This is a genomic window from Streptomyces sp. NPDC058335, from assembly GCF_042723915.1.
In the GTDB taxonomy this organism is placed as follows: domain Bacteria; phylum Actinomycetota; class Actinomycetes; order Streptomycetales; family Streptomycetaceae; genus Streptomyces.
On sequence record NZ_JBHXHX010000005.1, the window covers coordinates 87625 to 144347 of the forward strand.

Consider the following 56723-nt stretch of genomic DNA (forward strand, 5'->3'; position numbering starts at 1 on the left):
ACGACACCGAGACCCGCACGGGCGGTGCGGGTGGGAACAACCCCGCCGAAGGCGAAGCCGAGACGGAGACCACCCCCGCACCGGCGGAGCCCGTCGCCGCCGACGGCGAGGACGCCCCACAGGGGCCACCCGCAGACGACACCGAGACCCGCACGGGCGGTGCGGGTGGGAACAACCCCGCCGAAGGCGAAGCCGAGACGGAGACCACCCCCGCACCGGCGGAGCCCGTCGCGGAGACCACCCCCGCACCGGCCGAGCCCGCCACGGAGACCACCCCCCAGCCGGCGGAGCCGACCAGCACCCCGTCCCACCTCCTCACCGCCCACAGGGCAGCCGCAGCCACCCTCACCAAGCTGAACCTCACCGACACCCACGCGGACGTCTACCTCGTCCTGGACCGCTCCGCGTCCATGCGCTCCTACTACAAGGACGGCTCCGTCCAGGCTCTGGCCGACCAGACCCTGGCCCTCGCCGCCCACCTCACCCAGCCCCCCACCGTCCACGTCGTCTTCTTCTCGACGGAGCTGGACGGCACCGCCGACCTCACCCTCACCGACCCCGAGAACAGGATCGACGACCTGCACGCAGGGCTGGGCCGCATGGGCCGTACCAGCTATCACGCCGCCGTCGAGGCGGTCGTAGCGCACCACGAGAAGCACGCCGCGTCCTCCGAGTCCCCCGCCCTGGTGGTCTTCCAGACGGACGGTGCCCCGGACGCGAAGACCCCCGCCACCCAGTCCCTCGCGGATGCCGCGGAACGGCACCCGTCCCTCTTCTTCTCGTTCGTCGCCTTCGGTGAGCACGAGAACAAGGCGTTCGACTACCTCCGCAAGCTGAAGACCGGCAACACGGCGTTCTTCCACGCGGGCCCGACTCCCCGGGAGCTCACGGACCAGGAGCTGTACGAGGGCGTACTGGCCACCTGGCGGCCGTAGCCCCCACCGAAGGCCCAGTGCTCACGCCGCCCGCTTCTCATCCCATAAAACGGGGAGCGGGCGGCGTACCCATGTCGGCTACGATTTCAAGGTTCCGTACATAGCAACCTGGGAGCAGCCCCCGATGGCTCGACACCTCATCACCAGCGCCCTTCCGTACATCAACGGAATCAAGCACCTGGGCAACATGGTGGGGTCCATGCTCCCGGCGGACGTGTACTCCCGGTACCTCCGCCAGCGCGGCCACGACGTCCTGTACATCTGCGCGACGGACGAGCACGGCACGCCGGCCGAGCTGGCCGCGAAGGAGCGGGGCCTCCCGGTGGCGGAGTTCTGCGCGCAGGCGCACGACGCGCAGAAGGCGGTCTACGACGGCTTCGCACTCGCGTTCGACTACTTCGGCCGCAGCTCCTCGCAGCAGAACGTCGAGATCACCCAGCACTTCGCCCGCCGCCTCAACGAGAACGGTTTCATCGAGGAGCGGGCGATCCGCCAGGTGTACTCGCCCACCGACGGCCGTTTCCTCCCGGACCGCTATGTGGAGGGCACCTGCCCGCACTGCGGCTACGACAAGGCCCGCGGCGACCAGTGCGAGAACTGCACCCGGGTCCTGGACCCCACCGACCTGATCAACCCGCGCTCGGCGATCTCCGGCTCCACGGACCTGGAGGTCCGCGAGACCAAGCACCTCTTCCTCCTCCAGTCGAAGCTCCAGCACGAGGTCGAGGAGTGGGTGTCGCGGCACGAGGCGGACTGGCCGCAGCTGGCCTCCTCCATCGCCCGCAAGTGGCTGACCGAGGGCCTGCACGACCGCGCGATCACCCGCGACCTGGACTGGGGCGTGCCGGTCCCGGCCGACACCTGGCCGGAGCTGGCGGCGGACGGCAAGGTCTTCTACGTCTGGTTCGACGCCCCGATCGAGTACATCGGCGCGACGAAGGAGTGGGCGGACGCGGCGCCCGACGGCGAGGCCCGCGACTGGAAGTCGTGGTGGTACGAGGCCGACACCGGTGAGAACCCGGTCCGGTACACCGAATTCATGGCGAAGGACAACGTCCCGTTCCACACGGTGATGTTCCCCGCCACCGAGCTGGGCGTGCGCGAGCCGTGGAAGAAGGTCGACTACGTCAAGGCCTTCAACTGGCTGACGTACTACGGCGGGAAGTTCTCCACGTCACAGAAGCGCGGCGTCTTCACCGACCAGGCACTGGACATCCTGCCCGCCGACTACTGGCGCTACTTCCTCATCGCCAACGCCCCCGAGTCGGACGACTCGTCCTTCACCTGGGAGCACTTCACGGCCACGGTGAACAAGGACCTCGCCGACACCCTCGGCAACTTCGTCAACCGCGTCCTGTCGTTCTCCAGGAAGCGCTTCGGCGACGAGGTCCCGGCGGGCAGCGCGCCCGGCGAGGCCGAGGCGAAGCTCGGCACGGAGATCGCGCGGCTCATCGCCGAGTACGAGGAGCAGATGGAGGCCCTCCAGTTCCGCAAGGCGGCCGCCGCCCTGCGCGCGCTGTGGTCGGCGGGCAACTCCTACCTGGAGGAGAAGGCCCCCTGGCTGGAGATCAAGACCGACAAGGACGGCGCGGCCCTGACGCTGCGTACGGCGATGAACCTGATCCACCTGTACGCGGTGGTCTCGGAGCCGTTCATCCCGGCGACGGCGAAGGTCATGCGTGAGGCGTTCTCCCTGGCCGACGACACGGCGACCTGGGTCACCGAGGCGGAGGCGAAGGCCCTGACCGCGGTCCCGGCCGGCACCCGCTTCACGATCCCGCCGGTCCTCTTCGCCAAGCTCACGGACGAGGACCTCGCCACGTACAAGGAGCGCTTCGGCGGCGTCGACGAGTGACGCACCGCGTCGGTGGGAGGGGCGGCCCCCGTCCCTCCCACCGACGCGGGGGCCCCGGCTTCGGCATGTTCCCGCCAAGCCGTATGGTTTCCGCCATGGCAGTCCCCCAGGTCATCCCGATCGCCTACGAGCCGAAGCACCGCACCGAGTCCATCGGTCGGTACGCGGACGGTCAGTTCCTCGCATCGGTCACATACGCGTTCCCGCAGGGCTTCCGTCTCGACGACGGCTGGGAAGAGCACAAACGTCTCTACACCGTGCTGCACACCTTCGACGCCGAGGGCCGCTACCGGAACTCGGACATCTGGTGCGCCGGTACCTGGGCGCAGCAGCAGCGCAACCCCCACGGCGACGACTCGGTCCTCAACCGCGCCCGCGCCCGCCTGGCCACCCTCCTGCGCAGCCTGCCCCGCCGCTCGTACACGGACATCGCGATCCGCCCCTTCCAACTCACCCACGAGAACGTCCTCTTCGGGCTCGTGATCCGCAAGGACGAGGAGGACGACGAGGACTGGGCGGAGCTGTACCCGGACCAGCTCGGCTTCGGTGCCCCGTGGGACGGCACGTACGACACCTGACGGGACCACCCGCGCCGCGCAACTGTCCACACCCCGACGGCGTCCCCCTCTGCGACACCGACAACACAGGGGGACTTCATGGCGCTGTTCGGGAACGCGCACACGATCGACTCGGGGACGGCCCAGCAGGACTACGCGCGGCTGCTCGGGCAGGGCGAGCGGGTGCATGCCGCGTATCTGCTGATCCGGGACACGATCCTGTTCACCGACCGGCGGCTGCTGCTGGTCGACAAGCAGGGGATCACCGGGAAGAAGGTGGAGTACCACTCCGTCCCGTACCGCAGCATCACGCACTTCGCGGTCGAGACCGCCGGCACCTTCGACCTCGACGCCGAACTGAAGATCTGGGTGTCGGGCACACCGACACCGATCCAGAAGACGTTCACCAAGGGCGTGGACATCTACGAGGTGCAGGCGATCCTCACGCAGTTCGTCACGCAGTAGCCGCGTAGGCACCGTCGGAGCGGCCCACCGCCGTACCGTCCGGGAACCTCACCAGCTCGATTCGACCGTCCAGCCCGGAATGTGTGTCGGAATGCAGCGGCATCACAGGCAGCAGGACGTTCCCGTGTCGTGCCGCAACGTCCTCAGGCACCGGAACCCGACCGCGTGTGTTCCGGTGCCCTCGGCGTTCTTCCCCAAGGAACTCCTCCAGAGGGAAAGAAACCCCGCCAAGCCCCACCCCTTCCGCCCACGGCGCACATTCACTCGCGGGAGTGAACATCGCCAACTGGGCCGAATTCATGGCTGGTTGCCAGCTCTACGCTCAGCGCAGCACGGCACAAGCCCAGACATGCAAACGGCCCTCGCCGGGACGCCAATCCCAGTGCGAGGGCCTGACCACCAAGGAAGTCAGACCCTTCCCGATGGATACCCAAAACACTAGCGTGCGCCCGCACGCCCAGTCCCATATCGGTGGGAAAACCGGCCCCCTCCGGCGTGACCACGCGAACGCGCACACGCATCCCGGTGGCGTCACCCACGACAACACCCGCCACACCACCCGCTTCACGGTGATCGGCAACCACCTCGCCCAGCACCCCGACCTGCCGCTGCTGGCGATCGGACTGGGCTGCCACAGCCAGTCACTCCGCACCGGCGCCGCCATCGACATCAAGCCGCTGGCCGCCCGCTTGGGAGGAAGCGGACATGACGGAAGCCTCGGCCCACGGCCGCTGACGCACGGGGGCCCGGGAGACCGTATGTCTCCCGGGCCCCCGCGCTGCGTGGGTACTACTTGAGCACGCCCGCGCCCGCCGTCGTGGCCAGCGACATCGGCAGGTTCTTCGCCGAGGCCTCCAGGCCCGACGTGAGGGTCGGGGTCCAGTTGACCGTGGTCTTCAGGTCCTTCGACGAGGCGGCGTTGTAGGCGGCGACGAGGTCGGTCGTCGTGCCGTTGACCAGGTTGCCGGAGCCCTTGACCGAGCCGGTGCCGTCGCCGCTGAGGAGCTTGGCGGCCTTCGCTCCGGACGGGAGCTTCCAGTAGTTGTTCTCCGCGACGACCTGGGCCTTGGCGCGGGAGTTGATGCTGTACTGCGTCGCGTAGCCGTTGAGGGGCGTGACGTCGTAGTAGTTGTTGTAGATGTGGATCTGGCCGATGCGGGCCAGCGGGGCGCGCTGGATGATGCCCTTCCACACGTTGTGGTGGATGGAGACCCGCAGCTTGCCGACGCTGTCGGTGTCGCTGCTGCCGATCAGCATCGTCTTGTCGTGGTTGGTGAACTGGTTGTGCGAGACGGTCACCAGGTCGGAGCCCTTGGTGATGTCGAGGGAGCCGTCGTGGATCTGGTACTCGCGGCCGTAGTACTTCGGGTTGGAGCTGTCCAGGTGGGGCGCGTCGGTGAACGTGTTGTGGTCCGCCCACACGTGGGTCGCGCCGCGCAGGGTGACCGAGTCGTAGTTGGAGTTCCAGTTGCCGTCGTCGCCGTCGGTCGGGTCCCACTGGGGGAAGCAGTCCTCGGTGGCGGCGAAGTTCATGTTGCGGACGATGACGTTGTCCACGTTCTGCACCTGGAGCATGGCGCCGGTGAGGCCCGCGCCGGTGCCGGGGACGCCCACGATCGTCGTGTTGGCGGGCACCTTGAACACGATGTTCTTGGCCTGCTTGGACTGGGCGGCGGCGCGCGCCTTCTCCTGCGTGCCGGACGGCAGCGCGGAGCGGCCGTAGGTGGCCGGGTCGTAGGCCTTGAGGTAGGCCGCCAGCGAGTAACCGGTGCCGGCCGCGTAGTCGGCGCAGGTCAGCTTCTTGCCCGCGTCGTCGGTGTTGGCGTCGATGGTGCCCTTGACCTTGATGATCCGGGGCGTGGTGTCGGTCGCGGAACCGAGCGCCTTCACGAGCTGGGCGCGGGTGGAGACGGTGAAGGTGTGAGCGGCGTCGGCCTTCGTTCCACCGGTGGTGCCCGTACCGGAGGACGCCCAGCCGCCCTTGGCGGCGAGCGTCTGGTGGTACAGGTCGACGGTCCCGGCGTTGGCGTTGATCACGACGACACCGGCGCCGACACCCGCGGCCACGACGGCGGCGGTGACGACGAGGGTGCGGCGCGAGCGGAGGGACCGGCGGTGGGAGGGAGCTGCCACGGGGGATCCTTACAGGGGGGAGCGGGGTTACGCCCTGTCAGTGGTCGCCGTGCCATGAGGAGTTGCCGCGTCACGAGAACTTTTTCTCCAGCCCTCGCCGCCACACGATCAAACGCCTTCACGATGTCGGGGCGTTCGGCCACGCGCGCGTGCGTGCGGTCGTACGCCCCGTCCGTGATTCCGCCCGCCTTCAGCCCGCCGCCGGTGACGCCGACGCCGTCTCCCTGCCCAGCCCCGCCCGCGCCCTCCGCAGATGGTCCAGTCCCTCCCGCGCCGTCCGCGTCACCTCCGCGTACTCCGCCGCCGTACGGGCGTCCGCCAGCCGTGCCCGTGCCTCGCGATGGCAGTCCGCCGCGCTGGTCAACGCCCGTGCCGTGTCCTCACCGGCCCCCGCCCAGGCCCGCACGTCAGGCGGGACCAGGCCTCCCCCGAGCCGTACGAGCCACTGGTTGGCCTCGGCCTCCGCGTCCAGGCCGGACGGGTGCCGGTCCCGCCGCGAGCGACGCTGGGCCACCACCCCACCGACTGCGCCGACGACCAGCAGCACCGACAACACGACCATGAACCCCATGCTGGCTTCCTCCTCGCCCCACCGACCCTGCTGCCCCACCGACCTGCGCCTCCCATGAGACGCCGCCCCGCTGTGGACGGGCCCCGGGGCTCCTGTGGGGCGCCGGTGAGGTCGCCCTGGAAGAGGGCCGGTCCTGGAAACGCGGAAGTGGCCCGGAACCGGCGTCGGTTCCGGGCCACTCAGGTCGCACCGGCTACTTCGGCTGCGGCTTGCGCACCGTCAGGTGCAGCTCACGCAGCCGCGCCTCCTCCAGCTCCGTCGGCGCGCCCATCATCAGATCCTGGGCGTTGCCGTTGAGCGGGAAGGCGATCGTCTCGCGGATGTTCGGCTCGTCCGCGAGGAGCATGACGATGCGGTCGACACCGGGGGCGATGCCACCGTGCGGCGGGGCGCCGAAGCGGAGCGCGCGCAGCATGCCGGCGAACTCGCGTTCCACGGTCTCGTCGTCGTAACCCGCGATGTTGAACGCCTTGAGCATGATGTCCGGCTCGTGGTTCCGGATCGCGCCGGAGGACAGCTCGACACCGTTGCAGACGATGTCGTACTGCCACGCGAGGATGTCCAGCGGGTCCTGGTTCTCCAGGGCGTCCATGCCACCCTGCGGCATCGAGAACGGGTTGTGCGAGAAGTCGATCTTCCCGGTCTCCTCGTCCTTCTCGTACATCGGGAAGTCGACGATCCAGCAGAAGCGGAAGACGTTCTCCTCGAAGTGCCCGGCCCGCTTGGCGGCCTCGACGCGCACCGCGCCCATGATCTTCGAGACCTCGTCGAACTCGCCCGCGCCGAAGAACACCGCGTGACCGGCGGCCAGCGACAGCCGCTTCGTCAGCTCGGCCACGTTGTCCTCGGTGAGGAACTTCGCGATCGGGCCGGACAGCGAGCCGTCCTCGGCGACGCGGACCCAGGCCAGGCCCTTGGCGCCCTGCGAGACGGCGTAGTCACCGAGCTGGTCGAAGAACTTGCGGGGCTGCGCCGAGACGTCCGGCACCGGCAGCGCGCGCACGTGCTTGCCGGCGAAGGCCTTGAACTCCGAGCCCTCGAAGATGTCGGTGATGTCGACCAGCTCCAGCTGGGCGCGCAGGTCCGGCTTGTCGGAGCCGTACTTCAGCATCGACTCACGGAACGGGATCCGCGGGAACGGCGAGGTGACCTCACGGTCGCCGCCGAACTCCGTGAACAGCTCGGTCATGAGCTTCTCGATCGGCTGGAAGACGTCCTCCTGCTCGACGAAGCTCATCTCGACGTCGAGCTGGTAGAACTCGCCCGGCGAACGGTCCGCGCGGGCGTCCTCGTCGCGGAAGCAGGGCGCGATCTGGAAGTAGCGGTCGAAGCCGGAGATCATCAGCAGCTGCTTGAACTGCTGCGGCGCCTGCGGAAGGGCGTAGAAACGGCCCGGGTGGAGGCGCGAGGGGACCACGAAGTCACGCGCGCCCTCGGGGGAGGTCGCGGTCAGGATCGGGGTCGCCATCTCGTTGAAGCCGAGCGCCACCATCTTGTGACGGATCGCCGAGATGACCGCCGTACGCAGCATGATGTTGCGGTGCATGCGCTCGCGGCGCAGGTCGAGGAAGCGGTACTCCAGGCGCCGCTCCTCGTTGACCCCGTCCTCGGTGTTGATCGTGAAGGGCAGCGGCTGGGCGGCGCCGAGCAGCTCGACCTCGCCGACCTCGACCTCGACCTCACCGGTGGGCAGGTCCGCGTTGACGTTCTCGGTGCCCCGGGAGACGACCTTGCCGTCGACGCGGACCGTCGACTCCTTGGTCAGCTTGTCGAGGGCCTCGTACGCGGGCGTGCCGGGACGGGCGACGAGCTGCGTGATGCCGTAGTGATCGCGCAGATCGATGAAGAGGATGCCGCCCAGGTCGCGCCGATTGTGCAGCCAGCCGCTCAGCCGGACGTCGGTGCCGACGTCAGAGGCGCGGAGCTCGCCGCAGGTGTGGGACCTGTACCGATGCATCGTCGTTCATCCAGTCTTCGCGGATCGGGGGCATGTTTCACGTGAAACAACCCCCAGGGTACCGGGCGAGCCATGATCGGCTCCCACCATTGATCGGCTCCCACCATTACGAACCCGGCGATCAGTGGCACTCTTCGATCGTCTGTTCTTAAAGTGGGGCAATGCGCACTGGCGAGCCTCTGCCCGCCGTGGGGGATGTCCTGGCCTCCCTCGCGACCGGCCTGTGGCACTGGGACACCTCCACCGGCCTGGTCACGGTCGATGCCGAGGCGGCCCGGCTGCTCGGGCTGCCCACCGAGGGAGCCGTCCTCACGGAGGCCCAGACCCGGGCCCGACTGCACCCCGTCGACTGGAACGAGATCACCGGCGTGGTCCAGCTGGCCGTCGCCGAGGGCACCCTCGCCGAGGTCCGTATCCGGATCATGGACGAGCGCGGGCGGATCGTCCGGGTCGTCCGCAGCAGATCCAAACCGTCCTTCGACCCGGTCAGGAAGGCGTACGAGCTGATCGGCACCCTCCAGGAGGTCACCGAGCCCTCACCGGGCACCCCGGCCGGCCGCAGTGCCGTCACCGGCGACTGGCGGCGCTCCCGCGAGGCGTTCCTGCTGGACGCGGGCAGGGCGCTGGCGGAGGCCCGGTCCACCGAGGAGGTGCTGCGGGTCGCGGCCAATCTGTCGATGCCGGGCTTCTCGCCGGACGGCCTCGCCGTGTTCGGCGTGGAGGGCGACCGGCTGACGATCATCGGGCATCACGGACAGCAGCCCGGCGACGAGAACCCCTTCACCCAGATGTCGCTCCAGACGGACTATCCGGCGGCAGAGGTGGTCCGCACCGGCCGGGCCGTCTATCTCTCCTCGCCCGAGCACTACAAGTCCCGCTACCCGCTCACCTGGCCGCTCGCCGCGCAGTTCGGCCGCCACTCCTGGGCGTTCCTGCCGCTGACGGTGGCCGGACGCACCATGGGCGCCTGGATGGCCGGCTTCGCCTACCCCGTCGCGTTCACCCCCGACGAGCGGTCCGTGCTCACCACCGTGGCCCGCATGCTCGCCCAGGCCCTCACCCGGGCCGGCGCCGCCGAGACCCAGCGCGAGCTGACGGACGGGCTGCAACGCTCCATGCTGCCCACACTCGGCCCCGAGATCCCCGGCATGACCCTCGCCGCCCGCTACATACCGACCGGCGGCGGCCTCCAGGTCGGCGGCGACTGGTACGACATGATCCCGCTGCCGAACAAACGGTTCGCGCTGGTCATCGGGGACGTGCAGGGCCATGACGTGCGGGCGGCCGGCCTCATGGGCCAGCTCCGCATCGCCCTGCGGGCGTACGCCTCCGAGGGCCACGGCCCCGACGCCGTCCTCTCCCGCGCCTCCCGCTTCCTCTACGGCCTCACCCACACCGGGGACGCCCACGCCCACGCCGACCTCCGCTTCGCGACCTGCCTGTACATCGAGGTCGACCCCGTCACCGGCGTCCTGGAAACCGCCCGCGCCGGACACCTCGACCCGGCGATCCGGATGGCCGACGGCACGGTCCTCGTCCACGCCACCGCCGGCGGACTGCCCCTCGGCATCGACCCGGACTCCGACTACCCCACCACCCGCCTCGCCCTCGAACCCGGCGAGGCCCTGATGCTGTGCACCGACGGCCTGCTGGAGACCGGCGGCCACGACCTCGACACCGGCTGGCGGCGCATCCGCAAGATCCTGGAGAAGCACGACGGTGGCCTGGAGGAGCTGGCGGACGCACTTGTCCAAGCGGTGCACGGGCCGTCCTCGCACCACACCACCGGTCCACTGGCCGACCGCCGCGAGGACGACATCGCCCTCCTGCTCGTCTGCCGCCAGGGCGATGCGGGCTGCGGAGGTCTCGGCGCCGCCGTACCGGCCCGCCCGGCCGTACGGCGCTCCATGCTCACCATCGCGCAGGCCGAACCCGAGCGGATCGCCGAGGCCCGCGCACAGCTCCGCGAACTGCTGCACGACTGGCCGAGCGACGACCAGGTCGACTCGGCCGTCCTCCTGGTCTCCGAGATGCTGACCAACGTCCTCGTGCACACCGACGACGACGCCCTGCTGGTGGCGGAAGTGGCCGGCGACCCCGGCGAACGCCGGATGCGCATCGAGGTCACCGACACCAGCGACTCCCTGCCCCACAAGCGCCGGCCCGGCGAACTGGCCTCGTCCGGCCGCGGCCTCGTCCTGACCGAACTGCTCGCCGACGAGTGGGGCGTGTCCCCGCGCGGCGAGGGCAAGACCATCTGGTTCGAGCTCTACGAGCCGGCGGAGTGCGGCGAGCTGCCCGGGGAGGCGGAGTCGGAGTCGGGTGCGGCGTAACGCTGCCGCAGCTCGTGCAGCACCCCGAACACCGCCGCCGTCAGCGGTACGGCAAGCAGCATGCCGAGGATCCCGGCGACCGACGCCCCCGCCGTGATCGCGAGCATCACCACCGCCGGATGCATCTGCACCGTCCGGCTCTGGATCATCGGCTGGAGCACATGCCCCTCCAGCACCTGCACGGCCAGCACCACCCCGAGCGCCCACAACGCGATGACGAACCCCCGGTCGGCCAGCGCGACCAGCACGGCGACGGCCCCCGAGAGGAACGCACCGAGATACGGGATGTACGCGCCGACGAACACGAGCGCCCCCAGTCCCACCGCGCCGGGGACATCGAGCACCAGCAGCCCGACGGTGATGCACACGGCGTCGATGAACGCGATGAGCGAGGTCCCCCGCATGAACCCCTCGACGGCCTGGAAAGCCCGCCGCCCCATGGCCTCCAGCCCGTCCGCCGTCCCGTCCGGGGCAAGGGCCCGCAGCGTGTCCACGGCCCGGTCGGAATCCCGCAGGAAGAAGAAGACCAGCAGCAGCGCCAGTACGGCCATGGCGATGCCCTCGCCCACCACACTCACCCCGCTGATCACCCCGGAGGCGGCCGTCCCGCCGAACTTCGTCAGCAACTCCCGGGCGTTTGAGGCGATGTCGTCCAGCGAGGTCCCCGCCGCCCCGAAATGCTCGGTGAGCCCCCGCGCCGCGTCCTTCAGCGAGGCCACGATCTCGTCACCGCTGTTCACGAGCGCGGCGACCACGATGTACACCGCCCCGCCCACCACTGCGACAACAGCCACACAGGTGACCCCCGCGGCCACCGACCGGTTGACGCGCGCCTTGACGAGCCGCCGGTGAAACGGCCCCAGCAACGCCGTCCCGAGCAACGCGAGCAACACCGGCACGACCGCCGTACGAAACTCCACACACAGCCGGATCCCGACGTACACGACCCCCGACACCAGCAGGATCACCACACACCAGGCGGCCAGACGACGAACGGGAGCGGGAAGCAGCGACGGCACCCCTCCAGCGGATCACGCCCCACACGGGTTGTCCTGCGCGGACGACCGGCCGGGTGACGCCCCGGCATCGGCACACCCCCTCAGCAGAATCGATGCCTCAGTCCCCTGGGGAATGAACATCTCCGACAATCGTCCGAACCCCCCAGGCATATGCCTAGCGTCCGAGGTGGAGGTGATGCTCGATGTACGAGCACAACAACACGCCGCCCGACGAGACGACGACACAGCGGGACGCGATCGACATCAACGACTTCGTGTTCGCGGCCACGGGGGCGCGGGTACGGAGGCTGACGACTCGGAGTGGGGAACACTGGTTCCCAGCGATGGATGTGGCGAAGCAACTCGGCTACGCGAATACACGGGACGCCATGCAGAGCGCGGTGTCGCAACATCACACAACGACGTTCGGCGATATTGCACGAAGCGTCGGTCTGAGCGACGCAAGGAGCAATACCGCAGGTCACGGGTTCCGCACAACGATGAAGTTGGTGAACCTACAAGGTCTCATCCAGCTCGTTCAGAGGTGCACGAAGCCGGAGTCGCAGCCGTTCAGGAACTGGGTCTCCGAAGTCATCGCCACCATCCAGCGCGACGGTTCCTACTCCCTGGAACCGGCCCCCGTACAACCCGCCCCCACCGGCACCGCCGCCTACGCCATGCCCCAACAGGTCGCCGACGCGATCGTGCGGCTCGAAGTGAGGAACATCCAGGCCGACGAGATCATGGCGGCCTTCCAGAGGGAGCAGACCGAACTCCTACGAGAGATCAGCCGCAGTCAGGGCGCAATCGCCCGCAGCCAGGGCACGATCGCCCGTGACCAAAGCGCCATCGCCGACAGCCAACGCACGATCGCCGATGCGCTCCAGGACATCGCCCAGTCCCTCAGGTTCCGCCACCCGGAGCCGAAGTTGACACCCCAGCAGCTCCTGGCCACCTGGAAGGCGAAGAACCTCGTCTTTACCGAGGACATCCACGCGGTGGCGGCCTACCTGGCGCCCGCACTCGTCCGGGGCGAGGCCAGTTACCGCATGGAGGAGATCGCCGCTCGGACGGGGCTCTCCCTTGCCCGCGTCCACGACTGCCTCCGCACGCTACTCAAACGCGGCTGCATGCGGCAGACGGGCTGTGCCGCGGACGGGGCGCCCATCTACGTACTGCCGTAGCGGGGGCGCCCCGACGAGAGAAGGCCCGAAGTCGCAAAACGAAGTTGCGACTTCGGGCCCTCTCGTACGTTAGCCGGAGTTTCAGCCCCGCGGGCCGCCCTCGGACATTCCGTGGACCGCCGGGATCGTGCCCAGCCGGCCCTTCTGGAAGTCGTCGAACGCCTGCTGGAGTTCGTCGCGGGTGTTCATGACGAACGGGCCGTAGTGGGCCATGGGCTCACGGATGGGCTGTCCGCCGAGGAGGACGACCTCCATGTCCGGGGTGTGGGAGTCCTGCCGCTCGTCCGCGCGGACGGTCAGGGAGGAGCCCGCTCCGAAGACGGCGGTCTGGCCGAGCTGGACCGGGCGGCGTTCCGCGCCGACCGAGCCCTTGCCCGCCATGACGTACGCGAGGCCGTTGAAGTCCTCGCGCCACGGCAGGGTGATCTCCGCACCCGGCGCGAGTGTCGCGTGGACCATCGTGATCGGGGTGTGGGTGATGCCGGGCCCGGCATGGCCGTCCAGCTCGCCGGCGATGACGCGGAGCAGCGCGCCGCCGTCGGGGGAGGTGAGCAGCTGGACGCTGCCGCCGCGGATGTCCTGGTAGCGCGGGGCCATCATCTTGTCCTTGGCCGGGAGGTTCACCCACAGCTGGAGGCCGTGGAAGAGACCGCCGGACATGACGAGCTGCTCCGGCGGCGCCTCGATGTGGAGGAGACCGGAACCGGCCGTCATCCACTGGGTGTCGCCGTTGGTGATGGTGCCTCCGCCGCCCTGGCTGTCCTGGTGGTCGAAGATCCCGTCGATGATGTAGGTGACGGTCTCGAAGCCGCGGTGGGGGTGCCACGGGGTGCCCTTCGGCTCTCCCGGCGCGTACTCCACCTCGCCCATCTGGTCCATCATGATGAACGGGTCGAGGTGACGGTAGTTGATCCCCGCGAAGGCCCGGCGCACCGGGAAGCCCTCGCCCTCGAAGCCGCTGGGCGCGGTCGTCACGGTGAGCACGGGACGTGCCACGGCGTCGGCCTGCGCGGCCACGCGGGGCAGGGTCAGCGGGTTCTCGACGGTCACTGCAGGCATGTCCGTACCTCCTTGGGCGGCGTGCGTCCCACTTTAGTTGAGCGTTGAACTTTCTGCCACCCAGAACGACGAGGACCCGGAGGACATTCCCTCCGGGTCCGCGCCGTCTGGGCGATCAGTGTCAGTTGCTGAAGTACAGGTACTTCCACGCCCCGTACGTCGTCGAGTTCACGGAGTCACCGGACGAGCCGTTGACGTACACCGACCGCATGCGTGCCCGGACGCCGGACTCACCGGGCGCGCCGAGGCTCACGGCCGACTTGCCGTTCGAGCCGACCGGGAAGTACTCCGAGCCCGTGGTGTACCAGGCGCCCTGGTAGTAGACCTGGAGGTCGAAGCGCTGCTGCCGGCCCGGGTAGTAGGTCATCGTGGTGGTGAGCAGCGGGTCGGTGTTCTTGTGGAACCAGGCGTACGAGGTCGAGCCGATCTTGGCCGTTTTGTAGTGCCGCGAAACGGCGGTGGAGACCTTGACCCGCGCGTACGCCGTGGCCTTCACCGACTTGGGCGCGTACCGGGCGTCACCGGCGAAGACGGCGGTGACGGCCGTGTCGCGGGTCATGTCCACCAAGGCGCTGATGTTCCCGCTGGAGTTGACCGTGCCGGTCTTGATCAGCTTCTTCGGCTTGTCGGCGCCGAAGGGGTCCGCCCAGATCTGCACCGTGCGGTTCTTGTACGTCGTCCCGAGGTGCGCGGTGAACTTGACGTCGGTGCCGTAGTTGTACAGCTTGCCGTTGTTGTTCAGGGTCAGCGCGGTGGCGGCACGGGAGACCGCGACCTTGTCGGTGGCGGAGGCCGCGGTGTGCGCTGTGTCGCCCGCGTACGTCACCTTGTACGTGACCGTGCCGCCGGCGGGCGGGGTGTCCGCGAAGGAGTAGCTGCCGTTCGAAGCCACCGTGGCGGCAGGAAGTGTCTTGCCCTTGGGGCTCTCCAGGTCGGTGCGCGTGACCGTCAGCCGCACCCCGGCCGGCAGCGGCACCGTCGCCGAGAGCTTGCCGGTGACGGTCAGCTTCTTCGCGCGGGGCGCGGAGGCGGGGGCGTTGACCGTGAGGGTGGGGACGTTGAGGGTCGGCTGCGTCAGGGCCTTCAGGGTGTAGGCGCCACCGGCCTGGACGAGCGCGAAGATCCGCGAGGAGTCGGGCGCCCAGCGCACGGTCACGGGAGCGTGGTCGGAGGACACGGCGCCGGCGGTGTAGGTGCGCAGCGGCTGCGTGGCGTTCGGCCGGTAGACCGCGACCTTGTTGCCGACGGCCTGGGCGACCAGACCGTTCGCCGCGATGTCGGCGCCGTTCCCGCGCGGGTAGGAGCCCGCCTTGCTGAAACGGCCGTCCGCGTAGGCGTCCCGGTCCGTGCCGTTGACGAGTACCTCGTCGGCTCCGGCGACGAGGTCGATGTCGCCGATGCCGTTGTTCAGCGTGTAGTCACCGCCGTACCAGGCGGTGACCTTCGCCGTCCCGTCGGTCACGTCCAGGACGGCCATGGAGTCCGTGGAGATACCGGTCTGGGCGACGGCCAGCACGCCCGGCCGGTTCGGGTCGGTGTCCAGCAGCGCCTGGCCCCACAGGCCGCTGGAGGTGCCCTCGGTCGGGAACTGCGCCATGGCCACGGGGGCGGCCCCGCTCGCCGGGTCCACGGCCGGATCGACCGAGCCGAGGTCGCCGTCCCACTGGTCGCCGTACGAGAACCACGCCTTGCCGCCCGCGAAGGCGATGTGGCGCGGGCCGGTGCCGGTGGGGATGGCGTAGCGGGTCCGGACGTCGAGGGTGGCCGCGTCGAGGGCCACGACCTCGTGGCTGTTGGGCAGGGCCGCGTACAGGGTGGTGCCGTCGTCGGACAGGGCCAGGTCGCTGACGCTGCCGAAGCCGACGTTGAGGTCGACGAGGGTGCCGTTGTAGTCGGCGGCCAGGATCCGCCCGTTCGCGGCGTCGCCGACGAAGACCCGCTGAAGGGCGCCGTTCACGACGAAGCCGCCGGTGTTGGTGACGGTGGTGGCGGCCGCCGAGGCGGTACCCGCCGACACGACGCTCAGCGCCGCGGAACCGAAGAGGACCGCGAGCGAAGTCGCGACCGAAGTGCTGCGCATACGCACAGTGATGAACCCCCACGAAGGAACCCGGTGATCGACCGGGTGATGAGAGCGCCGCGCGGCGCCCGCACCCACCGTGAAAGCGGTGATGCGCGGGGCGCGGCTGCCAGGGGGAAGCCTATGGCATGCCTGTGACAAATGGGGTGGGGTTTTCGGCCGCCGGGAGGACCGCCGGTCGGCCGTCAGCCGCACGTCCGCGCAGGTGGGTCAGCCGTACATCCGGCGCATCGCGAAGTCGACCATCTGTTCGACCGCCTTCGCGTCGAAGACCATCCGGTGCTCGCCCTCCATGTCGAGGACGAAGCCGTAGCCGGTGGGCAGCAGGTCGAGCACCTCGGCACCGGTGATGACGAAGTACTTGGACTCCTTGCCCGCGTACCGGCGCAGCTCCTTGAGCGTGGTGAACATCGGGATCACCGGCTGCTGGGTGTTGTGCAGGGCGAGGAAACCGGGGTTGTCGCCGCGCGGGCAGTAGACCTTGGAGGTGGCGAAGACCTGCTGGAAGTCCTCGGCGGCCATCTGCCCCGTGGTGAAGGCCCGCACCGCGTCCGCGAGCGAGGGCGGGGACGGCTCGGGGTACAGAGGCGGCTGCTGACCGTATCCGCCGGGGTCGCCGGGCATCTGCTGCTGCGGCTGGGCGTACTGCTGCTGAGCGCCAACGTTCTGGTCGTAGCCGTACATGGCGCAAGCGTACCGAGCCTCACCCCCGCGGGCTGTGGGGTAGACCCTTCTCACACTTGACCGAGTTGGGGTTGCGTCTTATTACCGACGGGTAGCATCATCGGAGCTACTTGTTGGTACGTGAACTAGCGCGAGGATCAAGTGCCTCGCCGATCCCTCTCTACGGAGCGCAGTCGCCATGGGGCACTACAAGTCGAATCTCCGCGACATCGAGTTCAACCTCTTCGAAGTACTCGGGCGAGACAAGCTGTACGGCACCGGCCCCTTCGAGGAGATGGACACCGAGACCGCGAAAAGCATCCTCGATGAGCTGACCCGCCTCTCGGAGAACGAGCTGGCGGAGTCCTTCGCGGACGCCGACCGCAACCCGCCGGTCTTCGACCCGGAGACCAACACCGCGCCGGTACCCGCCTCCTTCAAGAAGAGCTACCAGGCCTTCATGGACTCCGAGTACTGGCGCCTCGGCCTGCCCGAGGAGATCGGCGGCACCACCGCGCCGCCGTCGCTGATCTGGTCGTACGCGGAGCTGATCCTCGGCGCCAACCCCGCCGTGTGGATGTACTCCTCGGGTCCCGCCTTCGCGGGCATCCTCTTCGACGAGGGCAACGAGACGCAGAAGCACATCGCGAAGATCGCCGTGGACAAGCAGTGGGGCTCCACCATGGTCCTCACCGAGCCGGACGCCGGCTCGGACGTGGGCGCCGGCCGCACCAAGGCCGTGCAGCAGGAGGACGGCTCCTGGCACATCGAGGGCGTGAAGCGCTTCATCACGTCCGGCGAGCACGACATGTCGGAGAACATCCTCCACTACGTCCTCGCCCGTCCGGAGGGCGCCGGTCCCGGCACCAAGGGCCTCTCCCTCTTCCTCGTGCCCAAGTACCTCTTCGACTTCGAGACCGGCGAGCTGGGCGAGCGCAACGGCGTCTACGCCACCAACGTCGAGCACAAGATGGGCCTGAAGGCCTCCAACACCTGCGAGATGACCTTCGGCGACCAGCACCCCGCCAAGGGCTGGCTGATCGGCGACAAGCACGACGGCATCCGGCAGATGTTCCGGATCATCGAGTTCGCGCGGATGATGGTCGGCACGAAGGCCATCTCCACCCTCTCGACCGGCTACCTCAACGCGCTCGAGTACGCCAAGGAGCGCGTCCAGGGCCCCGACCTGGCAAACTTCATGGACAAGGCCGCGCCCAAGGTCACCATCACCCACCACCCCGACGTGCGCCGCTCGCTGATCACGCAGAAGGCGTACGCGGAGGGCATGCGCGCCCTCGTCCTCTACACCGCCTCGATCCAGGACGCGATCGCCGTCAAGGAGGCGAACGGCGAGGACTCCAAGACCGAGCACGCGCTGAACGACCTGCTCCTGCCGATCGTCAAGGGCTACGGCTCCGAGAAGGGCTACGAGCAGCTCGCGCAGTCGCTCCAGACCTTCGGTGGCTCCGGGTTCCTCCAGGAGTACCCGATCGAGCAGTACATCCGCGACGCCAAGATCGACACCCTCTACGAGGGCACCACGGCGATCCAGGGCCAGGACTTCTTCTTCCGGAAGATCGTCCGCAACCAGGGCGCCGCGCTGAACTCCCTCGCCGAGGACATCAAGAAGTTCCTGGAGCTCGGCACAGGCGGCGAGACGCTGGCGGGCGCCCGTGAGCACCTGGCCAAGGCCGCCGTCGAACTGGAGGCCATCGTCGGCCTGATGCTGACCGACCTGGCGGCCACCGAGCAGGACGTCAAGAACATCTACAAGGTGGGCCTCAACACCACCCGGCTGCTGATGGCCTCCGGTGACGTGATCGTCGGCTACCTGCTGCTCAAGGGCGCCGCGATCGCCGCCGAGAAGCTGGAGACGGCCTCCCCCAAGGACGCGGCCTTCTACACCGGCAAGATCGCGGCGGCGAAGTTCTTCGCGGCCAACGTCCTGCCGGGCGTCACGCTGGCCCGCAAGATCGCGACCGGCATCGAGCTGGACCTGATGGAGCTGGACGAGGCCGCGTTCTAGGCGCGGCCGAAGCCGCGTTCCGGGACACATCCGGTCAGCGGCACCGACCTCCACACCGTCCTTACGAGGGCCCGCTCCCGATCACCGGGAGCGGGCTTTCGTACGTCGTTAAGGTGAACCCCATGAGCGAACCCTCCCGCTTCGACCGCGGCCACACCGACGACCTCATGTCCTTCCTGACGGCGAGCCCCTCGCCGTACCACGCGGTGGCGACCGCCGCCGAGCGGCTGGAGAAGGCCGGGTTCCGGCAGGTCGCCGAGACGGACGCCTGGGACGGGACGAGCGGCGGGAAGTACGTGCTGCGCGGTGGCGCGATCGTGGCCTGGTACGTCCCCGAGGGCACCGCGCCGCACACCCCCTTCCGGATCGTCGGCGCACACACCGACTCGCCCAACCTCCGCGTCAAACCGCTGCCCGACACCGGCGCGCACGGCTGGCGCCAGGTCGCCGTGGAGATCTACGGCGGTCCGCTGCTCAACTCCTGGCTCGACCGCGACCTCGGCCTCTCCGGCCGCCTGACGCTGCGCGACGGCTCGACCCGCCTGGTCGACGTCGGCCGGCCGCTGCTGCGGGTGCCGCAGCTCGCCATCCACCTGGACCGGGCGGTCAACACCGACGGCCTCAAGCTGGACAAGCAGCGGCACATGCAGCCCATCTGGGGCCTCGGCGGGGACGTCCGGGACGGCGATCTGATCGCCTTCCTGGAGGAGGAGTCCGGGCTGTCCGCAGGCGAGGTCACCGGCTGGGACCTGATGGTTCACTCCATCGAGCCGCCCGCCTACCTCGGCCGCGACGAGGAACTGCTGGCCGGCCCGCGCATGGACAACCTGCTCTCCGTGCACGCCGGTACGGCGGCCCTGGCGGCCGTCGCGACGAACGGCGCGGCCCTGCCGTACATCCCCGTGCTCGCAGCCTTCGACCACGAGGAGAACGGCTCCCAGTCGGACACCGGCGCGGACGGTCCGCTGCTCGGCACCGTGCTGGAGCGTTCGGTGTTCGCGCGCGGAGGGTCGTACGAGGACCGGGCGAGGGCCTTCGCGGGCACCGTCTGTCTCTCCTCGGACACCGGGCACGCGGTCCACCCCAACTACGCGGAGCGGCACGACCCGACGCACCACCCGCGCGTCAACGGCGGCCCGATCCTCAAGGTCAACGTCAACAACCGGTACGCCACGGACGGTTCGGGGCGGGCCGTCTTCGCCGCCGCCTGCGAGAAGGCGGGCGTGCCCTTCCAGTCCTTCGTCTCCAACAACTCCATGCCGTGCGGCACCACCATCGGCCCGATCACCGCCGCCCGGCACGGCATCCGTACCGTCGACATCGGCGTGGCCATCCTGTCGATGCACAGCGCACGGGAGTTGTGCGGCGCGGACGACCCGTACCTGCTGGCCAACGCGCTGGTGGCGTTCCTGGAGGGCTAGTCACCGGTCGTCAAACGCATGCTCACGCATGGGAGTTGCCTGCCGGGGTACCCGGTCTCGGTGACCGGAACGGCCGGTACACCGAGCAGGGAGGCGACACTCATGGGCCTCGGCGGGTGCATCATCCTCATCGCCGTGGGAGCCATCCTCACATTCGCGACCGACTGGCACATGCAGGGCGTCAACCTCGACCTGGTCGGCGTCATCCTGATGATCGTCGGCCTGATCGGCGTGACGACCTTCAGCAGCATCGCCCGGCGCCGTCGCGTGATGGTCCCCCCGGCTTCGACCGTCGTGGAGACGGACCGACACCATCGTCACCGCGACGGGTACGGCGACGGGTACGGCGTGTGACGGCTCTCCGGGATCAGGCGTCGAGGCCTGCCAGCACCAGTGGCAGGCGGTCGGCGCCGTTCTCGGTGAGCTGCACCGGGACGCCCCAGTCCTGCTGGTGGACATGGCAGGCGGGGTATTCTCCCCCGGTCTTCGACCGGGAGGTGCCCCCGGACGGGTCGTCGTCGCAGGACGCGGCCATCGCGGAGATGTGCAACACCCCCTCCGGCACGGCCCGGTTCAGCTCCAGCGTGCGCGACAGGTCCGTGTCCGCGCCCTCGCCGGCCAGCAGCAGCTCGGGCGGGGTCGCGGAGACCAGCAGGCGGGTGGCGGGGCCGTACCGTGTGTCGAGCTTCTGTCCGGCGGGCGCCTGGAAGATCACGTCCAGCCGGAGCCGACCCGGCGCCACTTCGGTGGCGGCACGCCGCGTGCGGTGGGCGACGGCGTCGACCTTCACCGCCTCCTCCGGGAGTCCGAACCGGGTCAGCCGGTGCCGGGCCGACTCCACGACCACGATGTCGTCGCCGACGAGGACGGCACCGCTGGGCTCCCTCAGGTCGGTCGCCAGCGTCGTGACCTCGCCCGTCGCCGGGTCGTAGCGGCGAAGGGCGTGGTTGTAGGTGTCGGAGACGGCGACCGAGCCGTCCGGCAGCGCGGTGACGCCCAGCGGGTGCTGGAGCAGGGCCCGGCCGGCGGGGCCGTCGCGGTGGCCGAAGTCGAACAGGCCGGTGCCGATGGCGGTGTGGACGACGCCGTCCCGGTCCAGCCAGCGCAGGGCGGAGGTCTCCGAGTCGGCCACCCAGAGCCGGTCCGCGGTCGCCGCGAGCCCCGAGGGCTGCGCGAACCAGGCCTCGGCGGCGGGACCGTCCACCAGCCCCTCGTTGGTGGTACCGGCGGCGACGGAGACCGTGCCCTCGGCGGGGTCGTACGTCCACAGCTGGTGGATGCCCGCCATGGCGATCCACACCTTGCCCTGCCACCAGGCCACGTCCCAGGGGGAGGAGAGGCTGACCTCGTGGGCGGGGCCGGAGGTGTCGTCACCCCGCATCCACTGATGGCCCGTGCCGGCCAGGGTCGTCGTGCGGCCGGACTCCGGGTCGAAGCGGCGGATGCGGTGACCGACGGTGTCGGCGACGACCACGGATCCGTCCGGCAGCAGTGCCAGCCCCTGGGGCTCGTCGAAGCGTGAGCGGAACCACGTGCTGTCGGTCGACCCTCGGTCGCCCTGCCCGATCCTGCGCACGACGGTCTCCCCGTCGGCCGCCAGCTCCACCAGCTGATGCCGGGTGGTGTCGCTGACCAGGAAGTTCCCGGACGGCAGGACCACCACCTTGCCGGGGAAGCGCAGGTCCGTCGGCTCCGGCTCCGGCGGCACGTACGGCCCGTCGCCGCGCCGCAGGGTGCCCTTCGCGCCGTGCTCGGCCTCCAGCTCCGTCACCAGCCGCTCGATGGCGTGCACATGCCCCTCACCGGCGTGCTGCGCGACCACGTACCCCTCCGGGTCGACCACCACGAGCGTCGGCCACGCCCGCACCGCGTACTGCTTCCAGGTGACCAGCTCCGGATCGTCCAGCACCGGATGCTCCACGCCGTACCGCTCCACGGCGTCGACCACGGCCTCGTGCTCGGCCTCGTGCACGAACTTCGGCGAGTGCACGCCGATGACGACCACCGTGTCCCGGTGCCTCTCCTCCAGCTCCCGCAGCTCGTCCAGGACATGCAGACAGTTCACACAGCAGAACGTCCAGAAATCCAGCACCAGAATGCGTCCCCGCAGGTCGGCGAGGCTGTACTGCTTGCCGCCCGTGTTCAGCCAGCCGCCCTTGCCGACAAGTTCGGGGGCACGGACACGGACGCGACGGGGTGCGGAGTCGGTCATGGGCCAAGGGTGCCACCCGGGTCCGACAATCGGGCCGACGTCGGGCGTCCCCTCTGCTCGGTGACGCGTCAGGTCAGTGGGTGTCCCGTCGTCGCGTCCACGTGGGCCGGCACGTCGTCGTGGTGGTCGCCGACGGTCGACGTGCCGGTCGGCTCGAAGAGGAGGATCTCGGTGGGGACCGGGGCGTACGGCTTGTGCTCGATGCCGCGCGGGACCGTGAAGACGCTGCCCCTGGGCAGGACGACAGTTCGTTCGCCGTCCGGCTCCCGCAGGGAGATGTGCAGCTCGCCGTCGAGGACCAGGAAGAACTCGTCGGTGTGGTCGTGGACGTGCCACACGTGCTCGCCCTCGGCCTTGGCGACGCGGACGTCGTAGTCGTTGACGGCGGTGACGATGCGGGGACTCCACCGGTCGGTGAAGGAGGCGAGGGCCTGGGGGAGGGAGACGGGTGCCATGGGCTCATCGTGCGGGGTACCGGGACGCCGTACGAGTGCTAGAAATCGCACATGCCGCAAGGATCCTCGCAGAGCCGTCCGCACCGGGTCGCCGTGATCGTCGACGAGGGCACCAATCCCTTCGAGGTCGGTGTCGCCACCGAGCTGTTCGGGCTGCCTCGCCCCGAACTGGGGCTGGACCGGCCGCCGTACGAGGTGACGCTGTGCACGCCGACACCCGGGGTGCGGATGAACCACGGCTTCTTCACCCTGACCGGGGTGCCGGGGCTGGAAGCCGTGGACGAGGCCGACACCCTCGTCGTGCCCGGCCGTCCGGACAACGTCGTCCCGCGCGGGACCGCCGTACTCGACGCGATCCGCCGCACGCACGCGCGTGGAGCCCGCGTCCTCAGCTTCTGCACCGGCAGCTTCGCGCTCGCCGAGGCCGGGCTGCTGGACGGGCGGCGGGCCACCACGCACTGGTTGTGGGCGGACGCCTTCCGGGAGCTGCACCCGAAGGTGCTGCTGGAGCCGGACGTGCTGTTCGTCGACGAGGGCGACCTGCTGACGGCGGCGGGCAGCGCGGCCGCACTGGACCTCGGCCTGCACATCTGGCGCCGCGACCACGGCGCCGAGGCAGCCAACCACGTCTCCCGACGGCTCGTGTTCGCCGCGCACCGGGACGGCGGGCAGCGGCAGTTCGTGGAGCGGCCGGTCCCGGACGTGCCCGACGATTCGCTCGGCCCGCTGCTCGTCTGGGCGCAGGAGCGGCTGGGGGAGCCCTTGACGGTGGCGGACCTGGCGGCGCGGGCGGCCCTCTCCCCCGCCACGCTGCACCGGCGCTTCCGCGCGCAGCTCGGGACGACCCCGCTGGCCTGGCTGACGGGGGAGAGGGTGGCGCTGGCGTGCCGGCTGATCGAGCGCGGTGAGGAGCGGCTCGACGTGGTCGCCGCCCGCAGCGGGCTGGGGACGGCCGCGAACCTCCGCGCGCGCGTGCGGCGCGAGACCGGGCTCAGCCCATCGGCCTACCGGCGGCGTTTCGGACCGCCCGCCGGGGAAGCGGTGATGGCATGAGATTCCTCGTGCGCGACCGCATCCTCGGCTTCGGTGACGACTACTGGATCGAGGACGACCAGGGCAACAAGGTCTTCCTCGTCGACGGCAAGGCGATCCGGCTGCGCGACACCTTCGAGCTGAAGGACACCCGTGGGCGGGTGCTGATCGACATCCACCAGAAGATGTTCGCGCTGCGCGACACGATGGTGATCGAACGGGACGGCGAGCCCCTGGCCACCATCCGCCGCAAGCGGCTGTCCCTGCTGCGCAACCACTACCGCGTCGCCCTCGCGGACGGCCGCACCGTCCTGGACGTCAGCGGCAAGATCCTGGACCGCGAGTTCGCCGTCGAGTACGACGGTGAACTGCTGGCCGTCATCTCCCGGCGCTGGCTGCACGTGCGCGAGACGTACGGCGTGGACGTCGTCCGGGACGACGCCGATCCGGCGCTGCTGATCGCGGTCGCGGTGTGCGTGATCCACCTGGCGGAGAAGGAACGGGAGGACTGAGGGACTGAGGGACTGAGAGGGCTGAGGAGGCCGGGAGGCCCGGAGGCCGGAAGGCCCGGAGGCCCGGAAGGCCGGAAGGCCGGAAGGCCGGGGGCCTCAGCGGCGGGGCGGCTCGAGGCCCAGTACCCGGTCCTTCAGGGCGGGGAACTGCTCCCTCGTCGTCGCGACCTTCGCCGGGTCGAACTCCACGGTGAGGATCTCCTCGCCCGGCCCGGCCTCGGCCAGCACCTCGCCCCAGGGGTCGACCACGATCGAGTGACCGGCCTGCGGAACTCCGGCGTGCGTCCCGGCCGTTCCACACGCGAGCACGAACGCCTGGTTCTCCACCGCCCGCGCCTGAGCCAGCAGCGTCCAGTGCGCCCGGCGGCGCTCCGGCCAGCCCGCGGGGACGACCAGGGTCTCGGCGCCGGCGTCGACGAGACCGCGGAAGAGTTCGGGGAAACGGAGGTCGTAGCAGGTGGCCACACCCAGGGTCGTCTCGGGCAGGCGTACCGTCACCAGATCCCGCCCCGCGCCCATCAGCACGGCCTCGCCCTTGTCGAAGCCGAAGCGGTGGATCTTGCGGTAGGCGGCGGCCAGCTCACCGGAGGGGGAGAAGACGAGCGAGGTGTTGTAGAGGGGACCGTCAGGGTCGCGCTCGGGGATCGAGCCCGCGTGCAGCCACACGCCCGCCTCGCTCGCGGCCTTGGCCATCGCCTCGTGCGTCGGGCCGTCCAGCGGCTCGGCCTCGGCGGCGAACTCCTCGTAGGCGAAGGCTCCGGTCGTCCACAGTTCGGGCAGGACCACCAGGTCGGCGACACCGGCCTGGTCCCGTACCAGAGACGCGACCCGACCCCGCCGCGATTCGACCGATTCACCCTCATCTACGGCGATCTGGATCAAAGAGGCGCGCACACTACCACCGTCCTGGCATTCGAGCCGTTCACACGGGCCTACGATCGTCACACGAAAGCACTGCCGGGGTGCCTCACAGCAGCGTAACTTGGGGGTCCCCCCAGCCTCGAGCGCAGGCGAGAACTGGGGGAGTTCCAAGACACCGCCGAGAGCCACCTCCCGCTGGCAAACCCGCCACCGCCCGTGTACCGACCGCCGAGGGGTCCCGTTCCGTGAGTCTGCATCCCACCCTCCAGCCCTACGCCGACGCCTGGACCCACTCCATCGAAGCGATATCCGAGCTGGTGCAGCCGCTTGTCGAGGGTGAGTGGAACAGGCGGACGCCGTGCCCCGGATGGTCGGTCCGCGACCTCGTCTCGCATGTCATCGGCCTGGACAGCGAGATGTACGGCGATCCGCGCCCCATCCACACGCTCCCGCGCGACCTCTTCCACGTCACCAACGACTTCCAGCGCTACATGGAGATGCAGGTCGACGTCCGCCGCCACCACACGGCGCCCGAGATGACCTCCGAGCTGGAACTCTCGATCATCCGCCGCAACCGCCAGCTGCGGAACGAGACGCGTCAGCCGGACACCCTGGTCCGCGGCCCCCTCGGCACCGAGCTGACCCTCGAGGAGTCGATGCGCAACCACGCGTTCGCCGTGTGGGTGCACGAGCAGGACCTCCGGACCGCCCTCGGCCGCCCCGGCAACCTCGACTCCCCCGGCGCGCACATCGCCCGTGACGTGCTGCTCGACGCGCTGCCGGCCGTCGTCGCCGAGAAGGCTGACGCGCCGCGCAGTTCCGCGATCGTCTTCGACGTCCACGGGCCCATCGAGTTCCTGCGCACGATCCGCGTCGACATCCAGGGCCGCGGCACCCTGGAGACGGCCCCCGCGCTCGGCCCCGCCGCCGCCTTCGCCCTCGACTGGGAGACGTACGTCCGTCTGGCCTGCGGCCGGGTGACCCCGGAGGCGGTGGCGGACCGCGTGAAGGCCGAGGGCGAGCCGGAGCTGACGGCGGCGATCCTGCGGAACTTCGCGGTGACGCGGTAACGCCGACCAGGTGTGGAGAACGGGCGAGCCCGCCGCGATGATCGCGGCGGGCTCATTCTCGTGTCCTTGCCGGCGTCAGCTGATCTTCGCGTAGCCGAACTTGATGAGCTTCTGCACGTCCGCTGTGCGGTTGGCCGCCGAGGACGACGTGAGGACAGCGCCCATCACCGACTCGCCGTTGAGCGTGGCGGCGAAGACCAGGCAGTACTTGGCCTCGGTGCCGGAGCCGGTCTTGATGCCGAGCGTGCCGTTCCAGCCGAGCAGGGTGTTGGTGTTGGTCCACGGCGCCATCGTGCGCGTGGAACCGGTCTTCGTGATCGTCTTCGCCGTGTACGACTTGGCCTTGACCACGGCGCGGAAGGTGGAGCTCTTCATCGCGCTGCGGCCGAGCAGCGTCAGGTCGCGCACCGACGAGTAGTTGGAGCCCTTGCTGATGCCGTCGAACGAGTCGAAGTGCGTGTTCTTCATGCCCAGGGCCTTGGCCGTGGTGTTCATCTTGCCGATGAACGACTTCACCCGCGCGGCGCGCGTGGTGCCCGTGCCGAACTTGTCGGCGAGCGCGTACGCCGCGTCACAGCCCGACGGGAGCATCAGCCCGTAGAGCAGCTGCCGGACGGTGACCTTGTCACCGACGATCAGCTTGGCGTTGGAGGCGTAGTTGTTGGCGATGATGTAGTCGCTGTACGCCTTCTGGACCGTGACCTTGGCGTCCAGGTTCAGGTTCGCCTGCGACAGCACCACCTTCGCGGTCATGATCTTCGTCGTGGAGGCGGTGAGCCTCCTGGTGTCGGCGCTCTTCGCGTAGAGGGCCGTGCCCGTGGCGCTGTTCATCACGAAGCCGCTCTTGGCGGTGATCGTCGGCACCGTGACAGCCTGCGCGGGTGCCGCGAAGAGAACTCCCGTGGAGAACATCGCGCCGGCCGTCACGGCGACGGCGGCGGCTCTGGGAACACGGAAGCCCTTGGTGGCGGTTATCAACTGAAATACCCCGATTACGTCGAATGCCCCTGCGATGCGGCCGAGTTGGAGGGGAAGACAGAAGGGGCCGCATGTGTGTGACACGTAAGTAGCACAGATAGTTGTGCGCCCGCTGCGAGGAAATCCTCGGACCCGCCCGTCCGACCCCCCGGCGACCATATGCTGGACCCGCCTCCCCCTTGCGTACGTGTTGTATCTATCCTGTCCGCATGCCTCCCGTCGCGCCCGCGCCCGTCAAGCAGCCCCCCGCAGCCGACCGCGTCTACGCACACGTCAAGCAGGGTGTCCTGGACCGTCGTTACGAAGGTGGCGTCCTCCTCACCGAGGGCGAGCTGGCCGAGGCCGTCGGGGTCTCCCGCACGCCGGTGCGCGAAGCGCTGCTGCGTCTGGAGGCCGAGGGGCTGATCAAGCTCTATCCGAAGAAGGGCGCCCTGGTCCTGCCGGTCTCCGCACAGGAGATCAAGGACGTCGTCGAGACCCGGCTGCTGGTCGAGGAGCACGCGGCACGCAAGGCCGTCCCCGCGCCCGCCGGGCTGATCCGGCGGCTCGAAGAACTCCTGGAGCAGCAGAAGGCGCAGGCCGCCGCCGGTGATCTGGCCGGAGCCGCCGTCACCGACCGCTGTTTCCACGCCGAGATCGTCCGCAGCGGCGGCAACGACATCCTGTCCCGGCTCTACGACCAACTGCGCGACCGCCAGCTGCGGATGGGCGTCGCCGTGATGCACTCCCACCCCGACCGGATCGCCAAGACCCTCGCCGAGCACGAGGAGATCCTCCAGGCCCTGCGCTCCGGGGACGCGGAGGCGGCCGTGGGCATCGTCCACCGGCACGTCGGCTGGTTCTCGCACCTCGCGCGGGGTGAGGTCCGATGAGCAACATCACCCGGCCGGGTGACCCGCCCGGCGGGCGGCGCGCGACAGCCGTGTGGGGGATCGGCGTCTCCGTCTACTTCGTCGCCGTCATCTTCCGTACGTCGCTGGGCGTGGCCGGCCTCGACGCCGCCGACCGCTTCCACGTGAACGCCTCGGCCCTGTCGACCTTCTCGATCCTCCAACTGCTGGTCTACGCCGGCATGCAGATACCCGTCGGCCTGCTGGTCGACCGGCTCGGCACCAAGAAGGTGCTGGCCATCGGCGTCGTCCTGTTCACCGCCGGACAGCTCGGCTTCGCCTTCTCCCCCACGTACGGCACCGCCCTCGCCTCGCGCGCGCTGCTCGGCTGCGGCGACGCGATGACGTTCATCAGCGTGCTGCGGCTCGGCAGCCGCTGGTTCCCCGCCCGGCGCGGCCCCCTGGTCGCACAGCTCGCGGGCCTGGCCGGCATGGCGGGCAACCTCGTCTCCACCCTGCTCCTGGCCCGGCTGCTGCACGGCATCGGATGGACGGCCGCGTTCGCGGGCAGCGCGCTCGCCGGTGTCGTCGTGTTCGTCCTGCTCCTGCTGTTCCTCAAGGACCACCCCGAGGGACACGAGCCCGAGCCGTTCCCGCACCGGGGCGCCGCCTACGTACGGCGGCAGATCGCCGCGTCCTGGCGGGAGCCGGGCACACGGCTGGGGCTGTGGGTGCACTTCACCACGCAGTTCCCGGCGATGGTGTTCCTGCTGCTGTGGGGCATGCCGTTCCTCGTCGAGGCGCAGGGCCTCACCCGCGCCACGGCCGGCGAACTGCTGACCCTGGTCGTCCTGTCCAACATGGCCGTCGGACTCGTCTACGGCCAGGTCGTCGCCCGGCACCACGGGGCGCGGCTTCCGCTGGCGCTCGGCACCGTCGGGGCGACCGCGCTGCTGTGGGCGACCACGCTGGCCTACCCCGGCGAACACGCCCCGATGTGGCTGCTCGTCGTGCTGTGCACGGTGCTGGGCGCCTGCGGACCGGCGTCGATGCTCGGCTTCGACTTCGCGCGGCCCGCGAATCCGCCCGAGCGGCAGGGCACCGCGTCCGGGATCACCAACATGGGCGGGTTCGTCGCCTCCATGACGACCCTCTTCGCGATCGGCGTGCTGCTGGACGCGACCGGGAACGACTACCGGATCGCCTTCTCCTCGGTGTTCGTGCTCCAGGCGCTCGGGGTCAGCCAGATCCTGCGGTTGCGCTCGCGCGCGGCTCGACGGGAGAAGGAGCGGTTGGTCGCCAGCCGGGTGTCCTCCGTACATGTGCCCGCGTAGCACGCGAGGCCGGCCGACACGGCGGGCAAATCCTGTTGTCCGCACGCCCGTTCGGGATCTAGCGTGATCGCCTACGACGTGTAGCTCAGTAGCAGAGCACCGGGCTTGAGACCCGGAGGGCGCGGGGGCGGAACCCGCCACGTCGGCGCATCGGCGTGTAGCTCAGCAGGAGAGCACCGGGCTCTTATCCCGGAGGGCACGGGGGCAGAACCCGTCACGCCGGCTTATGAATCACGACGCTGACCAGCAGCACCTCGTAGAGGCGAACCCGGGCCACGCGTCCGGCCAACTGGCCAAGGCGCTCACCACCGCCCGCACCCACCAGTACCCCGAGACCCGCCGCCGCGCGGAGGAACGGGGCCGGCGTTGGCGTGACGTCCTGTCGGGCATGACGGGCGGACTGCTGACGATCGGCTCCCGCACGCCCGTCGCGGGTCTGCCCGCCTGGGTCACGCCCGAGGTCGTGCGCGGCGGCTTCGCCACCGGGCAGCCGGCCGCCGGCGGACCCCTGCTCGCCCACGAGACCGAGGCCGCGCGCCGGGCGGGCGTCCCGGAGAACCGGCGGGACCTGTTCGCGTACTGGCTGTCCGAGGAAGGCCTCGGCCGGCTCTACGAGCTGCTCGACACGGGCCGGTACGAGGTGACCGTGCCCGAGGAGGCCGCCCTGCTCACCGTGGCGTGGCTGGCGCGGGCCGGGGAGACGGACGCGGCCCTGGACCTCGTCGAGGAACTCGCCCCGTTCGCCGACCGCCTGCGGTTCGCGCCGCACCCGTCCGACCTTCCGGCGCCCGACCCCGGCGCCGTGCACCGCCGTACCGTCGGCGAGGCCGTCGACACGCTCGTGCGGCGCACGCCCAGCCGGGCCGTGGAGACACAGCGCGAGGCGCTGACCGTGTGGCAGCCGTTCGGCGACGAACTGCTCGCCCTCTGGCTGGAGACCGCCGACGACGACGGCCTCGTCCTGGCCCGCACCCCCGACGCCGGCTGGCGCGAGCGGGGCGCCGAGCTGCTGCGCCGCTACGCCGACCTGGCGCGCCGGCACACGTACTGCACCAAGCACCTCCGGCCCGGGCAGAACCTGACGATCCTGCGAGACGCGCTGGAGGAGACCGTCGGCGGGCGGGAGCTGGACACGCGCCGGACCGGGCTGCTGCGGCACGCCGTCACCTCCATGGTGCGGCGGCGCGGGCTGCCCGGCTCCGCGCGGCTGACGGCGCTGCGCCGGGAGCAGGCCGTTCAGGCGGCGCTGCCCTCGCACCACGCGCTCGCCCAGCTGGTGCTGCGCCGGCTGGCCGGGCTGCCGCAGGAGGTGGGGGTCGCGGAGGTGGCGCCGCTCCTGCTCCCGGTGAGCGAGGACGAGGCCCGGGAGACCGGGCTGCCCGTGGGCGCCGCGGTCCCGGCCGCCCTGCGGCGGCCCGTCGAGGCCGCGTTGAGCGCGCCCGTCGGCACCCTCGTGGAGCAGGGTCTCGTGCCGTCCGCGGAGGTGCTGGCCGAGCTGGTCCCGCAGCTCGTCGCCGTCACCACCGCGCAGGCCTACCCGGACGAGGCCCTGCGGACGCTGGCCGCCGCGGGCTACCGGGCCTTCCGCAACCGCCGTTCGCTGCTGCTGCTCAACCTCGAACGGCAGGTGCGGGCGGAGGAGCTGCCCTGGGTGAAGGCGGTGGCCGGGCAGCGCTCCGCCACCGAGGCGGGCGAGGAGTCCGCGCTCGCCCTGCGGCAGCTGGGTGAGCTGGCCGTGCAGGCGTTCCCGGCGACCGTCCTGCCCAACCCGCTGGTCCGCGAGCTGTCCGTGCTGGCCCGCGAGGCCGAGCTGGGCGCTCCCCTGGTGGAGGAGCTGGCCGCGGACATCTTCATGGGCACGTTCACCCCGAAGTACCTCGCCGCGGCCCGCGTCGCGGCGGAACTCCTCGGCGGGGGCTCGCTGTACGAGCGCTACTACGCCATCGACTACCGCGCGATCCGCACCATGGCGATCACCGAGGCCGCCGAGGCCCAGACCCGGCGAAACCGGTCGCGCACCTCCCCGGGGTTCGCGAAGCTGTGCGCCGAACGGGCCGCGTCGTCCTCGTCCAGCCGCCGGTACGACGGCTCCACGGCCGCCAACGGCACGGTGATCGAGCAGGCGCAGATCCTCACCACGCACAACCTCGCCACGCTGGTCCACCGGGTCGGCATCGCCCCCGCCACCGGCTGGGAGGACCTGGCCCGGCGCAGCTTCGGCACGGTGTGCCGGCTGACCGCCCGGATGCAGGGCAACCCGTGGCCCCTGACCACCATCAAGGACGCTGCCTACGCCTGGCGCCAGATGCTGTTCCACCTGTCCCTCTGCACGGCGGAGGAGCAGGCCCGCGCCCTGACCTGGGTGGCGGAGGAGGCCGGACGCCAGCCGGGTCATGTCACGGACCGTCTGGCCCCGGCACTCACGGGTCTGCGCCAGGTCGCCGAGGGCGGCTCGGCGGACACCGGGGCGGGCCGACGGCTGCTGGGGTGGAGCACCGGAGGGCATTGGATGCGCGGGCCGGGGGGTGCCGGGGGGAGGTGAGGCGGTGTGTCCCGCCCTCACCCGCATCAGGCTCAGCCTTCGCATCGGCCTTCGCATCGGCCTTCGCCTTCGGATGAGGCCGCGTACCTGTCACCGGGTACGCGGCCTCCCCGGACGGGGTGGGGTCTCAGCCCCAGGTGATCAATCTCTTCGGCTGCTCCAGGACGGCCGCCACGTCGGCGAGGACCTTGGAGCCCAGTTCGCCGTCGACCAGGCGGTGGTCGAAGCTCAGCGCCAGGGTGGTGACCTGACGCGGCTTCACCTTGCCCTTGTGGACCCACGGCTGGAGCTTGATCGCGCCGACCGCGAGGATCGCGGACTCGCCGGGGTTGAGGATCGGCGTGCCGGTGTCGACGCCGAAGACGCCGACGTTGGTGATGGTGACCGTGCCGCCCTGCATGGCCGCCGGGGACGTCCTGCCCTCGCGCGCCGTCGCCACCAGCTCGCCGAGTGCCTCGGCCAGTTGGGGCAGCGTCTTGTCGTGGGCGTCCTTGATGTTCGGCACGATCAGCCCGCGCGGGGTCGCGGCCGCGATGCCCAGGTTGACGTAGTGCTTGCGCACGATCTCCTGGTTGGCCTCGTCCCAGGACGCGTTGACGTCCGGGTTGCGCTTGATGGCGACCAGCAGGGCCTTGGCGATCAGCAGGAGCGGATTGACCCGGAGGCCCGCCATCCCGTACTTGTCGGGGTCCCGCTTGAGCTCCTCGACGAGCTTCATCGTGCGCGTGACGTCGACCGTCACGAACTCGGTGACATGCGGCGCCGTGAACGCCGAGCCGACCATCGCCTGGGCCGTCGCCTTGCGCACGCCCTTGACCGGGATACGCGTCTCACGGCCCGAGTCGTACGAGGCCGCCGGGGCCGGAGCCGCGAGGGTGGCCGACGCGGAGGTGACCGACGCGGAGGTGACCGACGCGGAGGTGACCGACGCGGAGGTGACCGGCGGCAGGGGCTGCGGTGCCGTCGGCCGGGCCGGAGCCTGCGCCGGGGCCGCCGCGGCGGCGTGGACGTCCTCGCGCGTGATGATGCCGTCCGGGCCGGACGGGGCCACCGAGGCGAGGTCCACGCCCAGGTCCTTGGCCAGCTTGCGCACGGGCGGCTTGGCCAGCGGACGCGGCCGGTCGGCGGCCATGGGCGGGGCGGAGGTGGGCGCCGACGGGACGGGGGTGGCCACCGGGACCGTCCCCTGTCCGTTCAGCTCCGCCTGGACGGCCGCGGAGACCGACGCGGACTCCTGGGCGGGGATCTCGGCGGCCTTGCGCGGGCGGCGCTTGGTGGAGGACGCGGCCACGCCGTAGCCGACGAGAACCGGCTGGCGGCCGGACCCCTGCGCCTTCGGCTCCTCGGGCTGCTCCTCCACAGCGGTGGCGGGAGCGGCGGCCGGGGCCGACCCGCCCGACACGTCCACCGCGATGATCGACGTGCCCACGTCGACCGTGGTGCCCTCGGGGAACCGCAGCTCGCGCACCACACCGTCGTAGGGGATGGGCAGTTCCACGGCGGCCTTGGCCGTCTCGACCTCGCACACCACCTGGCCGTCGGTCACCGTGTCGCCGGGCTGGACATACCACTTGAGGATCTCGGCCTCGGTGAGTCCCTCGCCCACGTCGGGCATCTTGAACTCGCGTACGGACGCTTCCGTCATCGTCGTCACGACCCTCTCCTCAGTACGCCAGGGCGCGGTCGACGGTGTCGAGTACCCGGTCCAGGCCCGGCAGGTACTCGTCTTCCAGGCGGGCCGGCGGGTACGGGGCGTGGTAGCCGCCGACCCGGAGCACCGGGGCCTCCAGGTGGTAGAAGCAGCGCTCCGTGATCCGGGCGGCGATCTCCGCGCCCGAACCGAAGAACACCGGCGCCTCGTGGACGACGACCAGACGGCGGGTCTTCTCGACGGAGGCCTGGATGGAGTCGAAGTCGAGCGGGGAGACCGAGCGCAGGTCCAGGACCTCCAGGTTCTTGCCCTCCTCGGTGGCCGCGGCGGCGGCCTCCTGGCAGAGCTTCACCATCGGGCCGTAGGCGACGAGGGTCAGGTCGGTGCCCTCGCGGACGACCCGTGCCTTGTGCAGGGGGCCGGGGATCGCCTCGGGGTCGACCTCGCCCTTGTCCCAGTAGCGCCGCTTGGGCTCGAAGAAGATCACCGGGTCGTCGCTCTGGATGGCCTGCTGCATCATCCAGTAGGCGTCGTCGGCGTTCGACGGGGAGACCACCTTCAGACCCGCCACGTGCGCGAAGAGCGACTCGGGGGACTCGGAGTGGTGCTCGACGGCGCCGATGCCACCGCCGTAGGGGATGCGGATGACGACCGGCATCTTGATCTTGCCGAGCGCACGCGCGTGCATCTTCGCGAGCTGGGTGACGATCTGGTCGTAGGCCGGGAAGACGAAGCCGTCGAACTGGATCTCCACCACCGGGCGGTAACCGCGCAGGGCCAGGCCGATGGCCGTGCCCACGATGCCCGACTCGGCGAGCGGGGTGTCGATGACGCGGGACTCGCCGAAGTCCTTCTGGAGGCCGTCCGTCACCCGGAACACGCCGCCCAGCTTGCCGACGTCCTCGCCCATGACGAGAACCTTCGGGTCCGACTCCAGGGCCTTGCGCAGCGACTCGTTGATCGCCTTGGCGAGGGCCATCTTCTCCGCCATCTCAGTTACCCCCCTCGGAAGCGTCCGCGAACGACGCCTGGTAGGCGGCGAACTGGGCCCGCTCCTCGTCGACGAGCGCATGCCCGTCCGCGTACACGTTCTCGAAGATGGCGAAGTGGTCCGGGTCCGGCATGGAACGGACCGCTTCGCGCACTCGCCTGCCCAACGCCTCGCTCTCGGCCTCGAGTTCCGCGAAGAATCCCTCGTCCGTGTGGTTTGACGCCTCCAGGAACCGGCGCAGGCGCAGGATCGGGTCCTTCGCCTCCCAGGCCGCCCGCTCGTCGTCGTGGCGGTAGCGGGTCGGGTCGTCGGAGGTGGTGTGGGCACCCATGCGGTACGTGTACGCCTCGACGAGGGTCGGGCCCTCGCCCCTGCGGGCCCGCTCCAGCGCCCACTTGGTGACCGCGAGGCAGCCGAGGACGTCGTTGCCGTCGACGCGGACGCCGGGGAAGCCGTAGCCCTGGGCGCGCTGGTAGAGCGGCACGCGGGTCTGCTTCTCGGTCGGCTCGGAGATCGCCCACTGGTTGTTCTGGCAGAAGAACACCACCGGCGCGTTGTAGACCGCGGAGAAGGTGAACGACTCGGCCACGTCGCCCTGGCTGGAGGCGCCGTCGCCGAAGTAGGCGATGACCGCCGAGTCGGCGCCGTCCTTGGCCACGCCCATCGCGTAGCCCGTGGCGTGCAGCGTCTGGGAGCCGATGACGATCGTGTAGAGGTGGAAGTTGTTGCCGTTGGGGTCCCAGCCGCCGTTGTTGACGCCGCGGAACATGCCCAGCAGGTTCGCCGGGTCGACACCGCGGCACCAGGCGACGCCGTGCTCCCGGTAGGTCGGGAAGACGTAGTCGTCGTCGCGCAGGGCCCGGCCGGAACCGATCTGGGCGGCCTCCTGGCCGAGCAGCGAGGCCCACAGGCCCAGCTCGCCCTGGCGCTGGAGGGAGGTGGCCTCGGCGTCGAAGCGGCGGGTGAGCACCATGTCGCGGTAGAGACCGCGCAGCTCCTCGGGCGTGACATCGGCGACGTACGGGTCGTACTCGGCGTTCTTCACGCGCTTGCCCTCGGGCGTCAGCAGCTGCACGAGCTGGGGCTCGGCGGTGCCCTTCTTGGCGGCGGCGCGGGTGGTGCGAGGGGCGCGCTTGACGCCGGTGCCGGTGGCCTTGGCCGCCGCGCCGGTGGCCTCGGCCGCCGTCTCGGTGCCGGTGCCGGTGGCGCCGGCCTTGCCTCCGGCGCTGCGTCGCGGCTTGCGCGCGGCAGTGCTCTCCACGGTCACGTGTGCTCCTCCGTCGGTCCGGCCCCCGGGGTTGCCGGGTGACCAGTGCGGCTCACCTGTTCCGAAACCCGTGCACGGGGTGGGTGCCCTCGGCCGGAACAGGCGTGACAGGTGCCCCGGCGAGCGCCCTGCAAGCCTCACGTTACCCAGTGCGCCACATTTCTGTGAAACCCCACCTGACCTGCGTTTTTGCTTGGATTTCCAAGTAAATCGGCAAAGTCGGGAAGGAGCCTGGTCACAGCCTTGCAGGAGGCCGGAGCAACGGCACGTTATCCCGCGCACCCAGGCCACGGGAAGACTTCACGCTCGGGAGTGCCTCCGCACGCGTAACAGGACAACCCAGGCATTTCTTCACGAGTACCACCTGCCGGTCACCTTGCGACACATGAACGCCCACGCGGTGGACGACACCCCGTGGGACCACTTCGCAGCGGAGGTGCATCCCAAGCCGACCGCCCGAGATCACTTGTGACAGTCAGTGACGATCTGTGACAACGCCCAGCTCACAGCCTCGCTGCGTGCCCTAACATCGGCGCGTGCCGCGCTCCTGTGTACCACCCCTCATGCCTCACGCGCCCCCTTTGGGCGCTCTGCTCCGGCGCTACGCCGCCGGTTCCGCGCTCGCCTGCGAGCCCGTCGACCAGGGGCTGCTGAACCGCGGCTACCGGCTGCGCACCACCCGCGGCCGCTACTTCCTCAAGCACCACTTCGACCCCGACACCGCCGACCCGGCCTCGATCGTCCGCCAGCACCGGGCCACCCAGCGCCTGGCCGACCTGGGCGTGCCGGTGGCGCCCCCGCTGCCCGGCCGCGACGGGCGCACGGTGGCCGTCGTCGGCGGCCATGCCTACGCCCTGCACCCGTGGGTCGACGGCCGGCACCGCCACGGAGCCCAGCTCACCCCCGGCGCGTGCGGACGCCTGGGGGCGCTGCTGGGGGTGGTCCACGCAAGCCTGGAGCGCGTGATGCCCGCCCACGCGCGGGCACGCGCCACTCCAGCCGAGAGCCCCGCTCCCGCCGACACCTTCGCCCTGATCGACGACCTCCTCGCACGCGTACGCGAGCACCGCCCCGCCGACTCCTTCGACGAGCTGGCCCGCCACCGGCTCCTGGAACGCCGCATCCTGCTGGAACGCCATGCCGACCGCCGCCCTCCGCACAGCGGCCCGGTCGGCTGGGTGCACGGCGACTTCCACCCCTTCAACCTGCTCTACCGCGGGGACGCCCCCGCCGCCATCGTCGACTGGGACCGGCTCGGCGTGCAGCCCCGCGCGGAGGAGGCCGTACGCGCCGCCGCGATCTTCTTCGTCCGGCCCGACGGCACCCTCGACCTGCCGAAGGCACGGGCGTACGCGCGCGCGTACCGGCCGGCCGCCGGGGCCACGCCCTCCGAGCTGGCGGCGGCCGTGCACCGGGTGTGGTGGGAGCGCCTGAACGACTTCTGGATGCTGCGCTGGCACTACGAGCGCGGCGACACCCGCGCCGACCCGCAGTTCCCGGCCGCCTCCGCCCTCGCGGTGTGGTGGACACGGGAGTACGACGCGGTGTGCGACGCGTTCACGGACTGAGGCCGAGGGCTGCTGAAGGGGCGCCCCTGGAAACGACTACGCGCGCGTGAGGCCCCGTCAGAGGGTCACGCGCGCGTGCGGTGCGTCGGTACGTCGTGGTCAGCGGGTGGTGAGGCCTCCCAGGCCGCTCGCGCCACCGTTCTCCCCACCGCCGTCGGTCTCGGGCTCCGTCACCGGATCGCTCGGCTCGGTTTCCGGGTCGCTCGGCTCCTCCGACACGGTGTCGCTCGTCTGGGGGTCCGACGGCTCGTCCGACGGCTCGCTGCTGTAGCTCGGAGACGGTGAGTACGACGGCGTGTAGGACGGCGTCCAGTTGGACCCGGAGTTCGAACCGGTGCTGCCGTCGGAGGTGTCCTCCGACGACTCGTCGGTCGGCGACTGACTCGGCGACTCGCTCGCCTGGTCGTCCGACGCGGACGGTGTGGCGCTCGGCGACTTCGTGGTCCCGCTCCCGCCGCCGCCCGTGCCCTGGTTGTTCAGCGCGAGCGCGACGCCCGCGGCGATCGCGATCACCGCGAGGACGGCGAGGATCCACAGCTTGCCGCGGCCGCTGCCCCGGTTGCCGCCCCCCTCGAACCCGCCGTCGTCACCGTTGCCGTAGCCCGCGGGCAGGATCGGCTGGGGGATCTGCGAGGTGTGGGAACCGTCGGCGCCGTGCGACAGCGCGGTCGTGCTCGCGAAGCCCGCCGCGGCGGCACCCGCGCCGGTGCCCGCCCCGACCGGGCCGGTGTTCCAGGTGCCGGTGTGGGCGCCCTGTTCGTACAGCATCTGGAGCCCGTACTGAATGAGGCCGCGCATCTCCTCCGCGGTCTGGAACCGGTCGTCGGGGTCCTTGGCGAGAGAACGCATGACGAGGCCGTCGAGTTCCGGCGGGCACACGCCCTCCGAGGTCCGCGACGGCGGCACCGGGATGTCCTGCACATGCTGGTAGACCACCGACAGCGGGGTCTCACCGGTGAACGGCGGGCGCAGCGCGAGCAGTTCGTACAGCAGGCAGCCCGTGGCGTACAGGTCGGAGCGGTGGTCGACGGCCTTGCCGAGCGCCTGTTCCGGGGAGAGGTACTGCGGGGTGCCCATGACCATGCCGGTCTGCGTCATCGTCGTCGACGCGCCGTGCAGGGCGCGCGCGATGCCGAAGTCCATCACCTTCACCGCGCCGTTGTCCGTGATGATCACGTTCGCCGGCTTGATGTCGCGGTGCACGATGCCGTGCTGGTGCGAGTAGGCGAGCGCCTCCAGCACCCCGGAGACGATGATCAGCGCCTGCTCGGGGCCCGGCGCCTCGGCGTTGAGGAGCAGGTCGCGGATCGTCCGCCCCTCGACCAGCTCCATCACGATGTACGGCACGCTCTGGCCGCCGACGACATCCTCGCCGGAGTCGTACACGGCGACGATCGCGTGGTGGTTGAGGCCGGCCACCGACTGGGCCTCGCGCGTGAAGCGGGCCTTGGACACCGGGTCCTCGGCGAGGTCGGCGCGCAGCAGCTTGACCGCGACGGTACGGCCGAGACGCACATCCTCGGCGGCGAACACCTCCGCCATGCCGCCCCGCCCGAGTCTGCCGGTCAGCCGGTAACGGCCGTCCCCGACAAGTCCGCCGTTACCCCACATCTCCGGCGCATCTGACATACCGCCGCCAGTCGCCTCGGGGTCGGACGGGCCCTGAGCGCGCTGCTGCTGTGCCATCAGTCCTCGCCGTCGTTTCTGCCCGCGGTGCGCGCGGTGTTGTCACGGTCTCCGTCGGCCACGCTACAGCCTCCGCGCAAGCCGCCGGTCCGGGATCAGCCCGGGTATCGGAGGGAGACGGATCGGCCATCAAACCCGCACTCCGCGCCGGCGTGCAAATTCTGTGTACCGGCCGTACGGCACCTGTAACGCTTACGCGACTCTTCTTTCGCGTACGGTCACGGAACGGGCACCGAGCTTGACGTGTCAGTGCCCTGGGGCAGACTTGGCCGGGAATAGCACTTTCGATCAATGGCAAGCCACGGCGAGCGGCAGCGCCGGTGGGCTGACGGGGGACGCAGAGAATGAGCCAGGACGGCGCGCAGGGCCGGTACGCGGGGCGGGCGCTCGCCGGCGGCCGCTATCAGCTGCGCGACTTGCTCGGCGAGGGCGGTATGGCCTCGGTGCACCTCGCCTACGACTCGGTGCTCGACCGGCAGGTCGCGGTCAAGACGCTCCACACCGAACTGGGCCGCGAGCAGGCCTTCCGCGAGCGTTTCCGCCGCGAGGCCCAGGCCGTGGCCAAGCTCACCCACACCAACATCGTCTCGGTCTTCGACACCGGCGAGGACGATGTCGACGGCATGACCACCCCGTACATCGTCATGGAGTACATCGAGGGCCGCCCGCTCGGCTCGGTGCTCGACGAGGACGTACGGCGGCAGGGCGCGATGCCCGCCGACAAGGCGCTGAAGATCACCGCGGACGTGCTGGCCGCTCTGGAGATCAGCCACGAGATGGGCCTGGTCCACCGCGACATCAAGCCCGGCAACGTGATGATGACCAAGCGCGGCGTCGTCAAGGTGATGGACTTCGGCATCGCGCGCGCCATGCAGTCCGGCGTCACCTCGATGACGCAGACCGGCATGGTCGTCGGCACCCCGCAGTACCTCTCGCCCGAGCAGGCCCTCGGCCGCGCCGTGGACGCGCGCTCCGACCTGTACTCGGTCGGCATCATGCTGTTCCAACTGGTCACCGGGCGGCTGCCGTTCGACGCCGACTCGCCGCTGGCGATCGCGTACGCGCATGTGCAGGAGGAGCCGGTGGCTCCCTCCTCCATCAACCGCGCGCTGCCGCCGGCCGTCGACGCGCTCGTCGCCCGCGCGCTGAAGAAGAACCCGAACGAGCGCTTCCCCACCGCCGTCGCCATGCGCGACGAGTGCCTGCGCGTCGCGACCTCCTTCCAGCCGGCCCCGCCGAGCATCGTGCCGGGCACCCCCTCGCAGAGCGGCTCGGGCGTCGGCTCCGCCGTGTTCCCTCCGGTCGGCCAGAACTCCCAGCCCTCCGTGGGCAGCGTCCAGACGCCGTACCAGTCGGCCCCGACGCCCAACCCGTACGGCACTCCCTCGACGCCCGCCCCGTCGTACGGCTATCCGCAGCAGGGCTACCAGACGCCCGCTCCGGCGTACGGCCACCAGCAGGGGCCGAACACCCCGCCCGCGTACAACATGAGCCCGCAGGCCTCGGCCGCGGGAACCCCGGGCGGCGGCCGCAGGAACAACGCGGGAGCGCTCGTCGGGTCGGCGATCGTGGCCATCGCGACCGTCGGCGCCCTGATCGGGACCCTCGCGAACAGCGGCAGTGACGACGACAAGGGCGGCGATCCCACCACCTCCTCCGCGGCGCCGACGCAGGCCGCCGGTTACCGCGGCCCGGACACGTCGAAGACGATCGACACGTCCGAGTGCACGGAGCCGCAGGAGGCGTACAACGACCCGGACAAGATCCGGCTCCCGGACTTCAAGTTCAAGAACATCGACTCGGTCAAGGCGTGTTTCCAGGCGGCCGGTTGGTCGATCAAGGAAAAGGACCTGGACGAGAACACCTACGGCGACGGCACGGTCATGAACCAGTTCCCGTCCGCCGGGACGGACGTCGACCCGGAGGACATGCCGGAGATCGAGCTGAGCGTCTCCACGGGCAACCCGCCGTCTTGACCCGGAGCAACCGAGAAGGGCCCGGCGTCGGTCGCCGGGCCCTTCTCTTCGTCGGTACAAAAAAGGTGGTTGTTGTCGGTACAGGTGTGGTCGGTACGGGTCTACAGGTAAGACTCTAAAAAAAGCGGCTCTACAGGTACGGGCCGCCCGAACGGCCGCCCGCGCGCGGGTCGTCGGCGCCTTCCTGGCCGCCCACGCCCGGCGGCAGCGCGCGGCGCATCTGCTCCAACTGGGCGCGCGCGGCCATCTGCTGGGCGAACAGCGTGGTCTGGATGCCGTGGAACAGGCCTTCCAGCCAGCCCACCAACTGGGCCTGTGCGATGCGCAGTTCCGCATCGCTCGGGGTCGAATCCTCGTTGAACGGCAGGGAGAGCCGCTCCAGCTCCTCGACCAGCTCCGGCGCCAGGCCGTCCTCCAACTCCTTCACCGAGCTCGCGTGGATCTCCTTGAGCCGGACGCGGCTGGCCTCGTCGAGAGGAGCCGCACGCACTTCCTCGAGCAACTGCTTGATCATGCTTCCGATCCGCATGACCTTCGCCGGCTGCTCGACCTGTTCGGTCACGGGGATCTCGCGGGAGTCGTCGTCCGCGTCGATGCCGCCGAGTGCCATGCCGTCCTGGCCCACGACCAGGATCTTCTGGGCGTTCTCCGGCGACCGTTCGTTCCTCGGCATCTCCATGCCGCCATTCTCTCGCACCCGTACACCTCATCACCGTGGTGCCCCCCGTGAAGGCCGATCCGCCGTTTTCCCGTTCGGCGCAGTCCGGAATGCGACGCTCATTCCGGCATGTGAGGCTTGTGGCCTCAATTTCTGGCGACTGAACACCGGGAGGGGGTCACGGGCGTGACTCCATGGCGGCGGGGGCTGTGCGGGGTGGGTGTGGGGACGGGACTGCTGGTGGCCGTGCTGCCGTACGGGGGCGTCTCGGCGGACGCGGCGGCGGTATCGGCGTACGGGGGTGTATCGGCGTACGGCGACGTGTCGGCGTACGGGAGCGGGCAGGCGTACGACCGTGGCTCCACGCGCAGCCCTGGAGCGACGGACGGGCCCGGCCGGGCGCACGGACGTCCCGGTTCGACGCTCTCGCCGGGGCAGGGGCCGGGGCACGAACGCACCCCGTCGTATCCCAGGGATCCGTCGTCCATCCCCGTATCGACCTCCCCGGCCGGGTCGGCGTCCGCCTCCTCCGCCTCCTTCTCCTCGTCCGCCTCGCCGTCCGTGTCTCCCGGTGGCCCCGATCGGCGGGCCGGGAGCCGGGCCGGGGAGGGGCGGGTGCGGCCCGGTCGCACGGGTGGGGCGGCCGAGGAGGACCCGGAGGTTCTCGACGAGGAGACGGACGCCGCCGAGGAAGCGGGCTTCGACGAGGAGCCCGCCGAGGAGTCGGCGGCCGAGGCTCCGCGCGAGGCCGGGCTCGCCCCGTCCGCCTCGCCGCAGGCCGCGCGGCGGGCCGACGCCGCCGAGGAGCAGCCCGTCGGACGGATGCTGCGGATCCTGCCCCTCGGCAGCGGTCTGGTTCTCATCGGTCTAGGCCTCGGCCTCGCCTTCGTCGGCCTGCGGCTGCGCCGCGGCTAGCGGGAACGGCGGCGCCGTCTCACCGCGCGACCAACAGGACCTTGCCGACGTGCCCGCTGTCCTCGACGACCCGGTGCGCCGCGGGCGCGTCGCTCATCGGGAGTTCGCGGTCCACGACGGGACGGACATGGCCGGCGGCGAGCAGCGGCCAGACGTGTTCGCGTACGGCCGCGACGATCGACGCCTTCTCGCCGAGGGGGCGGGCCCGCAGCGAGGCCGCGCTGATCGCGGCGCGCTTGCCGAGGAGCGCGCCGATGTTCAGCTCGCCCTTGACGCCGCCCTGCATGCCGATGATCGCCAGCCTGCCGTTGACGGCGAGGCTCTGGACGTTGCGGTCCAGGTACTTGGCGCCCATGTTGTCGAGGATGACGTCGGCGCCGGCGCCGGCGGTGGCCTGCTTGATCTCGGCGACGAAGTCCTGCTCGCGGTAGTTGATCAGGATGTCCGCGCCCAGTTCGGCGCACCGCTCCAGCTTCTCCTTGCTGCCCGCGGTGACGGCGACCGTGGCGCCGACGGCCTTGGCCAGCTGGATGGCCATGGTGCCGATACCGCTGGAGCCGCCGTGCACCAGCAGCGTCTCGCCGGGGCGGAGGTGGGAGATCATGAAGACGTTCGACCAGACCGTGCAGGCCACCTCGGGCAGCGCCGCGGCCCGCACGAGGTCGACCCCCTCCGGCACGGGCAGCAGCTGTCCGGCCGGCACGGCGACCTTCTCGGCATATCCGCCGCCCGCGAGCAGGGCACACACCTCGTCGCCGACGGCCCAGCCGGAGACGCCGGGGCCGAGCGCGGTGATCCGGCCGGAGCACTCGAGGCCGGGGTAGGGCGAGGCGCCCGGCGGCGGGTTGTAGAAGCCCTGCCGCTGAAGGACGTCGGCACGGTTGACGGCACTGGCCACCACCTCGACCAGGGCCTCGCCCTCGCCGGGCACGGGATCGGGGACCTCGTCCCACACCAGCGCCTCGGGACCACCAGGTTCGGGAATCGTGATCGCATGCATGAGAGGGACGCTACCCCTCGGTCGTTGGTCGCAGCCTTCTCGGTCGTTGGGCTGATCCGCGGCGAAAACCCTGTGCGCGACCGATGAATTCGCGCAACGGTAAAGGTCTGCCCATGCATCACCCAAATGCACGGAAGGACACCCCACCATGAGCCAGCACACCGCCGGCCTGGCGATCGAGACCGCGGGCCTGGTGAAGGCGTTCGGGGAGACCCGGGCCGTGGACGGCGTGGACCTCGCCGTCCCCACCGGCACCGTCTACGGCGTCCTCGGCCCGAACGGCGCCGGCAAGACGACCACCGTGAAGATGCTCGCCACCCTCCTGCGGCCCGACGGCGGCCAGGCCCACGTCTTCGGCCACGACGTGGTCCGCGAGGCCGACACGGTGCGCGGCCTGGTCAGCCTCACCGGGCAGTACGCGTCCGTGGACGAGGACCTCACCGGCGCCGAGAATCTGGTGCTGCTGGCCCGGCTGCTCGGACATGCCAAGAAGGCCGCGCGCGAGCGGACCGCACAGCTGCTGGAGGCCTTCGGGCTCACCGACGCGGCCTCGAAGCAGGTCAAGCACTACTCGGGCGGCATGCGCCGCCGTATCGACATCGCCGCGTCCATCCTCAGCACGCCCGACCTGCTCTTCCTCGACGAGCCGACGACCGGGCTCGACCCGCGCAGCCGCAACCAGGTGTGGGACATCGTGCGGGCGGTGGTCGCGCAGGGCACCACCGTGCTGCTGACCACCCAGTACCTGGACGAGGCCGACCAGCTGGCGTCCCGTATCGCCGTCATCGACCGCGGCAAGGTGATCGCCGAGGGCACGAAGGGCGAGCTGAAGGCGTCCGTGGGTGCCGGCTCCGTCCATCTGCGGCTGCGGGACGCCGAGCAGCGTCCACAGGCCGCGGAGGTGCTGAGCAGGGTGCTGAACGCGCAGGTGCAGCACGACCCCGACCCGGTGGCCCTGACGGCCCGGCTGGCCGCCGCATCCGGCGACACGGCCGCCGAGCAGGCCGCACGGGCCCTGAGCGAGCTGGCCAGGACGGGGATCACCGTCGACAACTTCTCGCTGGGTCAGCCCAGCCTGGACGAGGTCTTCCTCGCCCTCACCGGACACGACACCCAGGCGGACGACGCCGTGAAGAACGAGGTGGCCGCATGAGCACCGTGACGACGAACGAGACCCAGGACCTCGCGCCCGTCCGGGCCGACTCCCTCGCGGCACTGCTGGTCGCCAAGGAGCGCCCGCCACGGCCGAGTGCCTGGTCGGCCTCCCTCACCTTCGGCTGGCGGGCCATCCTCAAGATCAAACACGTGCCGGAGCAGCTGTTCGACGTGACGGCGTTCCCGATCATGATGGTGCTGATGTACACGTACCTCTTCGGAGGCGCCCTGGCCGGGTCGCCGAAGGAGTACATCCAGTTCCTGCTGCCGGGCATCCTGGTGATGTCGGTCGTGATGATCACGATGTACACGGGCGTCTCGGTGAACACGGACATCGAGAAGGGCGTGTTCGACCGGTTCCGCTCGCTGCCGATCTGGCGGCCGTCGACGATGGTCGGCTATCTCCTCGGCGACGCCCTGCGCTACACCATCGCGTCCGTGGTGATGCTCACCGTCGGCATGATCCTCGGCTACCGGCCGGACGGCGGGGTGCTCGGCGTCGTCGCCGGGATCGCCCTGCTGATCGTCTTCTCGTTCGCGTTCTCGTGGGTCTGGACGATGTTCGGACTCCTGCTGCGCACCGAGAAGTCGGTGATGGGCGTCAGCATGATGGTGATCTTCCCGCTGACCTTCCTGTCCAACGTGTTCGTCGACCCGAAGACCATGCCGGGCTGGCTCCAGGCGTTCGTCAACAACAGCCCGGTCACCCACCTCGCCTCCGCGGTCCGCGGGCTGATGGCCGGCGACTGGCCGGCCGCCGAGGTCGCCTGGTCCCTGGGATGGGCGGGCCTGTTCGTGCTGGTCTTCGGGCCGGTGACGATGCGGCTGTACAACCGCAAGTAGGGGCCTGCGGACCGGTTCAGAAGCGCAGTGCCTTCGGCGGTTCCGGAGGCACTCGCACGATGGTGACCAGACGGTCGGTCAGCTCCAGCACGCCGACGGCCGGGTCGTCGTAGGCCAGCACCCGGTGACCGCGGACGACGCTCACCACCAGGTCGGCCGTCTCGCGTGGGGTACGCCCCGACTCGGCCTTGGTGACCGGCCGTTCGACGATGTCGAGACCGCTGCCCTGGTGCATGAGGTCCTCCATCACCCGGCCCGCCGCGGGGCTGAGCACGGACAGGCCGAGGAGCCGCCCGGCCGCTCCCGCGCTGGTGATGACCTCGTCTGCGCCGGACTGCTTCAGCAGCGGCGCGTTCTCCTCCTCGCGCACCGCGGCCACGATCTTCGCCCGCGGGTTCAGCTGGCGGGCCGTCAGCGCCACGAGGACGGCCGTGTCGTCGCGTTCCGTCGCGATGATGATCCGCCCGGCCCGCTGCACCTCCGCCCGCCGCAGCACGTCACTACGGGTGCCGTCACCGACCACGCCCTCGTAGCCCTCGGCCGTCGCCGCCTCGATCATCTTGGCGCCGGGGTCGATCACGATGACCTGCTCCTTCCGCAGGCCCGACGCACAGGCGGTCCGGATCGCGGACCGGCCTTTCGTGCCGAAGCCGACGACGACAGTGTGGTCGCGCAAGGGGACCTCCGGGTTGCTGGGCGAAAGCTCTGTACGCAACGGGTGTCGCGTCCTGACGGGTGCGACTCCGCCGGGAACCATGGTGCCCACCGATCGGATCACCACCACAGGGGGCCACGCGATGCGAGACCAAGAACGACACCCGGCCGGGCCGGGACGGCTCTCACTCCTCCGGTCGCTGTGGTACCGCTCGCGCGCCGAGGCACGGGACGACGCCGAGGCGGGCCGCTCCATCACGATGCCCCTGCAGAGCGCCCTCCCCCCGCTCCAGCAGGTGCTGCGCCGCCTCTCCCTGGGCCTGCTGGTGCTGTTGGTCACCACGTTGATCGTCTACCTCGACCACGACGGCTACAACGACAACTCGGACGGCACCCTCGACTTCCTCGACGCCGCCTATTACGCCACCGTCACCCTTTCCACCACCGGCTACGGCGACATCACCCCGGTCAGCGACTCCGCCCGGCTCGTCAACATCCTCGTCATCACGCCGCTGCGCGTGCTGTTCCTCATCATCCTGGTCGGCACCACCCTCGAAGTCCTCACCGAGCGCACCCGCCAGCAGGTCCGCATCCACCGCTGGCGCAGCCGCACCCACCGGCATGTCGTGGTCGTCGGCTACGGCACCAAGGGCCGGCACGCGGTGGAGACGCTCGTCGGGCAGGGCATCCCCAAGGACCAGATCGTCGTGGTCGACGTCCAGGGCAAGGCCGCGCACGCGGCCGGGGACGACGGGCTGGTGTCGGTGATCGGGGACGCCACCCGCTCGGAGACCCTCCTCAAGGCGGAGGTCGCCCACGCCTCCCGGGTGATCGTGGCCCCGCAGCGCGACGACACCGCCGCACTGGTCACGCTCACCGCCCGCCAGCTGAACCGGCGCGCCACGATCGTCGTCGCCGCGAGGGAAGACGAGAACGTGCCGCTGCTCAAGCAGAGCGGCGCGGACACCGTGATCACCAGCTCCAGCTCCGCCGGACGGCTGCTGGGCGTCGCCATGGTCAGCCCCACCGTGGCCAGGACCCTGGAGGACCTCATGACCCTCGGCAGCGGCCTGGACCTCATCGAACGCCCCGTCACCAAGCAGGAGGCCGGCCAGTCGCCGCGCGCCTCCGCGGACCTCGTCGTGGCCGTCGTCCGCGGCAAGGACCTCCTGGACTTCGCCGACGCCCGCCTCACACAGCTCCAGGCCGGGGACCGGGTGATCACCGTGAGCCGGGCGAAGGCGGTCGCGGCCGAACAGGCGTGACGCGGGTGCCGGGTGCCGGGTGCCGGGTGCCGGGTGCCGGGTGCCGGGTGCCGGGTGCCGGGCAACTCGGACGCTTCACGGAATGTTTCACGTGAAACAGGCCGAGCTGGCCTATCCGGGTGTTTCACGTGAAACAACGGGATGACTACACCCCTTCGGATGTTTCACGTGAAACAGGCATCGATCCCGGCTGCGGCCCACGGAAGATCGAGCAGCTCCGCCTCCTGACCGACCCGCGCACCACCGGGCGGTACGACGGCGAGGGCGTCGGCCGCTGCGATCCCCCGCAGCATCGCCGGGCCGTTGTAGTGCAGCGGCACAGCGTGATCGCCGCGCAGGACGACCGGGACGAGCCGGGTGTCATGCGGGTGACCATGTGCCGCATCCCGCAGAGGCAGCGTGTACGGCTCCGGAGCGAGTCGGCCGGCGAGGGTGCGCAGCAGGGGCTCGGCAAGCGTGAGCAGCCCGGAGACGGCCGCGAGCGGGTTGCCCGGCAAGCCGACGAGGTACCGGTCCTCCGCGATCCTGGCCAGCAGCATGGGGTGCCCTGGACGCACCTCGACGCCGTCGACCAGCAGCTCGGCGCCGACGCGACTCAGGGTCGGGTGGACATGGTCGACGGGCCCCGCGGCCGTGCCGCCGGTGGTGACGATCAGGTCGGCCGAAGATGTGGTGAGAGCCTGATGCAGGGCCTTCGCGTCGTCGCCGAGCCTGCGCAGGGCCACCACCTCGGCGCCCATCGCCCGTAGCCACGGGGGCAGCATCGGGCCGAGCGCGTCACGGATGAGCCCGTCGTACGGGCGGCCCTCGGTGAGCAGTTCGTCGCCCAGGACGAGCACCTCGACGCGGGGGCGGGGGACCGCGGCGAGCGTGTCGTATCCGGCGGCCGCGGCGAGTCCCAGGACGGCCGGGGTCACCAACGCTCCCGCGGGCAGCAACTGATCGCCGCTACGGCACTCCTGGCCACGCGGACGGATGTCCTGGCCGTGCTGGAGGTCCCGGTCGGGGTGCAGTCGGCCCTTCTCGTCGGTACGCCCGTGCTCGCTGCGCAGCACCGCGGTCGTGTCCGGAGGGATCCGGGCGCCGGTGGCGATCCGGACCGCCTCGCCGTCGACGAGGCGCACGGGCCCGTCCTGGCCGGCCAGAACGCCCTCGTCGCGTACGGCCCAGGGGCCGGGCCCGGCGACCGCCCAGCCGTCCATCGCGGAGGTGTCGAAGGAGGGCAGGTCGGTGAGGGCGGTGAGAGGGGCGGCCAGGACGAGGCCGAGGGCGTCCTCAAGGGTGACGGAGACGGGCGTACGGCGGGCGGCGAGGGAGCGGGCGGCACGAGCGGCGCGGGTGCGGGCGTCCGCCCAGGGGGTCGCGGAGGTCTTCCGGTGCCGTGCTTCGGGGGCGGGGGCGGCGTGGGAGCCGTGGCCCTGCCGGTGGCCGTGGCCGTGTGTGGCTGCCGGGTCGGGGGTCGCGTCGGCCGCCGGGCGGGCGGGTCGGTTGCCGTCGTTCACGAGGGCGAGCACCTCCTCGACGTCGAGGTCCTCGGCGTCCTGGCCGTCCCGGATGCCGGGGGCGGTCATCCGGCGTCCGGGCGGGTGTCGGGCGTGGCGTCGGGGGCCACTTCGGGCTGTCCGGCGGCCGGGGCGACACCGGGGGCGGTCCCGTCGGCCTTGTCGGCGGTTCTGTCGGCCCCGCTGGTCTCGTCGGCCCAGCGGATCGCCAGGGCGGTGGCCTTGCGGGCCGCCTCGGCGACGGCTTCGGGGCTCCCTCCGGCCCGCCCGGCGGCATAACCGACCAGGAAGGTGGTCAGGGGGGCCGCGGGCCTCGCCACTCCGTGGGCGGCGTCGCGTGCGAGATCGAGGAGAACGCCGGTGTCGACGTCGAGATCGATGCCCAGCTCGTCCTTGACTGCGGAAATCCATTCATCCAACACGTGGCCATGCTCCCTGATCCGTGCTCTGGCGGCGGCGATGTCGTCCCAGGTGTCGCAGTCGAAGGACGCGACAGGGTCGGGGACATGGGTGAGGTCGAGCCCGGCGGTCAGCCGGCGCAGGGGCAGCCCCGTGAGGCCGCCGTGCTCCTCGCCCAGCGCCGACAGTTCGCGGCGCAGGGCGTGCGTGCGGTAGGCGGCGACGAGCGGCTGGTCGCGGCCGTCGGCGTCGGTGAGCAGCGCGCCCTCGGCGCCCTGCCCGTCCAGGGCGGCCAGCAGTCGCCGGACGGTGTCCGCCACGAGGAACGGCAGGTCGGCGGAGAGGACGACGACGGTGTCGGCGGTGGTGTGGCGCAGCCCGGCGCCGAGTGCGGCCACGGGGCCGGCGCCGGGCGGGTCCTCTCGCGCCCAGCGCACGGGCCGGGCGGTCGGCCGTGGGTCGGCGACGACCACGGTCGTGCGCGCGTCGGCGCAGGCGCCGAGAACCCGGTCGAGCAGCGCCCGCCCGCCGATCCGCACACCGGGTTTGTCGGCGCCGCCGAGCCGGCGGGCCCCGCCACCGGCGAGCACGACGGCATCATGGGCGAGGGGCCCGTCGACGCGCTGAGCGGAGGGCACGACGGTGTCCTGGTCGGGGCGATCACCGAAGGTGACCGCCCGCGGCTCGTTCGGAGTCACCCCCCGAGTATGCGCGGCACCCCGACCACGGGGAACGCCGGTGCGGTCACGCGGTCACGCGGTCACGCGGTCACGCGGTCACGCGGGGAACGCCGCAGTGCCCATACGGTCACAAGGTGCGCAGCAGCACCGCCGGTTGTTCCACGCAGTCCGCCACATAGCGCAGGAAGCCGCCCGCCGTGCCGCCGTCGCACACCCGGTGGTCGAAGGTGAGCGAGAGCTGCACGACCTGGCGCACGGCCAGTTCGCCCTCGTGCACCCACGGCTTGGGGATGATGCGGCCGACGCCGAGCATGGCGGCCTCGGGGTGGTTGATGATCGGCGTGGAACCATCGACCCCGAACACGCCGTAGTTGTTCAACGTGAACGTGCCGCCGGTCAGTTCGCCGGGCGTGAGGGTCCCGGTGCGGGCCGACTCGGTGAGCCGGGCGAACTCCGCGTTGAGGCCCTCGGTGTCGCGGGCGTGTGCGTCGCGGACGACGGGTACGACGAGACCCCGCTCGGTCTGCGCGGCGAACCCGAGGTGGACGTGGTCCAGCCGGACTATCTCCCTGGCGTCCTGGTCGACGGTGGAGTTGAGTTCCGGGAAACGGGCCAGGGCCGCCGTGCTGATACGCGCCAGGAGCGCCAGCAGGGAGATCTTCGGCCCCCCTGCCGCGTTCATCGCCGTACGGGCACGCATCAGCTCGGTCGCGTCCGCGTCGACCCAGCAGGTCGCGTCGGGAATCTCGCGACGGCTGCGGGACAGCTTGTCGGCGACGGCACCGCGGACGCCCTTGAGCGGGACGCGGGTGCCGGCGGAGGCCGCCGCGGGGGCGGTGGTGACCGTCGGCTGTGCCGTCACGCGTGGGTGCGGCGCGGGCGTCGCCGTCGTGGTCCGGCCCTGCACGGCGGCGGCACGCAGGGCGTACTCCACGTCAGCCCGCAGGATCAGCCCGTCGGGCCCGGATCCGGTCAGCTCCCTCAGGTCCAGGCCGTTCTCACGGGCCAGCCTGCGCACGAGGGGAGAGATCACGGCCACGGGGCCGTCCGCCGACTCGGCGGTCCGGGCCCGCCCGTTCGTCGGCTCGGCCAGCGTCGGCGCCAGGGGCGCGGTGGAGGGGGCCGGCCGGTCCGGTCGCACCCTGCGGCGTCGCGCGGGCGCCTCCGAGGTGCCGTACCCCACGAGGACATTGCCCGAGCCCTGGCTGCCCGCGGCGGCCGGGGCGTCCTGGGTGCCCGGGGCCTCCGCGGCGTCCGTCGGGCCGCCGGAGGCCGGTGCGCCGACCGCGACCGTGATCAGCGGGGCGCCGACGGGCAGTTCCGTGCCCTCCTCGCCGAAGCGGGCGGTGACCACACCGCCGTAGGGGCAGGGCACCTCGACCATCGCCTTGGCCGTCTCGACCTCGACGACCGGCTGGTCGACGGCGACGACGTCCCCGACCTCGACCAGCCAGCGGACGATCTCCGCCTCGGTGAGTCCCTCCCCGAGGTCGGGGAGCTTGAACTCCAGCACCTGTGCCATCAGCTCTCGGCCTCCCACTGCAGACGCGCCACGGCGTCCAGGATGCGGTCGACGCCGGGCAGGTGGTGGCGCTCCAGCATCGGCGGCGGGTAGGGGATGTCGAACCCGGCGACGCGCAGCACCGGCGCTTCCAGGTGGTGGAAGCAGCGCTCCGTGACGCGGGCCGCGATCTCCCCGCCCGGACCTCCGAAGGAGCCCGATTCATGGACGACGACCGCACGCCCGGTCCGTCGCACCGAGGCGGTGACCGTCTCGTCGTCGAACGGCACCAGGGAGCGCAGGTCGACGACTTCGAGGTCCCAGCCCTCGGCCCGAGCCGCCTCGGCGGCTTCGAGGCAGACGGGCACCGACGGCCCGTACGTGATGAGTGTGGCGCTCCGGCCCGAGCGCCGCACCACCGCGCGGCCGATGGGTTCAACGGCTGCCGGCTCCTCCGGGTTCCATGAGTCCTTGGACCAGTACAGGCGCTTGGGTTCGAGGACGACGACCGGGTCGTCGGAGGCGATGGCGGCGCGCAGCAGGCCGTAGGCGTCGGCGACCGTGGCGGGCGTGACGACGTGCAGTCCGGGAGTGGCCATGTAGTAGGCCTCGGAGGAGTCGCTGTGGTGCTCGACGCCGCCGATGCCGCCACCGTAGGGGACGCGGATCGTGACGGGCAGGGGCATGCGGCCGCGGGTGCGGTTGCGCATACGGGCGACATGGCTGATGAGCTGCTCGAACGCCGGGTAGGCGAAGGCGTCGAACTGCATCTCCACGACCGGGCGGAGGCCGTACATGGCCATGCCGACCGCGGTGCCGAGGATGCCGGCCTCTGCGAGCGGGGTGTCCGTGCAGCGGTCCTCGCCGAACTCCTTGGCGAGTCCGTCGGTGACCCGGAAGACGCCGCCGAGGGTGCCGACGTCCTCGCCGAGGACGTGCACGGACGGGTCGGCGGCCATCGCGTCGCGCAGTGCGCGCGTGAGGGCCTGCGCCATGGTGGCGGGCTTGACGGCGACGGTGGTCATCAGTGCGTTCCTCCCTGCTCCGCCTCGATCTCGGCCAGCAGCAGGGCGCGCTGTTCCCGCAGTTGCGGGGTGGGCTCGGCATACACGTGGGCGAAGAGGTCCATGGGGTCGAGCGGGGCGTCCTGGTTCATGCGGGCGCGCAGGTCGGCGGCCATGGTCTCGGCGGCGTCCCGGGCGGCCTGCTTCGTCTCCTCGTCGAGGATTCCGCGTGCGGTCAGCTCCCGCTCCAGGAGGTCGATCGGGTCGTGTCCGCGCCAGGTCTCGACCTCGGCGTCGCCGCGGTAGCGGGTCGCGTCGTCGGCGTTGGTGTGGGCGTCGACGCGGTAGGTGATCGCCTCGACGAGCGTGGGACCGCCGCCCGCGCGCGCGTGCCGTACGGCGTCGGCGAGCACCTCGTGCACGGCGACCGCGTCGTTGCCGTCGACCAGCCGGCCCGGCATGCCGTACCCGACGGCCTTGTGGGCCAGGGAGGGGGCGGCGGTCTGCTTGGCGAGCGGGACGGAGATCGCGAAGCCGTTGTTCTGGACGAGGAAGACGACCGGCGCCCGCCAGACGGCGGCGAAGTTCAGCGCCTCGTGGAAGTCGCCCTCGCTGGTGCCGCCGTCGCCGACCATGGCGAGCGCCACCACGTCGTCACCCTTGAGGCGGGCGGCGTGCGCGAGGCCCACGGCGTGCGGGAGCTGGGTGGCGAGCGGCGTGCACAGGGGGGCCACGCGGTGCTCGAAGGGGTCGTAGCCGGTGTGCCAGTCGCCGCGCAGCAGCGTGAGGGCCTCCACCGGGTCCACGCCGCGGGCGACGACCGCGAGGGTGTCGCGGTAGCTCGGGAAGAGCCAGTCGCGCTCTTCGAGGACGAGCGCGGCGGCGACCTCGCAGGCCTCCTGGCCGGTGCTGGAGGGGTAGACGGCGAGGCGACCCTGCTTGGTCAGGGCGGTGGCCTGCGCGTTGTACCGACGGCCGCGCACCAGATCGGCGTAGAGCCGGCGCAGCAGCTCCGGGTCGGCCTGTGCGGCCGCCTCGGTGCCGAGGACGCGGTAGGGCTCGGCGTCGGGCAGCAGCGGCGCGGGGTCGGCGCGGGGCTGCCAGGCGGGCGGCGGTGTCGGCCGGTATCCGCCCCGCTGCTCCATGACCGTCATGACGGCACCTCCTCGTGGGAGTGGCTACGGGAGACGGGTCGGCTGTGACCCGCCTCACCTACCGATTGTTCGGTCGCCGGCACATTTTGGCTACCGGCCCCCTCAGGCTGTGGACAAACGGTTCTCCACAGCCTGAGATGGACGCAGTACGTCCACGGCGGAGAGGCGGGGGGACATGACGCCTGAACAAATGGCCGACAGCCAGGACGGCAGCGCGCCCCCGCGCGCGGAAGGCAGGGCCGCGCCGCGCGCGGGAACCACGGCTGCGTCCCGCCCGGAGGGCAGCACCCCGCCCCGCCCGCTCGACGCCATCGATCAGGACATCCTCCAGATGCTCCAGGCGGACGGCCGCGCCTCGATACGGTCGGTCGCCGAACGGGTCCACGTGTCGCGCGCCAACGCCTATGCGCGCATCAACCGGCTCGTCGAGGACGGCGTCATCCGCGGCTTCGGCGCGCGCGTGGACCATGAGCGCGCGGGCCACGGAACGTCCGCCTACGTCACACTGAAGATCGTCCAGAACTCCTGGCGCACGGTGCGCGAGCAGCTCAGGCAGCTGCCCGGCGCCTCCCACATCGCCCTGGTGGGCGGCGACTTCGACGTCCTGCTCCTGGTGCACACCCCCGACAACCGGGCACTGCGCGAGCTGGTGCTCACCCGCCTCCAGGCGATCCCCGAGGTGCTCAGCACGCGCACGCTGCTGGTGTTCGAGGAGGAGGACCTGGAGCCGCAGGGCTGACCTCAGGCCTGCCGCAGCCCGGAGAAGACCAGCCGGGCGACCGCCTCGCTCACCTCGCGCTCGCCCATGCCCCGCCCGTCGGGGCGGTACCACTCGACAATCGAGTTGATCATCCCGAAGACGAGCCTGGTCGCGAGCCGCACCTCCACATCGCCGCGTACGTCTCCGTCGGCGGCGGCCGCCTTCAGCAGCGCGGCGACCCGGTGGTCGAAGTCACGCCGCCGCTCCAGGGCCCACCGCTCGGTGCCCGTGTTGCCGCGCACCCGCAGCAGCAGCGTGACGTAGGGCAGTTCGGAGATGAGCACCTCGACCATGCGCTGCACGACGTACTCGAGTCGCTCCACCGCGCGTCCCACGCGCGCGGGCTCCTCGTCGAGGATCGCGAAGAGGCCGTCGAGCGCCCGGCTCACCGCCCGCCGCAGCAGCTCCTCCTTGCCGCTGACGTGGTGGTATATCGACGACTTGGAGATGCCGGCCGCCTTGGAGAGGTGCTCCATGGACGTGCCGTCGTAGCCGCGCTCGATGAAGACCTGCACGGCGACCGACAGCAGGGTCTCCGGGGTGTACGTGTCGCGCTTGGCAGTGGTCACGGGGTGCCCTCCCGCTTGTCGGCGGAGTGCCCGTGGCGGTAGAGCGCCAGAGAGGGCGCGTAGCGGCCGGAGGGCTCGCGCAGGTGCAGCTCCTCCAGAAGGTCGTGGGCCCAGACCCGGCCGAGCCTGCGGCTCCACTCGAAGGGGCCGAGCGGGTAGTTGACGCCCAGGCGCATCGCGGTGTCGATGTCCTCCTCGGTGGCGACGCCCTTGGCGACGGCGTCGTGCGCGAGGTCGACGATCCGTGCGACCGTACGGGCGACGATCATGCCGGGGACGTCACCGATGACGCTGACGTCCTTGCCGAGCGCCTGGAAGAGCCCGATGGCCTCGGAGAGCGTCTGCTGGGGGGTGTCCTGGGAGGCGGACACGGCGATGCGGGTGGCCTTGCGGTAGTCCAGGGCGAGGTCGAAGTAGACGACGTCCCGGAACTCCACCGAGGTCTGGCCGTCGGCGAGGGCGAGCTGGCCGCCGCTCGGCAGCACCAGGCGCATGCCGTTGTCCTCGTCCTCCTCGCGCACGGGGATGCCCGTCTCGCGGATCATCGCGAGCAGCTCGGAGGCGGGCCCCAGGTCACCCTCGGCGATGACGTACGCGGGCGGCCGGCGCTTCTCCGCGGTGTGCGGCTCGGCGCGCTCGGCGCCGTCGCGATGGTCGAACCAGCCCTGCCCGGTCTTGCGCCCCAGATGACCGGACTCGACCAGGCGGCGCTGGGACAGCGAGGGGGTGAAGCGCACGTCCTGGAAGAAGGCCTGCCACACGGAGTGCGTGACGGACTCGTTGACGTCCTGCCCGATCAGGTCGGTCAGCTCGAACGCGCCCATCCGGAAGCCGCCGGACTCGCGCAGGACCGCGTCGATGGTGGCCGGATCGGCCCCCTGCGCCTCATGGACCGCGAAGGCCTCCGCGTAGAAGGGCCGGGCGATGCGGTTGACGATGAAACCCGGGGTGTCGGCACAGGCGACGGGGGTCTTGCCCCAGAGGCGGGCGGTCTCGTACGCGCGCGTGGCCGAGGTGACGTCGGTGGCGAACCCGGAGACGACCTCGACCAGCGGCAGCAGGGGCGCGGGGTTGAAGAAGTGCAGGCCCACGAGGCGGCCCGGGTTGCGCAGGGCGGCGCCGATGGCCGTCACCGACAGGGAGGAGGTGTTGGTGGCGAGCAGACAGTCCTCGCCGACCACGTCCTCCAGGGCGCGCATCAGCTCCTGCTTGACGTCCAGCCGCTCCAGGACGGCCTCGACGACCAGCGTGCAGTCCGCGAGTCCGGCGAGGGTGTCCACGGGCGTGAGGCGGGCGCGGGCGGCGTCCCGTTCGGCGGCGGTGAGACGGTCCTTCTCGACGAGCCGGTCGAGACGGGCACCGATCGCGTCGGCCGCTTCCCCGGCGCGCCCGGCGACGGCGTCGTACAGCCGCACGGGGTGGCCCGCGGTCAGCGCGACCTGGGCGATGCCCTGGCCCATGG

The 56723-nt window shown here is 71.0% G+C and carries 47 protein-coding genes, 2 tRNA genes and 2 pseudogenes (1 of these 51 running past the window's edge); 25 read left to right on the forward strand and 26 right to left on the reverse strand.

The window, feature by feature from the left end:
- The 4 genes from ACFWJX_RS10640 to ACFWJX_RS10655 form a co-directional block, all read left to right on the forward strand.
- A partial coding sequence (locus ACFWJX_RS10640; protein ID WP_383239908.1) for a VWA domain-containing protein occupies positions 1–935 on the forward strand: 935 nt, incomplete at its 5' end.
- Between the two features lie 124 nt (positions 936–1059).
- Entirely contained in the window at positions 1060–2790 is a 1731-nt protein-coding gene (gene metG / locus ACFWJX_RS10645) for a methionine--tRNA ligase (protein WP_383239911.1), read from the forward strand.
- Positions 2791–2885: 95 nt separating this feature from the next.
- On the forward strand, positions 2886–3368 hold the full coding sequence (locus tag ACFWJX_RS10650) for a hypothetical protein (protein WP_383239914.1): 483 nt from the start codon (positions 2886–2888) through the stop codon (positions 3366–3368).
- 78 nt (positions 3369–3446) lie between these two features.
- On the forward strand, positions 3447–3812 hold the full coding sequence (locus ACFWJX_RS10655) for a PH domain-containing protein (protein ID WP_356561202.1): 366 nt from the start codon (positions 3447–3449) through the stop codon (positions 3810–3812).
- Positions 3813–3816: 4 nt separating this feature from the next.
- On the opposite strand, the pseudogene ACFWJX_RS10660 reads toward ACFWJX_RS10655, so the two are convergent.
- Positions 3817–3933 (reverse strand): annotated as a pseudogene (locus ACFWJX_RS10660) (transcriptional regulator); the annotation flags it as partial.
- Between the two features lie 151 nt (positions 3934–4084).
- Here ACFWJX_RS10660 and ACFWJX_RS10665 point away from each other — a divergent pair.
- A complete protein-coding gene (locus tag ACFWJX_RS10665; protein WP_383239917.1) occupies positions 4085–4609 on the forward strand; it encodes a hypothetical protein in 525 nt (174 codons plus the stop codon).
- On the opposite strand, the gene ACFWJX_RS10670 is transcribed toward ACFWJX_RS10665, so the two are convergent.
- The 3 genes from ACFWJX_RS10670 to aspS all read right to left on the reverse strand — a co-directional run bounded on the left by ACFWJX_RS10670 (position 4602) and on the right by aspS (position 8473).
- Positions 4602–5945, reverse strand: coding sequence for a polysaccharide lyase family 1 protein (locus ACFWJX_RS10670; RefSeq protein WP_383239919.1), 1344 nt, complete (start codon positions 5943–5945; stop codon positions 4602–4604). The two genes, ACFWJX_RS10665 and ACFWJX_RS10670, sit on opposite strands and share 8 nt — an antisense overlap.
- Positions 5946–6135: 190 nt before the next feature.
- Entirely contained in the window at positions 6136–6516 is a 381-nt protein-coding gene (locus ACFWJX_RS10675) for a hypothetical protein (protein ID WP_383239922.1), read from the reverse strand.
- A gap of 193 nt (positions 6517–6709) precedes the next feature.
- Positions 6710–8473 (reverse strand): aspartate--tRNA ligase, encoded by a 1764-nt coding sequence (gene aspS, locus ACFWJX_RS10680; RefSeq protein ID WP_383239925.1) that lies wholly within the window; start codon positions 8471–8473, stop codon positions 6710–6712.
- A gap of 161 nt (positions 8474–8634) precedes the next feature.
- Between aspS and ACFWJX_RS10685 the strand changes: the two genes are divergently transcribed.
- The gene (locus tag ACFWJX_RS10685; protein WP_383239928.1) at positions 8635–10806 is read left to right on the forward strand and encodes a SpoIIE family protein phosphatase; all 2172 of its coding nucleotides are present in this window, start codon (positions 8635–8637) and stop codon (positions 10804–10806) included.
- Here the strand turns inward: ACFWJX_RS10685 and ACFWJX_RS10690 are convergent.
- Positions 10743–11825: an AI-2E family transporter gene (locus tag ACFWJX_RS10690; RefSeq protein WP_383239931.1), complete on the reverse strand. Its 1083-nt coding sequence runs from the start codon at positions 11823–11825 to the stop codon at positions 10743–10745. The two genes, ACFWJX_RS10685 and ACFWJX_RS10690, sit on opposite strands and share 64 nt — an antisense overlap.
- 182 nt (positions 11826–12007) lie before the next feature.
- Between ACFWJX_RS10690 and ACFWJX_RS10695 the strand changes: the two genes are divergently transcribed.
- The gene (locus tag ACFWJX_RS10695; RefSeq protein ID WP_383239934.1) at positions 12008–12988 is read left to right on the forward strand and encodes a Bro-N domain-containing protein; all 981 of its coding nucleotides are present in this window, start codon (positions 12008–12010) and stop codon (positions 12986–12988) included.
- Between the two features lie 81 nt (positions 12989–13069).
- Here the strand turns inward: ACFWJX_RS10695 and ACFWJX_RS10700 are convergent, their stop codons facing one another.
- The 3 genes from ACFWJX_RS10700 to ACFWJX_RS10710 form a co-directional block, all read right to left on the reverse strand.
- Positions 13070–14047 carry a pirin family protein gene (locus ACFWJX_RS10700; RefSeq protein WP_383239937.1) on the reverse strand — a complete coding sequence of 326 codons (978 nt, stop codon included), beginning with the start codon at positions 14045–14047 and terminating at the stop codon, positions 13070–13072.
- Positions 14048–14168: 121 nt separating this feature from the next.
- Positions 14169–16127, reverse strand: a complete 1959-nt coding sequence (locus ACFWJX_RS10705) for a YncE family protein (protein ID WP_383239940.1) — start codon at positions 16125–16127, stop codon at positions 14169–14171.
- Between the two features lie 210 nt (positions 16128–16337).
- Entirely contained in the window at positions 16338–16811 is a 474-nt protein-coding gene (locus ACFWJX_RS10710; protein ID WP_383239943.1) for an SseB family protein, read from the reverse strand.
- A 178-nt stretch (positions 16812–16989) separates the two neighbouring features.
- On the opposite strand from ACFWJX_RS10710, the gene ACFWJX_RS10715 reads away from it, so the two are divergent.
- The 3 genes from ACFWJX_RS10715 (at position 16990) to ACFWJX_RS10725 (ending at position 20591) form a co-directional block, all read left to right on the forward strand.
- Positions 16990–18816 carry an acyl-CoA dehydrogenase gene (locus ACFWJX_RS10715; protein WP_383239946.1) on the forward strand — a complete coding sequence of 609 codons (1827 nt, stop codon included), beginning with the start codon at positions 16990–16992 and terminating at the stop codon, positions 18814–18816.
- Between the two features lie 122 nt (positions 18817–18938).
- Positions 18939–20237: a M18 family aminopeptidase gene (locus ACFWJX_RS10720; RefSeq protein ID WP_383239948.1), complete on the forward strand. Its 1299-nt coding sequence runs from the start codon at positions 18939–18941 to the stop codon at positions 20235–20237.
- A gap of 102 nt (positions 20238–20339) precedes the next feature.
- Entirely contained in the window at positions 20340–20591 is a 252-nt protein-coding gene (locus ACFWJX_RS10725; protein ID WP_383239951.1) for a DUF6458 family protein, read from the forward strand.
- A gap of 13 nt (positions 20592–20604) precedes the next feature.
- On the opposite strand, the gene ACFWJX_RS10730 is transcribed toward ACFWJX_RS10725, so the two are convergent.
- Together ACFWJX_RS10730 and ACFWJX_RS10735 are read right to left on the reverse strand one after the other, a co-directional pair.
- Positions 20605–22449, reverse strand: coding sequence for an NHL domain-containing thioredoxin family protein (locus ACFWJX_RS10730; RefSeq protein WP_383239954.1), 1845 nt, complete (start codon positions 22447–22449; stop codon positions 20605–20607).
- A 68-nt stretch (positions 22450–22517) separates the two neighbouring features.
- The gene (locus ACFWJX_RS10735; RefSeq protein WP_383239956.1) at positions 22518–22904 is read right to left on the reverse strand and encodes a cupin domain-containing protein; all 387 of its coding nucleotides are present in this window, start codon (positions 22902–22904) and stop codon (positions 22518–22520) included.
- Between the two features lie 51 nt (positions 22905–22955).
- Here ACFWJX_RS10735 and ACFWJX_RS10740 point away from each other — a divergent pair, with 51 nt between their 5' ends.
- Entirely contained in the window at positions 22956–23957 is a 1002-nt protein-coding gene (locus ACFWJX_RS10740) for a helix-turn-helix domain-containing protein (RefSeq protein ID WP_383239959.1), read from the forward strand.
- A complete protein-coding gene (locus ACFWJX_RS10745) occupies positions 23954–24448 on the forward strand; it encodes an LURP-one-related/scramblase family protein (protein WP_383239961.1) in 495 nt (164 codons plus the stop codon). Before ACFWJX_RS10740 ends, ACFWJX_RS10745 begins: the two co-directional genes overlap by 4 nt.
- Positions 24449–24544: 96 nt before the next feature.
- Here ACFWJX_RS10745 and ACFWJX_RS10750 read toward each other — a convergent pair whose 3' ends face one another.
- Positions 24545–25342 (reverse strand): carbon-nitrogen family hydrolase, encoded by a 798-nt coding sequence (locus ACFWJX_RS10750; RefSeq protein ID WP_383239964.1) that lies wholly within the window; start codon positions 25340–25342, stop codon positions 24545–24547.
- A 212-nt stretch (positions 25343–25554) separates the two neighbouring features.
- Between ACFWJX_RS10750 and ACFWJX_RS10755 the strand changes: the two genes are divergently transcribed.
- A complete protein-coding gene (locus tag ACFWJX_RS10755; protein ID WP_383239966.1) occupies positions 25555–26379 on the forward strand; it encodes a maleylpyruvate isomerase family mycothiol-dependent enzyme in 825 nt (274 codons plus the stop codon).
- A 75-nt stretch (positions 26380–26454) separates the two neighbouring features.
- Here ACFWJX_RS10755 and ACFWJX_RS10760 read toward each other — a convergent pair whose 3' ends face one another.
- Positions 26455–27357: a D-alanyl-D-alanine carboxypeptidase family protein gene (locus ACFWJX_RS10760; RefSeq protein ID WP_383239969.1), complete on the reverse strand. Its 903-nt coding sequence runs from the start codon at positions 27355–27357 to the stop codon at positions 26455–26457.
- Between the two features lie 209 nt (positions 27358–27566).
- Here ACFWJX_RS10760 and ACFWJX_RS10765 point away from each other — a divergent pair, with 209 nt between their 5' ends.
- The 5 genes from ACFWJX_RS10765 (at position 27567) to ACFWJX_RS10785 (ending at position 32063) form a co-directional block, all read left to right on the forward strand.
- Positions 27567–28229: a GntR family transcriptional regulator gene (locus ACFWJX_RS10765; RefSeq protein ID WP_383239972.1), complete on the forward strand. Its 663-nt coding sequence runs from the start codon at positions 27567–27569 to the stop codon at positions 28227–28229.
- Positions 28226–29521 carry a nitrate/nitrite transporter gene (locus ACFWJX_RS10770; RefSeq protein ID WP_383239974.1) on the forward strand — a complete coding sequence of 432 codons (1296 nt, stop codon included), beginning with the start codon at positions 28226–28228 and terminating at the stop codon, positions 29519–29521. Before ACFWJX_RS10765 ends, ACFWJX_RS10770 begins: the two co-directional genes overlap by 4 nt.
- Before the next feature lie 74 nt (positions 29522–29595).
- Positions 29596–29667 (forward strand) — tRNA-Ser (locus ACFWJX_RS10775).
- 5 nt (positions 29668–29672) lie between these two features.
- Positions 29673–29744: transfer RNA gene (locus ACFWJX_RS10780), tRNA-Lys, on the forward strand.
- 3 nt (positions 29745–29747) lie between these two features.
- Positions 29748–32063: a hypothetical protein gene (locus ACFWJX_RS10785; protein ID WP_383239977.1), complete on the forward strand. Its 2316-nt coding sequence runs from the start codon at positions 29748–29750 to the stop codon at positions 32061–32063.
- Between the two features lie 127 nt (positions 32064–32190).
- Here the strand turns inward: ACFWJX_RS10785 and ACFWJX_RS10790 are convergent, their stop codons facing one another.
- Genes ACFWJX_RS10790 through pdhA (ACFWJX_RS10800) form a run of 3 tightly spaced genes read right to left on the reverse strand, consistent with a single transcriptional unit; the run spans position 32191 to position 35972 of the window.
- On the reverse strand, positions 32191–33717 hold the full coding sequence (locus ACFWJX_RS10790) for a dihydrolipoamide acetyltransferase family protein (RefSeq protein ID WP_383239980.1): 1527 nt from the start codon (positions 33715–33717) through the stop codon (positions 32191–32193).
- Positions 33718–33727: 10 nt separating this feature from the next.
- Complete coding sequence (locus ACFWJX_RS10795; protein ID WP_383239983.1) at positions 33728–34705, reverse strand: alpha-ketoacid dehydrogenase subunit beta; 978 nt, start codon at positions 34703–34705, stop codon at positions 33728–33730.
- Position 34706: 1 nt separating this feature from the next.
- Positions 34707–35972, reverse strand: a complete 1266-nt coding sequence (gene pdhA, locus ACFWJX_RS10800; RefSeq protein ID WP_383239986.1) for a pyruvate dehydrogenase (acetyl-transferring) E1 component subunit alpha — start codon at positions 35970–35972, stop codon at positions 34707–34709.
- A gap of 563 nt (positions 35973–36535) precedes the next feature.
- Between pdhA (ACFWJX_RS10800) and ACFWJX_RS10805 the strand changes: the two genes are divergently transcribed.
- The gene (locus tag ACFWJX_RS10805; protein WP_383239989.1) at positions 36536–37540 is read left to right on the forward strand and encodes a phosphotransferase; all 1005 of its coding nucleotides are present in this window, start codon (positions 36536–36538) and stop codon (positions 37538–37540) included.
- A 99-nt stretch (positions 37541–37639) separates the two neighbouring features.
- On the opposite strand, the gene ACFWJX_RS10810 is transcribed toward ACFWJX_RS10805, so the two are convergent.
- Positions 37640–39226, reverse strand: coding sequence for a protein kinase (locus ACFWJX_RS10810; RefSeq protein WP_383239992.1), 1587 nt, complete (start codon positions 39224–39226; stop codon positions 37640–37642).
- A gap of 344 nt (positions 39227–39570) precedes the next feature.
- Here ACFWJX_RS10810 and ACFWJX_RS10815 point away from each other — a divergent pair, with 344 nt between their 5' ends.
- A complete protein-coding gene (locus ACFWJX_RS10815) occupies positions 39571–41202 on the forward strand; it encodes a protein kinase (protein WP_383239995.1) in 1632 nt (543 codons plus the stop codon).
- A 130-nt stretch (positions 41203–41332) separates the two neighbouring features.
- On the opposite strand, the gene ACFWJX_RS10820 is transcribed toward ACFWJX_RS10815, so the two are convergent.
- Positions 41333–41881, reverse strand: coding sequence for a bacterial proteasome activator family protein (locus ACFWJX_RS10820; RefSeq protein WP_383239998.1), 549 nt, complete (start codon positions 41879–41881; stop codon positions 41333–41335).
- A 165-nt stretch (positions 41882–42046) separates the two neighbouring features.
- Between ACFWJX_RS10820 and ACFWJX_RS10825 the strand changes: the two genes are divergently transcribed.
- Positions 42047–42775, forward strand: coding sequence for a hypothetical protein (locus ACFWJX_RS10825; RefSeq protein ID WP_383240000.1), 729 nt, complete (start codon positions 42047–42049; stop codon positions 42773–42775).
- A gap of 19 nt (positions 42776–42794) precedes the next feature.
- On the opposite strand, the gene ACFWJX_RS10830 is transcribed toward ACFWJX_RS10825, so the two are convergent.
- Complete coding sequence (locus tag ACFWJX_RS10830; RefSeq protein WP_383240002.1) at positions 42795–43775, reverse strand: NAD(P)H-quinone oxidoreductase; 981 nt, start codon at positions 43773–43775, stop codon at positions 42795–42797.
- Between the two features lie 148 nt (positions 43776–43923).
- On the opposite strand from ACFWJX_RS10830, the gene ACFWJX_RS10835 reads away from it, so the two are divergent.
- Complete coding sequence (locus ACFWJX_RS10835; RefSeq protein WP_383240005.1) at positions 43924–44928, forward strand: ATP-binding cassette domain-containing protein; 1005 nt, start codon at positions 43924–43926, stop codon at positions 44926–44928.
- The gene (locus ACFWJX_RS10840) at positions 44925–45773 is read left to right on the forward strand and encodes an ABC transporter permease (protein WP_383240008.1); all 849 of its coding nucleotides are present in this window, start codon (positions 44925–44927) and stop codon (positions 45771–45773) included. Before ACFWJX_RS10835 ends, ACFWJX_RS10840 begins: the two co-directional genes overlap by 4 nt.
- 16 nt (positions 45774–45789) lie before the next feature.
- On the opposite strand, the pseudogene ACFWJX_RS10845 reads toward ACFWJX_RS10840, so the two are convergent.
- Positions 45790–46449: pseudogene (locus tag ACFWJX_RS10845) on the reverse strand (potassium channel family protein); the annotation flags it as partial.
- 121 nt (positions 46450–46570) lie between these two features.
- Between ACFWJX_RS10845 and ACFWJX_RS10850 the strand changes: the two are divergent.
- Positions 46571–47692 (forward strand): potassium channel family protein, encoded by a 1122-nt coding sequence (locus tag ACFWJX_RS10850; protein WP_383240011.1) that lies wholly within the window; start codon positions 46571–46573, stop codon positions 47690–47692.
- Positions 47693–47856: 164 nt separating this feature from the next.
- Here ACFWJX_RS10850 and ACFWJX_RS10855 read toward each other — a convergent pair whose 3' ends face one another.
- The 5 genes from ACFWJX_RS10855 to pdhA (ACFWJX_RS10875) all read right to left on the reverse strand — a co-directional run bounded on the left by ACFWJX_RS10855 (position 47857) and on the right by pdhA (ACFWJX_RS10875) (position 53932).
- On the reverse strand, positions 47857–49263 hold the full coding sequence (locus ACFWJX_RS10855) for a molybdopterin molybdotransferase MoeA (protein WP_383240014.1): 1407 nt from the start codon (positions 49261–49263) through the stop codon (positions 47857–47859).
- Positions 49260–50183, reverse strand: coding sequence for an NTP transferase domain-containing protein (locus ACFWJX_RS10860; protein WP_383240800.1), 924 nt, complete (start codon positions 50181–50183; stop codon positions 49260–49262). Before ACFWJX_RS10860 ends, ACFWJX_RS10855 begins: the two co-directional genes overlap by 4 nt.
- A 217-nt stretch (positions 50184–50400) precedes the next feature.
- Positions 50401–51795, reverse strand: coding sequence for a dihydrolipoamide acetyltransferase family protein (locus ACFWJX_RS10865; protein WP_383240017.1), 1395 nt, complete (start codon positions 51793–51795; stop codon positions 50401–50403).
- Entirely contained in the window at positions 51795–52799 is a 1005-nt protein-coding gene (locus ACFWJX_RS10870; protein WP_383240020.1) for an alpha-ketoacid dehydrogenase subunit beta, read from the reverse strand. Before ACFWJX_RS10870 ends, ACFWJX_RS10865 begins: the two co-directional genes overlap by 1 nt.
- Complete coding sequence (gene pdhA, locus ACFWJX_RS10875; protein WP_383240023.1) at positions 52799–53932, reverse strand: pyruvate dehydrogenase (acetyl-transferring) E1 component subunit alpha; 1134 nt, start codon at positions 53930–53932, stop codon at positions 52799–52801. The genes ACFWJX_RS10870 and pdhA (ACFWJX_RS10875) overlap by 1 nt, the downstream gene beginning before the upstream one ends.
- Before the next feature lie 175 nt (positions 53933–54107).
- Between pdhA (ACFWJX_RS10875) and ACFWJX_RS10880 the strand changes: the two genes are divergently transcribed.
- The gene (locus ACFWJX_RS10880; RefSeq protein WP_383240026.1) at positions 54108–54671 is read left to right on the forward strand and encodes an Lrp/AsnC family transcriptional regulator; all 564 of its coding nucleotides are present in this window, start codon (positions 54108–54110) and stop codon (positions 54669–54671) included.
- A gap of 2 nt (positions 54672–54673) precedes the next feature.
- On the opposite strand, the gene ACFWJX_RS10885 is transcribed toward ACFWJX_RS10880, so the two are convergent.
- Both ACFWJX_RS10885 and ACFWJX_RS10890 read right to left on the reverse strand, forming a co-directional pair.
- Positions 54674–55261: a TetR/AcrR family transcriptional regulator gene (locus ACFWJX_RS10885; RefSeq protein ID WP_383240028.1), complete on the reverse strand. Its 588-nt coding sequence runs from the start codon at positions 55259–55261 to the stop codon at positions 54674–54676.
- Positions 55258–56723: the 3' portion of a 3-hydroxyacyl-CoA dehydrogenase gene (locus tag ACFWJX_RS10890; protein ID WP_383240031.1), read on the reverse strand. 49 nt of this gene lie beyond the right edge of the window; 1466 of the gene's 1515 nt are visible here — the last part of the coding sequence; its start codon lies off the right edge, out of view — the gene reads right to left on this strand; its stop codon occupies positions 55258–55260. The genes ACFWJX_RS10885 and ACFWJX_RS10890 overlap by 4 nt, the downstream gene beginning before the upstream one ends.

Excerpts from the sequence above, each read along its gene's own strand:
- metG (WP_383239911.1), top strand. The coding sequence starts at position 1,060 with ATGGCTCGACACCTCATCACCAGCGCCCTTCCGTACATCAACGGAATC.
- ACFWJX_RS10650 (WP_383239914.1), top strand. The coding sequence starts at position 2,886 with ATGGCAGTCCCCCAGGTCATCCCGATCGCCTACGAGCCGAAGCACCGC.
- ACFWJX_RS10655 (WP_356561202.1), top strand. The coding sequence starts at position 3,447 with ATGGCGCTGTTCGGGAACGCGCACACGATCGACTCGGGGACGGCCCAG.
- ACFWJX_RS10675 (WP_383239922.1), bottom strand. The coding sequence starts at position 6,516 with ATGGGGTTCATGGTCGTGTTGTCGGTGCTGCTGGTCGTCGGCGCAGTC.
- aspS (WP_383239925.1), bottom strand. The coding sequence starts at position 8,473 with ATGCATCGGTACAGGTCCCACACCTGCGGCGAGCTCCGCGCCTCTGAC.
- ACFWJX_RS10685 (WP_383239928.1), top strand. The coding sequence starts at position 8,635 with ATGCGCACTGGCGAGCCTCTGCCCGCCGTGGGGGATGTCCTGGCCTCC.
- ACFWJX_RS10695 (WP_383239934.1), top strand. The coding sequence starts at position 12,008 with ATGTACGAGCACAACAACACGCCGCCCGACGAGACGACGACACAGCGG.
- ACFWJX_RS10700 (WP_383239937.1), bottom strand. The coding sequence starts at position 14,047 with ATGCCTGCAGTGACCGTCGAGAACCCGCTGACCCTGCCCCGCGTGGCC.
- ACFWJX_RS10705 (WP_383239940.1), bottom strand. The coding sequence starts at position 16,127 with ATGCGCAGCACTTCGGTCGCGACTTCGCTCGCGGTCCTCTTCGGTTCC.
- ACFWJX_RS10710 (WP_383239943.1), bottom strand. The coding sequence starts at position 16,811 with ATGTACGGCTACGACCAGAACGTTGGCGCTCAGCAGCAGTACGCCCAG.
- ACFWJX_RS10715 (WP_383239946.1), top strand. The coding sequence starts at position 16,990 with ATGGGGCACTACAAGTCGAATCTCCGCGACATCGAGTTCAACCTCTTC.
- ACFWJX_RS10720 (WP_383239948.1), top strand. The coding sequence starts at position 18,939 with ATGAGCGAACCCTCCCGCTTCGACCGCGGCCACACCGACGACCTCATG.
- ACFWJX_RS10725 (WP_383239951.1), top strand. The coding sequence starts at position 20,340 with ATGGGCCTCGGCGGGTGCATCATCCTCATCGCCGTGGGAGCCATCCTC.
- ACFWJX_RS10730 (WP_383239954.1), bottom strand. The coding sequence starts at position 22,449 with ATGACCGACTCCGCACCCCGTCGCGTCCGTGTCCGTGCCCCCGAACTT.
- ACFWJX_RS10735 (WP_383239956.1), bottom strand. The coding sequence starts at position 22,904 with ATGGCACCCGTCTCCCTCCCCCAGGCCCTCGCCTCCTTCACCGACCGG.
- ACFWJX_RS10740 (WP_383239959.1), top strand. The coding sequence starts at position 22,956 with ATGCCGCAAGGATCCTCGCAGAGCCGTCCGCACCGGGTCGCCGTGATC.
- ACFWJX_RS10745 (WP_383239961.1), top strand. The coding sequence starts at position 23,954 with ATGAGATTCCTCGTGCGCGACCGCATCCTCGGCTTCGGTGACGACTAC.
- ACFWJX_RS10765 (WP_383239972.1), top strand. The coding sequence starts at position 27,567 with ATGCCTCCCGTCGCGCCCGCGCCCGTCAAGCAGCCCCCCGCAGCCGAC.
- ACFWJX_RS10770 (WP_383239974.1), top strand. The coding sequence starts at position 28,226 with ATGAGCAACATCACCCGGCCGGGTGACCCGCCCGGCGGGCGGCGCGCG.
- ACFWJX_RS10785 (WP_383239977.1), top strand. The coding sequence starts at position 29,748 with ATGAATCACGACGCTGACCAGCAGCACCTCGTAGAGGCGAACCCGGGC.
- ACFWJX_RS10795 (WP_383239983.1), bottom strand. The coding sequence starts at position 34,705 with ATGGCGGAGAAGATGGCCCTCGCCAAGGCGATCAACGAGTCGCTGCGC.
- ACFWJX_RS10805 (WP_383239989.1), top strand. The coding sequence starts at position 36,536 with ATGCCTCACGCGCCCCCTTTGGGCGCTCTGCTCCGGCGCTACGCCGCC.
- ACFWJX_RS10810 (WP_383239992.1), bottom strand. The coding sequence starts at position 39,226 with ATGGCACAGCAGCAGCGCGCTCAGGGCCCGTCCGACCCCGAGGCGACT.
- ACFWJX_RS10815 (WP_383239995.1), top strand. The coding sequence starts at position 39,571 with ATGAGCCAGGACGGCGCGCAGGGCCGGTACGCGGGGCGGGCGCTCGCC.
- ACFWJX_RS10820 (WP_383239998.1), bottom strand. The coding sequence starts at position 41,881 with ATGGAGATGCCGAGGAACGAACGGTCGCCGGAGAACGCCCAGAAGATC.
- ACFWJX_RS10830 (WP_383240002.1), bottom strand. The coding sequence starts at position 43,775 with ATGCATGCGATCACGATTCCCGAACCTGGTGGTCCCGAGGCGCTGGTG.
- ACFWJX_RS10835 (WP_383240005.1), top strand. The coding sequence starts at position 43,924 with ATGAGCCAGCACACCGCCGGCCTGGCGATCGAGACCGCGGGCCTGGTG.
- ACFWJX_RS10840 (WP_383240008.1), top strand. The coding sequence starts at position 44,925 with ATGAGCACCGTGACGACGAACGAGACCCAGGACCTCGCGCCCGTCCGG.
- ACFWJX_RS10850 (WP_383240011.1), top strand. The coding sequence starts at position 46,571 with ATGCGAGACCAAGAACGACACCCGGCCGGGCCGGGACGGCTCTCACTC.
- ACFWJX_RS10855 (WP_383240014.1), bottom strand. The coding sequence starts at position 49,263 with ATGACCGCCCCCGGCATCCGGGACGGCCAGGACGCCGAGGACCTCGAC.
- ACFWJX_RS10865 (WP_383240017.1), bottom strand. The coding sequence starts at position 51,795 with ATGGCACAGGTGCTGGAGTTCAAGCTCCCCGACCTCGGGGAGGGACTC.
- ACFWJX_RS10870 (WP_383240020.1), bottom strand. The coding sequence starts at position 52,799 with ATGACCACCGTCGCCGTCAAGCCCGCCACCATGGCGCAGGCCCTCACG.
- pdhA (WP_383240023.1), bottom strand. The coding sequence starts at position 53,932 with ATGACGGTCATGGAGCAGCGGGGCGGATACCGGCCGACACCGCCGCCC.
- ACFWJX_RS10880 (WP_383240026.1), top strand. The coding sequence starts at position 54,108 with ATGACGCCTGAACAAATGGCCGACAGCCAGGACGGCAGCGCGCCCCCG.